The following is a 56,752-nucleotide window of genomic DNA, read 5'->3' as shown; positions in this document are numbered from 1 at the left end:
AAAAAGAATGAAAATTTCTAATAATTGGCTTAAAGATTATATCAAAACAGACCTTAACTCTGAAAAAATCAGTGCTTATCTTACCGATATCGGTTTGGAAGTGGAAGGTGTTGATAAATTCGAAAGCATAAAAGGAAGTCTGGAAGGGATTGTTGTGGGTAAAGTTTTGACTTGCGAAAAACACCCGAATGCCGATAAATTAAGCAAAACAACAGTTGATATTGGCAACGGAAAAGTTCTGGAAATCGTTTGTGGTGCTCCAAATGTTGCTTCTGGACAAATAGTTCCTGTTGCTGTGGTTGGAACAAAAATTTATGCAAAAGACGGAAGTTCTTTCGAAATCAAGAAAGCTAAAATACGTGGTGAAGTTTCCGAAGGGATGATTTGTGCCGAAGACGAATTAGGTTTGAGCGATGACCACGCCGGAATTATGGTTTTGGACGAGACGAAATATGAAGTCGGGAAACCTTTTGCAGATTATTTTGAATTGACAAATGATGAAGTTTACGAAATTGGATTGACTCCAAACAGAACTGATGCAATGTCACATTACGGTGTTGCAAGAGATTTGCAGGCTTTCGTATCTTCCAATAATTTGAAATCAGAATTCAGTAAAATAGAATCTAAAGTTTTAAACATTGAAGGTTCTCACGATTTCAAATTAGAAGTTGAAGATTCTGAATTAACGCCAAGATATTTAGGTGCTGTTATCGAAAATGTTGATGTTAAAAATTCTCCGGATTGGTTGAAAAACAGATTGAAAGCTATTGGACTTTCGCCAATTAATAATGTTGTAGATATTACTAATTATATTCTTCACGGTCTTGGGCAACCGCTTCACGCTTTTGATGCTGATAAAATTTCAGAAAAAACTGTAAAAGTTGGAACTGTAAAAACTGGAACCAAATTCAAAACTTTGGATAATGTTGAGAGAACTTTAAACGGTTCCGAAATCATTATCAAAGATGGAAAAGACAATCCACTTTGTATCGCCGGAGTTTTCGGTGGAAATGAAAGTGGCGTTTCTTCTGAAACGAAAACTATTTTCTTGGAAAGTGCTTATTTCAATCCTGTGGCAATCAGAAAAGCTTCTAAATCTCACGGTTTGAATACCGATGCTTCTTTCCGTTTCGAGAGAGGTGTGGACCCAAATAATGCTAGAACAGCTTTGACGCACGCAATTAATCTGATTCAGGAATTGGCTGGCGGAAAGTTGGTTGGAGAGATTTTGGAACATTATCCTGAAAAAATCAAAGACCAGTATGTGGTTTTCAGATACTCGAAATTAGACCAGATTCTTGGAACTAAAATTCATAGAGAAAAAATTAAAGAAATTCTTAAATCTCTTGATATTCAGATTCTTAATGAGATTCAAAATGGTCTTGAATTGTCTGTTCCTGTTTATAGAGCGGATGTAACAAGAGAAATTGATGTGATTGAAGAAGTATTGAGAATCTACGGTTACAACAAAATCGATGCACCTAAGAAAATCTCTTTCACACCCGTAAAATTGAGTTTTGACGACCAAGATGCTTTAGAAAATTCTTGGGCAAGAACACTGCAATCCAACGGTTTTCACGAGGTGATGAACAACTCATTAACTTCTGTAAAAGATGAAACCAACGCAGTGAAATTGCTAAATCCTTTGAGTAATGATTTGGCATTTATGAGAAAGTCTTTATTGGAAGGACTTTTGGAAAATACAATTTATAATATCAACAGAAAATCATCTGACATCAAGTTTTTCGAATTAGGGAAAATTTATCATAAAAGAGAAAAATACGAAGAAAGAAAGCAGTTAGCGATTTTGACTTCGGGAAGAGAAGTTGCGGAAAACTGGCGTCAGCCAAAAAGCGCAACAGATTTCTATTATTTGAAAGCTTATGTTAAAGTTCTTTTGGAAAAACTGAATTTAGATTTGCAAGAATCAGCTTTGGTTGATGATCGTTTTTCTGATGCTTTGGAAATCAAGTCTGGCGATAAAACCTTGGCGAGATTAGGAAAGGTTGCACCACAATTATTAAAAGATTTCGACATCAGCCAAGAAGTTTTCTACGCAGAAATCGAGTTGGAAAACTGCCAGGAATTGAGAACAAAAGAAAATTTGAAATTCGTAGATATTCCGAAGTTCAACAAAATAAGAAGAGATTTGGCGTTGTTGGTTGATAAAACTATGAATTATTCTGAGTTGTATGAATTGGCGAAGAAGAACAAATCGCCTTTCCTAAAAAACATCAACCTTTTTGATGTTTACGAAGGGAAAAATCTTCCAGAAGGCAAAAAATCCTACGCATTAAGCTTCGAACTTCTGAACGAAGAAAAAACCTTGGAAGACAAAGACATCACAGAAGTAATGAATTCTCTAATCAAATCTTTCGTAAAAGAATTCAATGCGGAATTGAGATAATTAATTCAAATTTATATAAATCAAAATCGGGAAATTCTCCCGATTTTTTTATTTTAATAATAGAAACCACCAATCAAAAATCATCCTAATTCAAAATCATTCCAAACATAGTTTTCGTAACTTTGCAGTGATGAATTCTTTAGTTGATAAATACAATATTCCAGGTCCACGTTACACGTCTTATCCCACAGTTCCTTATTGGAATGAGGCCGATTTTACGCCAGAACTTTGGAAAAAATCCGTTATAAAATCTTTTTCAGAAAGTAATTCCGAAGAAGGTATTTCCATTTATATTCACCTCCCATTTTGCGAGGCGCTTTGTACATTTTGTGCTTGTCACAAGAGGATTACAAAACAGCATTCTGTAGAAGTTCCATATCTGGAAAGTGTTTTGAAAGAATGGAAATTATATCTTGAATTATTCAATGAAAAACCGAAACTAAAAGAACTTCATCTCGGTGGTGGAACGCCAACTTTCTTTTCTCCGGAAAATCTGAAAACACTTTTACAAGGGATTTTCGATACTGTTGACATTGCGGAAGAACAAGAATTCAGTTTTGAAGGTCACCCGAATAATACAACTAAAGAACATCTTCAGACTTTGTTTGATTTGGGCTTTAATAGAGTGAGTTTTGGTGTTCAGGATTATGACCCGAAAGTTCAGAAAGCCATCAATAGAATTCAGCCTTTTGAAAATGTCAAAAACGTAACAGAATGGGCGAGAGAAATTGGCTATAAAGGAATCAGCCACGATTTGGTTTTCGGATTGCCACACCAGACTTGGGAAGCAACAGAATATACAATCAGAAAGACTTTGGAACTGAAACCTGACCGATTGGCTTTTTATTCCTATGCACACGTTCCTTGGGTAAAAGGTGTTGGACAAAGAGGCTTTGACGAAAGTGATTTGCCAAGTGGCGATGAGAAAAGAAGGCTTTATGAAGACGGGAAAAAATTATTGGAAGAACTCGGTTACATCGAGATTGGAATGGACCATTTTTCTTTGGAACACGATGACCTTTATCAATCATTGACTCAGAAAAAGCTGCACCGTAATTTTATGGGTTATACATCCAGTAAAACCCAATTGATGGTAGGTTTGGGAATGTCAGCTATTTCCGATTCTTGGTATGCTTTTGCACAGAATGTAAAAACTGTGGAAGAATATCAGAAAATAGTTGAAGAAGGCGAGATTCCGGTATTCCGTGGTCATATTTTGGATGATGAGGACTTGATTATCAGAAAGCATATTCTGAATCTGATGTGTCAATTGGAAACGAGTTGGAACTTGCAGACTTCTTTTCCTGAAATCGAAAATGCAATTGATAAATTAAAAGAAATGGAATCTGACGGTTTGGTAGAAATCTCCGATAATCAAATTAAAATCACAGAAAAAGGAAGAGCTTTTACAAGAAATGTAGCAATGGTTTTTGACCTAAGAATGATGAGGAACAAGCCAGAAACTCGGATTTTTTCGATGACGATATAATGAATTAAAAGAAGTTTTAGTAACTTCTTTTTTTATTTTAAATAAGATTGAGAATGAATTTAATCAAACATAAAAATATAATCCTAAAAAGTTCTAGAGAATTTTTAGCTGATGCAATTTTTCCAAATTCTGATAAGAAACTTCCTCTAATCATTTTTGTTCACGGCTACAAAGGTTACAAAGATTGGGGCGCTTGGGAGTTAATGGGAGAGAAATTTGCGAATGCTGGTTTTTATTTTGTTAAATTCAATTTCTCACATAACGGAACTACGATTGAAAATCCAAATGACTTTGCAGATTTGGAAGCTTTTGGAGAAAATAATTATTCCAAAGAATTGGATGATTTAGAAATTATTATCAATCATTTTAAAAACCATAATGAAGTTGATTCAACCAAGATAGTTTTAATAGGTCACAGCAGAGGCGGAGGGATTTCTATTATAAAAACTTATGAAAATCAATATGTTTCAAAATTAATTACACTTGCGAGTGTTTCTACACTTGACAGATTTCCGAAAGATGAAGCTTTTGAAAATTGGAAAAATGATGGCGTCTATTTTGTGGAAAACGCAAGAACGAAACAAGAAATGCCTCATTATTTTCAGTTTTACCAGGATTTTGAAATTAATAAAGACAGATTTGATGTTGAAAAAGCTTGTGTTAAATTGACAGTCCCAAGTTTATTTATTCACGGTTCAGATGACGAATCTGTACCATTAAAACATTCTGAGAATCTCAATTATTGGACAAAAGATTCTCAATTCAAAATCATAGAAAAAGCAGGTCATACCTTTGGGGCAAAAGAGCCTTGGGAAAGTGATTCTCTCCCAAAAGAATTAAATGAGGCCGTCGATATTTGTACTGATTTTTTAAGAGAAAAATAATAAACCTTATTTTTTCTTCAAAAGGTTGTTATTTTCTATCCAACGTTTGCTGTTGTTGATGTCTTTCAGGTACCAAATATTATTGGCATTCATCAAATAAAGACTGTAAATAATAGGAGTTGCAATTTGTTTGCCTTCCAGATAATTGACTCTTATAGAAATCGCATTTCTTTTACGAATAAAATCGCCACTGAAGATGTTGGAAAACGTTTGGCCGGTTGCTTTATCATCAATCAACTCAATCAAAGTGATGCTGTTATTGCCTGTAAATTCAAGGATATGACGTTCCGAATGATCTTCAAAATCTTCTACTAAAACAAATTTTTTATTGTTAATCGTATAGCTGGAAGCATCCTTCATTTTTTTTTGTTTACTTTCAATTTTCTCCAAAATATTGTTGATAGCGGAAAAATTCTGAGAATAAAAATAAACAGAAGAAATTAAGCTTAAGAATAGAACTAATTTTTTCATTTTGATGTGTCTTCTCTACAAAATAAGCTATTGTAAACTGGATACACAAATCTTTAACAAAAATTATAAAAACAGATTTTTGATTATCTTTGCAGAATGATACGGATTACAAAAATTTTTACTTTCGAAACAGCTCACGTTCTTTATAATTATGATGGTAAATGCAAAAATATGCACGGCCATTCCTATAAATTATTTGTAACAGTGAAGGGTAATCCAATCAATAATCTGGATGATCCCAAAAACGGGATGGTTGTAGATTTTGGCGATATAAAAAAAATTGTAAAAGAAGAAATTGTTGATATTTGGGATCATGCCGTTTTGGTAAATGGTGCTTCTCCGCACAAATCTTTGGGCGAAAATCTACAGAATGAAGGTCACAAAGTTATCTTTTGTGATTACCAACCGACTTGCGAAAATATGCTTTACGATATTGCTTCGAAAATCCAATCTAAACTGCCTTCTGTAATCCAATTAGCTTATCTTAAACTTCACGAAACCGAAAATTCTTACGGAGAATGGTTGGCTGAAGAAAACTAAATTGTTAATAATTATTGATTTTGAAGTTTGTTGAAATTTTCTTAAAATTGCAAACTTAAAATTAATAACTAATGAAAAAACTATTTTTAGTTGGTGCTTTGGCACTTTTCGGAGCTATGAATGCTCAAACAAAATTTGGGGTTAAAGGTGGCTACCTTATGTCGAATCTGAAAGCAGAGTCAGGAAATATGTCTATTACTTCTGATGCTAAATCATCTTTTTATGTAGGAGGATTAGTAGAGCATAAATTGACTGATAAATTTGCTATACAAGGGGAATTGTTATATGCTGACCTTGGAGGAAAAACTACAGAAGAGGAATCTGAAGGTGGTTATTACATAAAAGCAACAGAGAAAGATAATATTGGAACTTTATTAATACCTATTTCTGCAAAATATTACGTTGCTAATGCATTTTCTTTATCTGCAGGTGTTAATTTTGGATTTGTAATATCTGCAAAAGCAAAATATTCTTTAGATCATAATTTACCTTCAGAATATGTTGAAGAAATTGAAGATTATTTAGATGCTCAGGATTCAGATTTTAAAGATAATATTAAAACTTTGAATCTTTCTCCTTTTGTTGGTGCAGAATATTCTTTATCTAACGGATTGTTTTTTGATGCAAGATATAACTTTGGAGTTACAAATATGGTTAAAGACCCGGTTGGAGATGAAAAGGCTAAAGTTAGCTTTCTTCAAATTGGTTTAGGATTCAAATTCTAAATTTTATTTAAATACAACAAAAAAACCTCGCTAGTGCGAGGTTTTTTAGTTTGGGTAGACAATATATTTAAGCCTTATTTTTTCAAAATTTTCTAGATCTTTTTTCCAACTGTCTTTGATTTCTTTTTCGGATTTTCCAGCAATGATTTGTTTTCTCAGTTCATCGCTTCCGGCTAATTTATCAAAGAAAAGATTTTTCAAAAAGTAATCCTGCTGAGGATTTTTATAATTTTTGTAGGATTTCAAAAGCCATTCTAAATTTAATTCTCGTAAGTCTTGAGAATGTTGACTGAGATTTTCGCCGTAACAAAGTTTCCCATTCAGGAAAGGATCTTTTGCGCCTTCTGTTGGTTTTGGAGTGAATTGATACTGAAAATCTTTTGTCCAAGGAGAACCGTAGATTTGAAACGGTAAATCCGTTCCTCTTCCTACAGAAACCTGAGTTCCTTCAAAAAAACAGAGACTTGGATAGAGATTGATCGATTTATCATTCGGAAGATTGGGCGAAGGTTTGTCGGAAACGCCATATCGTTTTTGCTTGTGATAATTCAGCATTGGAATCAACGTGTATTTTGCAGTTACTCCGTTTTTTAACCACTTTTCTCCATTGACCATTTTTCCATATTCTCCGATTGTTAAACCATAAACAACAGGAACATTGTGAAGTCCAATGAAACTTTTCCATTGATCTCGCATCATTGGTCCGTCAATGTAACCGTCGTGTGGATTTGGTCTGTCAAGGACAATCACTTCAACATTGTTTTCAGCAGCAGCTTCCATAATATAAGATAGTGTCGAGATATAAGTATAAAATCTTACCCCAACATCTTGAATATCAAAGATAATAACATCAGCACCTTTCAGATATTCTGCTTTGGGTTTTTTGTTATCGCCATAAAGAGAAACAATTGGTAAACCAGTTTTGCTGTCGGTTCCATTTTTAACGTGCTCACCAGCATCAGCGACACCTCGAAACCCGTGTTCAGGCGCAAAAATAGATTTGATTTTTATATTGTTTTCTACTAAGAAATCAACCAAATGCTTTTTATTTTTCAGAAGACTGGTTTGGTTAGCAGCGACAATGACGTTTTTATTTTTAAGTAAGGGAAGGTACAGTTCCGGTCTGTCAGCAGCGGTCGCAAAACAATCTTTGGATTGATTTTGAGACTTAATAAATGGTATTGAACTAAAATAAATTAGCAGGATAAAAACTAAAGTTTTATTTTTGAAGCTTAAACTCATTGATTTGAATTTTCCGTTATATTTCTCGAAAAAGATAGCGTTTTCCAAAGATAACAAAAATAATCTCTCCAAAGTGATTGTCTACATCGGCAGGCTTTCTGTTGCTCTGGGCATCATTGTTTCGCTGATTACAATCTCTACAGGTCTTGGCTCTAAAAAAGCTATTGAAGATAGGATTTCCAATTTCAGCGGAGATATTTCTGTAAAATCTACACGTTCCAATTCTTCCTATAATTCTTCTGTTTTGGATACAAAAGGATTAGATATCAATGCGGTGAAAGCTATTCCTGACGTCGCTGGGTTACAATCTTATGCTTCCGTAAGTGGAATCCTTAGAACTGAAAATAATTTTGCAGGCATCATCCTGAAAGGTGTTGGGAAAGATTTTGATAAGAAGAGATTTCAACCATTTATGATTTCGGGCTCGATTCCAGATTACAAGGAAGATGGTTATAATAACGAGATTATTTTATCAGACAAAATTGCTAGCGATCTTTCTCTCAAAGCTAGTGACAGTATTGTTGCCATCTTTTCAAAAGAAGACCAAAAACCGATTTATAGAAAATTTCTTATTAAAGGAATCTACAAGACTGATATTAAATTGGTGGATGACCTTTATATGATTGGCGATATCAATCATGTTCGCAAAGTGATGAATATGAGTGATAAAGATATAGGTGGTTTGGATGTTTTCTTAGATGATACCAGCGAAATCGATGCTGCTTTTCCTCAAATCGAAAAATACATTGGTTATAAAAATTATGCAGAAAAAGTAACCGAAAAATATCCTCAGATTTTGGATTGGGTTAACATTTTCAATCAGAATATCTCTTTGATTATTGCCATTATGTTGATTGTTGTAGTCATCAATATCATTATGGTTTTACTGATTTTGATTATCGAAAGAACTAATTCCATAGGGCTTTTGAAAACATTCGGAGCTTCTAATGCTCAGATCAGATCCATTTTCATTAATTATACATTAATTATTATGATTCCAGGATTGTTGGCAGGAAATGTGATAGGAATCGGATTGTTATTGATCCAAAAATATACGGGAATTATCAAGCTTGATCCAGAAAATTACTTCATCAGTACCGTTCCCGTAGATCTAAATCCGTTATATATCATTTCGATTTCGGTAGGGATTTTCATCGTATCAGGTATTGCAATGATTTTACCAAGTTATTTGATCAGTAGGATTTCGCCATTAAAGGCAATTAAATACAGTTAATTTATTTTTATAGATTCAAGCAGCTTAAACAAAATAATTAAATGATACTAAAAAACCTCAATTATCCACTTGATTTCAAATTCAAGATCACAACATTGGCAAGCGATTTCAATATCACAGACAAAAACGGAAATTATGTCGCTTACGTTCGTCAGAAAATGTTTAAATTAAAAGAAGATGTAATTGTTTTCAATGATGAAAGTAAGTCTAAAGAATTATTTAATATCAAAGCTAACCAATGGATTGACTTCAACGCATCTTATACGATGACGGATTTGGTTAATGGTAAAAATTTCGGAAGATTGGCGAGAAAAGGGGTTCGTTCTATCTGGAAATCACGTTATGACATTATCGATGAAAATGACCAGCCAAAATATCAGATTAATGAAGATAATGGTTGGGTAAAAGTATTTGACAGTTTCATTGGAGAAATCCCGATTTTAGGATTGTTCACAGGTTATTTTTTGAATCCTTCTTATACCGTGAAAGATAATGCGGGCAAAGAATATTTTAGACTGAAAAAAATGCCATCTTTAGTGGGAAGAAGATTTCAATTAGAAAGATTAATTGATATCGATGACGAAGACGAATCTTTGATTGTTTTGAGTTTCTTAATGATGGTTCTTCTTGAAAGAGCAAGAGGATAATCATTTTAGAAAAATTTATGATAAGCTTTTTAGAAAATTAAGAATATGAAATATTACAATAATATAGTTGAAACCATCGGTAACACGCCGTTGGTTAAAATTAACAAAGTTTTAGGAGATGATTTTCCAGCTTTGGTTTTGGCAAAAGTAGAAACTACCAATCCGGGAAATTCTGTAAAAGACAGAATGGCGCTTAAGATGATTGAAGATGCTGAAAAAGACGGTCGTCTGAAACCTGGTGGAACAATTATCGAAGGAACTTCTGGAAATACAGGGATGGGATTAGCTTTGGTGGCAATCCAAAAAGGTTACAAATGTATTTTCGTAACCAATTCCAAGCAATCCAAAGAAAAATGCGATATCCTTCGTGCTGTTGGTGCAGAAGTGATTGTTTGTCCAACAGATGTTAAGCCTACAGACCCGCGCTCATATTATTCTACAGCTAAAAGATTAACGCAAGAAACCGAAAATGCTTGGTATGTGAATCAATATGATAATTTGTCCAACAGACAAGCGCATTATGAAAGCACAGCGCCGGAAATCTGGGGGCAGACCGAAGGGAAATTAACGCATTTCGTAGCTGGTGCTGGTACAGGCGGAACAGTAACTGGTTGTGGAACATTCTTCAAGGAAAAAAAACCGAATATCAAAGTCATTGGTGTGGATACTTATGGTTCGATTTTGAAAGAAATCCACGAGACGGGAGAGATTCATCTGGATCACGCGTACACTTACATCACAGAAGGCATTGGAGAAGATATTCTTCCTGAGAATTATGATATGAGCGTCATCGATCATTTCGAGAAAGTGACTGATAAAGACGGCGCAATCTATGCAAGAAAACTGGCAAAAGAAGAAGGTATTTTCTGTGGTTATTCTGCGGGAAGTGCAATGTCTGCTTTGGTTCAGATGAAAGACCAATTTACAAAAGACGACGTGATTGTTGTCCTGCTTCACGACCACGGTTCTCGTTATGTAGGGAAAATCTACAATGATGAGTGGATGAAAGAAATGGGTTGGCTGGATTAATAATTATGAATTGTTAATTATAAATTATAAAAAAACCGCTGTCGAGAGATAGCGGTTTTCGATTATTTTATTGAAGTATACTCAGGATTAGATTTCCAAATCCGGTATTCTAAAGTCCAATTTTCTGGAATGTAAAAATGTCTAATGAAACTGCTAGAATAGTTTTCAATTTCTTTATTAGAACTAATTATTTTTCTTAAAATTTGCTTAGTAGATGTACACGTTTTGTCAGTGTTACTACCTTCAATTATTTCAATTGTATCTGCGTCAGCAACATAATAAGGCCATTTGTAAGGAGGAACAAGATATTCTGTTTTTATTCCACGAAAATCAAAGCTGGGGATTGAACATTCTCCAATCTTGCTTTCTATTCCGAATGCTATTTCAACTTTATAATCTTTTTCGTTGTCCATTTTTGGTAATTCCAGAATAACCATTTTATAACCCTTCTTAGGTTTAGGGTATTCAGGTTTTTGTTGTGCAGAAAGGCACAAAGAAATTAAAGTAAGAAGTAAAAGTAAATTGTATTTCATTAATTATTCTTATTGTTAATTAAAAACTTCAAAATCAATCCCATCAAAACTAGCAAAAACCATTGTTGGATAAGAATCCTGATGGAAAATATTTCCTTCAGAATCAATTCCGATTGCACCTGCAAAACCGTCAATTTCTTTCAGCTCTTCAAAAGTTCTGTCAAAAGCATTATCTATGGTTGATCCGTCGGTTACTCGGGTTACAATTTTTGCTGCAGTTGCATTACTCACGATATCTTCACCAACACCGGTACAACTTACTGCGCAAAATTGATTAGCAAAATTTCCTGCAACCGTCGCAGAATCAGAGATTCTTCCGGGGATTTCAAAACCCTTTCCACCCGTTGAAGTTGCAACAGCCAGTTTTCCGTGTTTGTCAATGGCGACTGCACCAACGGTTCCTTTGCCACCATTTTTCAGTTTCTCTTCGTATTCTTTTCTTCGTTGAGGAATTTCTGTAGAAAAATTTTCGAATCCATTTTCCAAAGCATATTGTTTTGCACCATTTCCGCCGAGAACTCGGTCGTCTTCTTTCATCAATTCTTTGGCAACAAAAATCGGGTTTTTCACATCCTGAATATTAATCACACCGCTCATTTTCTGAGTTTCACCATTCATAATCGCAGCGCTCATTCGTATGACGCCATCGCTTTGGATTTGCGAACCAATTCCCGCATTGTACAATTCATCATCTTCCAAAAGTGAAACAGCATAAGCCACCGTATCAAAGGCTGAATTATCTTTTAAAAATTCGTAAGATTTTTTCGCAATGTCTTTCAGTGAGTTTTGCTTAGCCAATTTAACTTCATTGCTTTGACTGCTTTCGGAGAAAAAACCGCCGTGGATGATTATTTTCATTAGTTATTGTTTAGTTATCAGCACTCACTTGTGGAATCGGATTGTATTGGGAATTAACAATCGTCATTTCCCTGGTTTTCAAATCGAAAGTATCATTCATAGAAAGCACATCCACAATCAGATTTTTAATAGAAATTGGCTGACCCAATTCTACATTAGTGAGGTTCGTATCTTTAATCTGAAGTCCATCTACCAAAATCACAAGACCGGAACCAATCGCTGTCATTGTATCTTCTTCAATGAACAAACCTGTGTCTTCACCAAGACCAATTCCCAAAGTTCTCGGATTATTCACAACAGCCTGAAATAACCTTCCGATTCTTCCGCGCTGTACAAAATGCGTATCGATAATTACATTTTCTATAAAACCAAGACCTTGAGTCGTTTTGATTTCGCCTTTCAAAAGCGCTTCAGAACTAGAACCTTGATAAATCATATTTTCGGATGCAGCAGCAGCTCCTGCAGAAGTTCCTGCGTAGATAAAATCTTCGTTTTGATATTTATTTAAAATTGAATCGTGAAATCTCGTTCCACCAAGAATTGATGTTAATCGAAGTTGGTCACCACCTGTGAACATCACAACATCGGCAGCATTGGCTCTTGCAACAATTGCATCGCTGTTCGCTTGTTCACGATTTTGGATATCAAGAATATTACAATTTTTTGCGCCAAGATATTCAAACGCTTTTTTATATTCGGGACCAACGATGTCAGGGATTTGAGATGCGGTCGTAATCACTTCAATGACAGAATCTTCTTTCAGCTTAGATTCATCAATAATCTTTCTGAGGATTCCGCGTTCAAAAAAATTAAGATTTTTTTCAACATTTTGGTCAAAACTGGTTTCTGTAAAACTACCTTTGTTCACAGCGCCTCCAATGATGACTAGTTTTCCTTTTGATTTCATATTAACAAAAATAATAAATCATTACAGAATAAACCTCATAATAAACCCTTAAAAATCCACAAAACTGATTTAAACTTTTAATAATTAAGCACTTATTTCCGAAAAACAATACTTGTTGATTAATGAATTGTTAATTATTCTAAAGAATCAATAACAGATTTGTTTTATAACACAATAATTATTTTCGATTTTTCTTGATTTTACATTATCTTTGATAAAATAGAGAATAAGAATTTACAAATTAGCAAGTCTTTTTGATTTTATATTTTAATTCGGCATGAGATTTGGGCAGCTTTATCCGCCCTCCGTTCCCGCTATTTTTATTTTTATCAAAAATAAAAATAAGCTCCACTCAGGTCGGGCTGCGTGCAATTCTGTGTAAAATCATAGGTTAAAAATCCGTGAAATAGAAATATGAAAATAGAAAAAATACAAGTATTAAGAGGTCCCAACATTTGGAGTATCACGAGAAAAAAGCTTATTCAGATGCGTTTGGATTTGGAAGAAACAGAACACCAACCAACCAACAAAATTGAAGGTTTCCGGGAAAGAATAGAGCAATTGTTACCATCGCTACTTTCTCACAGATGTTCTGAGGGAACGGAAGGTGGTTTTTTCAAGCGTGTAGAAATGGGAACTTGGATGGGACACGTGATAGAGCATATCGCTTTGGAAATCCAAACGTTGGCAGGGATGGATGTAGGTTTTGGAAGAACAAGAGAAACAAAAACGCCCGGAACATACAATGTTGTTTTCAATTATATCGAAGAAAAAGCCGGCGTTTTTGCTGCTGAAGAAGCTGTGAAAATTGCTGAATGTCTTATCGCAGGAACTGATTATGATATCAATTCTTGTATTCAGACTCTGAAAGAAATCCGTGAGAGAGAACGCTTAGGGCCATCTACAGGAAGTATTGTTGAGGAAGCGGTTTCCAGAAGAATTCCGTGGATTAGATTGGGGAAAAATTCCTTAGTTCAATTGGGTTACGGAATCAACCAACAACGTTTTCAAGCCACGATTACCGGAAATACAAGCAGTATTGCTGTTGACATCGCTTGTAACAAAGAACTCACAAAAAAAATGCTGGAAGATGCAGCAATTCCTGTTCCTTCCGGAGGTTTGGTGGTAGATGAAGAAGATTTGCAAGCGGTTATCAGAAAAATTGGTTATCCGTTGGTTCTGAAACCTTTGGATGGCAATCACGGAAAAGGAGCTTCCATCAATGTCAAAGATTATGAAACAGCTTTGGTCGGATTGGAACACGCTCAGAAATATTCCAGAAAAGTCATAGTAGAAAAGTATATTACAGGTTTTGATTTCAGGGTTTTGGTCATTAATCACAAAATGGTTGCGGCGGCTAGAAGAGTTCCTGCGCACGTTGTAGGCGATGGCGAACTGAATCTTCAAGAACTTATCGATAAAGAAAATCTTGACCCAAGAAGAGGTTACGGACACGAAAATGTCCTGACAGAAATTGATGTTGATAAAGATACCAACGAACTTCTTGAAAAACTAAATTATACATTAGAAACGATTCCGCAAAAAGGCGAAATTGTTTATCTGAAATCAACAGCGAATCTTTCTACTGGAGGAACGTCCATTGACGTCACAGATATGATTCATCCAGAAAATATTCAGATGGCGGAACGTGTTTCCAGAATTATTGGATTAGATGTTTGTGGTATCGATATTATGGCGGAAAATCTAACTCAGCCTTTGAAAGAAAGTGGTGGCGCGATCTTAGAAGTGAATGCAGCTCCAGGATTCAGAATGCATCTCGCTCCAAGTGAAGGTTTGCCAAGAAACGTGGCTGCTCCGGTTGTTGATATGCTTTATCCGCCAGGAAAAGAATTCAGAATTCCGATTATTGCTGTGACTGGAACTAATGGTAAAACTACAACGACCAGATTATTGGCTCACATAGTTAAAAATAACGGAAAAAGAGTAGGATTTACGACTTCTGATGGGATTTATATTCAAAATACGTTACTTGAAAAAGGCGATACCACTGGACCAATGTCTGCAGAATTTATTCTGAAAGATCCGACTGTAGAATTTGCTGTTCTAGAAACTGCAAGAGGCGGAATTCTCCGTTCCGGATTAGGTTTTGGAACTTGTGATGTGGGTGTTTTGACGAATATTAAAGAAGATCATTTGGGAATCAGTGATATTCATAACTTGAAGGATTTGACAAGGGTAAAACGTGTCGTTCTGGATAGTGTGAAAAAAGATGGCTGGTGTATTTTGAATGCAGATGACGAGTATTCTATGCGATTGGCAGGCGATTTACATTCCAAAGTGGCGCTTTTCAGTCTGGATGAAAATAATCCTTATATCAAGAAATTTGCGAAAGAAGGAAAAATTACCTGCGTTTATGAAGATGGTTTTGTAACCATCAAAAAAGGCGAATGGAAAATCCGAATCGAAAGGGTTAAGAATATCCCTATCACAATGGAAGGAAAAGCGAAGTTTATGATTGCAAATGTTTTAGCTGCATCTTTGGCGGCTTACGTTTACGGCTTCGAAATTCCGAATATTGCTTTGGCGTTGACGACTTTCATCCCAAGTGCTCAACTAACACCAGGAAGACTGAATATCTTCAAATTCAAAAACTTCAAAGTGATGATTGATTTTGCACATAATCCTGCGAGTTATGAAGCAATTGAAGATTATCTGAGAAATGTTGAATCCAATAAGAAAATCGGAATTATTTCTGGAGTTGGAGACAGAAGAGATAATGACATCCGAGAATGTGGGAAAATTGCGGCGAGAATGTTTGACCATATCATTATCAGAAATGAAAAACATTTGAGAGGCAGGCAGGAAGATGAAATCAATGGACTAATTATAGAAGGCATCCAAAGTGTCGATAAAAGCGTGAGCTACGAATGCATACCAAAAGAAATTGATGCGCTGAAACACGCAATGAGTCTGGCGGAAGAAGGAACTTTTATTACGGCATTAAGCGATGTGATTAATAACGCGATAGAATTGGTTCAGGAATATCAGGCTAAAGAAATTCAAGACGAAGGAACTTACTAAGATGCTAAATCATAAAATGAAAACCGTCATTTGTTGGCGGTTTTTTTGTTGAAAGATTTATGAATTAATAATTTTCAATTTTTTTAGAATATTCTGGCGTGAAAACTTTGTCCTGAACTTCCGCAGTATATTTTTTCACCCATTCTTTATAATAATATTCAGCAGATAGTTGATTATTTTCCAACTTGAATTTAGCAAAAGGTTTTCCAATTTCCGGTACTTTTTTCAGACCAAAAGTTTTGTCAGTTCCGTTATCAAACTTACAATCCATTTCTCTCGCCCAAATCATTTCAAACTCAATATCATTGATTTTTCTGATAGGATAGCTATACATACATTGTCCGTGATACTCGAAATTCAGAGTGTTTTCCGAGATATGAAGAATGACTAATCCATTTTCCCAGCTTCCGGTAAAATCATTAGAATATTGAAAACTCTGAACGAATGAATCATAATCAAAACCTTCCATCGCATTGATTTTCCACTGATTATTTTCTTTTACAGCTTTCAGGCTATAAACCAATCCGTCGCCCCAACTCCAATTGTAAGAAACTGATTTACCTTCGGTTTTCAGATTCTTAATCCAAATTTTATCAAGAAAATTATCTGGCCTGTCCTGACAGTTGCACCAAGGATTTACATCATTCCCAAAAGGCGGTAATTCTCCAACAGTATAAACTAATGCGCCGGATTTCATTTCTTTATCAATTTTCATAGCAATTTTGTTGTAATTGTTTATGAAATCTTCTGTGAATAAATTGGTTTTCCTTAATTCTTCCAATCGTTTTTGATGAGCAGATTGGTCAATTTCTGAATAAACTGTATCATTTTCATTCTTTATTAAAACATCAAAATCAGAACCTTTGCTTTCTATTTCATTCCATTGATAAAGTTTTTTTGTTAAATCCAAAATTGCAATACTGTCGTTGGAATCGGAATCGATTGTTGTTTCTTCACGTTCTACTCTCATTCCTCTATCAAAACCTGTTACGAAAATGTAAGAAATACTGCCTAAAATCAAAACAATTGTTCCGATAATGATAATCAGCTTTTTTTGAAGAGACATTTTGCTTTTGGCGATAAAATAAGAGATTACCAAAAGGATGAGAAGGATTATAAGTGTAAAAACCGTCATAATTTTGATTATAAAATTCGAATCCTAATATACTGAAATTGATTATTCAATTGTCCATTTTCCTGCCAAGCTACTTTTGAATGATTCACATTTAAATAGAGATAACCATCGTTGCTCCAAAACATTTCACTCGGATCAATAGCGGGCATCCATTTTTTAAAACTCACCGAGATGATGTTTTTGATTTTAGAACCGTTGACTGAGTAAAGTTCCAAATCAGCAGTCGATTCATAAGGATTGCTGTAGATGGCGATAATGTGTTTTTTGTCTGGCGAAACATAAGGCAAATCGACGAACGTTTTTGTCTCGGCTCCTGTTGTTTTATCAATGAATTGGAAATCTGAACCTTCGTAATAATCCCCTTGAACCAAATATTGATTAAGAACCGGAAATTGACCAAGATAACTGAAAATCTGTCTGCTATCTTCGTCTGTAGGATTATCTTTGAAGATTTTTGTTTTGTTTGGGGTCTTTAATTCTATAATGCCGTTTTTCTTTGTGATAGCGGTTGTATCTCTTACCAAATAGTTGACGGTTGTTTGTTTTTTACTTTCAAATAACGTTTTGTCAATCAATTCAATTTTGATAAACTCATTCAGTCGCTGATTTTCCTTTACCTCTTGATTTTTTTCGTTGATGGTCAAAAAGTTGATGACATTCAGGTCAGAAGGCAATAGACTCAATTGTCCCATTTTTCCTGTCGCATCTTTTCTCACATAGACTTTTTCCCAGCCGTTACTTTCGATTGTTTTCCCATTCTCTGTATAAGTTCTTGTGATTCTGTCGCGCACGCCCAGCCAATCTCCGGCATCTTCTATAACTTCCAGCATCACACCATATTCGTAAGTTCCCAAAGTTTTAGAATTGATATCTTTTTCCTGCTTCATATCTGTTCCTTTTCGGTCTGTTACAAAGACATTGCTGATAACTTTGGTGTCGTCAAAATTAATGGGATAACCATTGCTATAGTCTGTTTTGGTTAAAGTATCAGTAACAGGTTTTTGAACTTCAGTTTCTACAGTTTCAGATTTTTTACAACAGACAATGCTTAGAATTAAGCTTGATAAAAGAATGGTAATAGATTTTTTCATTTTGGATTTTTAATAATAAGCACAATACACTATATATATTTATGATACATCTCGTGAAAAACTTGTTGCACTGCTTTCTATTGAATTTGTATGGCTAAAAATAGTTATTATTTTTGGTTTAAGTATTCTTATTGGGCAGATTCGGTTCTCATTTGATTTGGTATATTTGCATTTAAACTCGCAAAGTGAAGCTTCACAACAAGAAAAAATATCTCAGCTTTTTAAAATTCAAAAGAGATTTCCAACAATACGGACTGGAAAAAGCAAGAAGCTATGAGATAGTTTTGCATTGGCTGAGTAGCAGAATGAGCAGAAGTCAGTTTCTTCTTCTTTCGGGTATTTTGGTTGGTCTTACGGCAGGTTTGGCTGGCGTGGTTTTGAAAACGTTGGTTCATAATATTCATTATTTCATCACACATAAAGTCCACTTCGAATATCAGATTCTGTTCTACATCGTTTTCCCTTTTTTAGGAATTGTATTGACGACAATTATAGTGCAGACGATTTTCAAAGGACAGGATAGAAAAGGGATTGGTGCAATTCTGTATGAGATTGCACAAAATTCAAGTATCGTTTCATCCGTTAAGATGTATTCTCAGATTATCCAAAGTGCTATAACAGTTGGTTTGGGAGGTTCTGCTGGTTTGGAAAGTCCAATTGCCGTTACTGGCGCAGCAATTGGCTCCAATTTCGCGCAAACGTACAGGTTGAGTTACAAAGAGAGAACACTTTTACTAGCTGCAGGCGCAAGTGCCGGAATTGCCTCGGCTTTCAATGCGCCGATTGCTGGGATTATGTTTGCTTTCGAGATTCTCTTGACAGGTGTAGTATTTACAGATTTTATTCCGTTGGTAGTTGCGGCGGTTTGCGGAAGTTTGTTGTCCAGAATATTGCTTCAGGAAGACGTTTTGTTCAGATTTTACACAAGAGAAGCATTCAATTACAAAAATATTCCATACTATCTTATTTTAGGAATTGTCACAGGTTTGTATGCCCGATATTTTGTATTGATGTCGCAGAAAGTAGAACATTTTATACACAAACTCAAGATGTCGCCTCTGAGAAGAGCAATGTTCGGTGGCGCTGTTTTATCATTGCTTTGTGTGTTGTTTCCGCCTTTGTTTGGCGAAGGTTATGATACGATTAAAGCATTTACCAATGGCGAAACGCTTGAGATTATGGAAAACAGCTTATTCCGATATTTTGAAATCAAGAGCTTGACAGTAATTATGTTTCTTGTTTTAGTTTTGATACTAAAAGCTTTTGCCACGCCATTCACTATTTTCAGTGGTGGAAATGGTGGTAACTTTGCACCATCACTGTTTGCTGGAGGAACAACGGGTTTTCTTTTCGCTATTGTTTGTCAGCAATTGGGTTTCAAAGATGTTCCGGTTACCAACCTAGTATTGGTCGGAATGGCTGGTGCAATGAGCGGAATTCTCTATGCGCCACTCACCGCTATTTTCCTGATTGCCGAATCCAGTTTCGGATACGATTTATTTATTCCTTTGATGATTGTTTCTGTGATATCTTATTTGATGGCAAAACGATTTTCATCCATTTCTCCAGAACTAAAATCTCTGGCAGATCAAGGTAAAATCTTCACTAACAAGCACGATAAAAATCTTTTATTCTCTCTTAACACCAAAGATTATATTGATTTCAAATCTCAGACGATTAATGAAAATGCATCCGTTGAGGAATTATTTGAAATGATAAAAAACTGAAATAAAAATACATTTGCCGTTGTAGATAATGACAAAAAGTTGAAGGGTATTTTAGATTTGGATGACGTTCGTCCATATCTTTTCAACAAAGAAACCGAGTCACTTTCTCTGCGCAAATTGATGAAAGCACCGCCTGCGATTATCAATCCTGAAAATAAAACGCAGGAGATTTTACAGATTTTTGATGATACTGGTTATTGGAATTTGCCTGTTGTAGACGGTAACAAGCATTTCATCGGTTTTATTTCCAAATCAGCCATATTGATTGGTTATAGACAATTATTGAAATTATATTCTGAGTAAAGTGTCTTAAAAATAGCTCCTATTGCTGTTTTTAGTTGATGATAATTAAGTTTTTTCTTAATTATTTCTCCCTTTCTTGCTATAATTCTTCACCAAAACAAAAGTGGCAAACAAAAGTGTAACTGTATAAAGAATTGCCAAAGCTGGTTTTTCGACACGCATTGTTTTAAAATCGATTTGTTTGTACAGTGCCGAACCTACAATTAGAATTACAACAAGCATTGTGAAGATAGGCGCTTTTTTATTTTCCATAATTTAGTTTTTTTTTGTAAAATTAAACTTTTATTGTTTAATTCTATTTTAAACCAAAAAAACCCGTATAGACATCTTTGTTTTCTTTGATTTTTGGGAGAAGTGACGAAAATTAACATAGTAGAACAATCATAGGAGATGTAAATTTCCAATCCATAGGTTTGCCTAAAAAGTAATATACAGAAAAAGCAGACCGTTCCAAAACAAAATAAGACTTAGGTAACGGAAAGGTAACAACGATTTAATGGAAACTACTCCGAAAAATAATAAGACATAATGACAAAAGCCACCTAAAATCGGGTGGCCTTTGCTTTATAATTTAAGGTCTAAAGGATTATCTTTTCTTAAAAGCTCTCCGTTAGTTCGAGTGGTTTTTCTCAGCATAGCGGAGAAAAATTGTATCGAGAATCTTTAGTCCTTCTTACACCTAACTTTTCGCTATGCTTCGTTACTCGAAGTGATGAGTAACCATTTAAAATTTATAATTAATCATTAAAATCAGATTCTTTCATTCTTGATCTCATCCACAATCTCAGGATTCAGCAGGGTAGAAGTGTCTCCAAAGTTAGAGAAATCACCTTCCGCAATCTTTCTCAAGATGCGGCGCATGATTTTCCCAGATCTTGTTTTCGGCAACCCACTCACAAACTGAATTTTATCCAGCTTTGCAATCGGTCCAATCTGTTCAGAAATCAATTGGTTGATCTCTTTTACTAGATTATCTTTTTGTCTGCCTTCTCCAGATTCTTTCAGAATCACGAAACCATACAAAGCGTTTCCTTTTACATCGTGCGGATAACCTACAATTGCGGATTCTGCCACTGCAGGATGCTCATTGATGCTATCCTCGATTGGTGCTGTTCCAAGATTGTGCCCGGAAACGATAATGACATCATCTACACGACCGGTGATCCTGTAATATCCAACCTCGTCTCTCAAAGCACCGTCACCGGTAAAATATTTACCTGGAAATGCAGAGAAATAAGTCTCCTTATAACGCTGATGGTCGCCCCAAATCGTTCTCGCGATTCCTGGCCAAGGAAAACGGATACAAAGATTACCTGTTACCTGATTCCCTGTGATTTCGTTACGCTTGTCATCCATCAAAACCGGCTGAACGCCTGGCAAGGGAAGCGTCGCATAAGTAGGTTTTGTAGGTGTAGCAAATGGAATTGGTGAAATCAGGATTCCGCCAGTTTCGGTTTGCCACCAAGTATCTACGATGGGGCATTTCTTCTTTCCAACGTGGTCATTGTACCAATGCCAAGCTTCATCATTGATAGGTTCTCCAACGGAACCAATGACTTTCAAAGAACTAAGGTCGTGCTTCTCCACCCATTCCACGCTTTCTTTTGCCAAAGAACGGATAGCAGTTGGAGCGGTGTAGAACTGAGTCACCTTATGTTTCTCGATTACTTCCCAGAATCTTCCTGCATCAGGAAAAGTCGGTACACCTTCGAAGATGACAGTTGTTGCGCCATTCAGAAGCGGACCATACAGAATATAGGAATGTCCGGTGATCCACCCGATATCCGCTGTACACCAGTAGATGTCATTTTCTTTGTAATTGAACACATTTTTAAAAGTATATGCTGTGTAAACCATGTAGCCTGCGCAGGTGTGAAGCATTCCTTTCGGTTTTCCTGTTGAACCTGAAGTATAAAGAATGAACAACGGATCTTCCGCATCCATTATCACGGTCACGAAATCTGTGGAAGCTTTATCATAATACTCCGACATCCAGTGGTCTCTGCCTTCTTTCATCTTCACATCGTTGAGGGTTCTTTTCACAACCAAAACGTTTTCTACAGTTGGTGTTTTTTCCAAAGCTTCATCCACAATAGTTTTTAGGTCAAGTACTTTATTCCCTCTGTAACTTCCGTCTGAAGTAATGACCATTTTAGCGCCACAATCATTCACTCTGGAAGCAACAGCCGAAGCTGAAAACCCAGCAAATATAACGGAATGTACAGCACCTAACTTAGCACAAGCCAACATTGTTACCGCCAATTCAGGAATCATAGGAAGGTATATGCAGACTCTGTCGCCTTTCTCAATGCCCATTTCGCGTAGAACGTTGGCGGTTTTATTCACTCTTTCGTAGAGTTCATTGAAGCTGATGTGTTGAGCTTCTTCTTTCGGGTCATTGGGTTCCCAGATGATAGCGGTTTTTTCGCCTCTTACGGAAAGATGTCTGTCCAGACAGTTTTTGGAAATGTTCAGTTTTGCATTTTTGAACCATTTGATGTTGGCTTCCTCCATATTGTAATCCACGACCTTGGACCAACGCTGGTACCACACAAAATTTTCATCCGCAATCTTGTCCCAAAACTTCTTTGGATTTTTAATTGACTTCTTATACTCCTTGAAATAATCCTGTAAATTCTGAATGTGATAATTTCTCATTATAGTAATATTTTTAATTTTTATAAATCTTGTTTCTTTAATCTTTTCTCTTTGTTCTACTCAAGCATTTCATCAATCTGCTGGATCAGCTTCTTGATAGAATAAGGCTTGGTTACATAAGCATCTGCTCCTAATTCCAATCCTTTCTCGATATCTTTCGGGTTAGTTTTCGCACTCAGGAAAATCACTTTGGTATGATTGAGGTTTTCCATTGTTTTGATTTCGTTTAGTGTGCTGTATCCATCCAGATTTGGCATCATAATATCCAATAGAATGACATCTGGCGTGATTGTTTTCAGTAAGTCTAAAACTTCGGTTCCGTCTCTCGCAATGAAGACTTCGTAACCCTGCTTCCTGAAACTATATTCCAAGGACATCAGGATTTTGTGTTCATCGTCTGCTATTAATATTTTTTTCATTGTTGTTTTTGTCTATTTAAAGGGAGTTTCAATACAAAACTCACTCCTAATCCATTATTTTCTGCAGAAATATTACCTTGATGAGCCTGCATTATCTTTCTACAAATCGCCAATCCCAAACCGCTTCCTAAAGGTTTTCTGATGTTCTGATTTCTCGATTGATAAAACTTATCAAAAATCAAATTCAAATCATCTTCCGGAATTTGTTTTCCAGTATTGAAGATTCTTATAATCAATTGATTATCTTTTTCTTGAAACTTAGCCTGAATTGTTCCTTGTTCATCTGTAAATTTCAAAGCATTTCCTAAAATATTCTGAAAAACCTGAATCAACCTTGCTTCATCATATTCGAATTGAGTTTTCGTTAAAAGATTAACTTCACTCAGATGAATGTTCTTTTGGTGTAAAAGATGACTAATTGGGTTCAGGGCTTTCTGATAGGTTTCAATGATGTCGTTTTTGCTGATATTCAAAGCGATTTCTCCGTGTTCCAGTTTGTCGAGATAAAGAATATCATTGATGATTTCATTCAAACGGTCAGATTCTGTGATGATATTATTGAGAAATTCTCTTTTGATATCCAACGGAATATCCTCGTCATCAGCCAAAATTTCGCCAGCAGAACGAATCGCGGTAAGTGGCGTTCTCAATTCGTGTGCGACAGTATCCAGGAAATCGTCTTTCTGCTTGTCTTTGAAGATGAGGTTTTCGTTGGCAGAACTTAATTCATCCGAAAGTTGTCTCAGTTCTCGGCTTTGCTCCGTCAGTTTTTTATTGAGGCTGATATTTTCTTTCGATTCTTCGAGGATTTCTAAAACTTCTTTGAGGGAGATTTTATCTTCGTAAGTCACACCTTCAATCAGGATTTTCGCTGATGCAGTGCCGATTCTCCCAGACAAAAGATTCTCGGAAAACTTAATGAATCTCGCATCGGCAGTTTCTGTTCTTGTGTCGATGTTATATTTTATGTTGAAGATTCTCAGTGCTTGTTCGGTTTTCTTTTCTCCAAGGAATTTGACCAAGATATTTCGGATGTCAGAAACATAAGCTTTTCCTCGCCAGATAAATGCATTCTCGTGATTCTGGATGTATTTGTCAATATCAATATAAATTTCAGCAAAATTCCGTTCGCGATAATCACCTTTTTGACTGACAGAGATGATGGTAAACAGAATCGTATTAACCAAAATCGACCAAAAGAAAATCTGAGAAATACTACCTAAATACGGAATATTGAAAAAGCTGAACCAATTGTACATTTCAATCAAAAATCCTTTGAATTCCTGATTGAAAGAAAAGTAATACTGCGGAATAATCAAACCGAAATAGCAGATAATCAAACCTCCAATCAATCCGATAACTGCGCCTTTGTAACTCCCTCTTCTCCAAAAAATCGCTCCGAAAAAAGATGGCCCAAGTTGAGAAATTACAACAAAAGAAATCAACCCAACGGAATATAAACTGTTCCTTAAAATGAAATATTTGTAGAAAGCAAAAGAAGTCACAATCAAAATGAAAATACTGATTTTTCTAATATTAGTAATGTTTCTGGTATTTTTCACATCGTTATCAGACTTGAGTTTATCCAGCCAGCCATAAGGAATGATGAGATTATTTGATAACATAATTGACAATGTAATGCTCGAAATAATCACCATCGAAATTGATGAACTTAATCCACCAAGAAAAACCAAAACTGTGATGATTTGATTACCGAAATGTTGAGGAATTAAAATCGAATAAAACTCAGGATTAACTGATTGTCCTTCGAAAATAATCCGTCCGCCCCAAGCGATCGGAAATATGAAAATATTGAAAATCAAGAGATAAAGAGGGAAAAACCAAATGGCAGTTTTCAAATGCTTCTCTTGTCTATTCTCAACAATCGTTGTATGAAATTGTCTCGGCAAAAGGAAAATCGCTGAAGCCGAAATCAAGCAAAGTATCATCCAATTGAAGCTTCCTTCCAATCCTGAAAATGTGTTTTTGGCTTTAAAATCTGAAAATTGACTTGCTTTTTGATAGATTTCAGAAAATCCGTCAAAAACGAAAAATGTTACGAAAACACCTAGAACAATAAGGAAAATTAATTTAAAAAAACTTTCCAACGCAACGGCAGAAATGATTCCTAATCTTTTCTCAGAAGCATCTACATAACGAGTTCCATAATAAGATGAAAATAAGGCTAATAGTACGACAACGTAAGTTGCATTATCTGTAAAAATATTCTTAGAAATTGGCGTGTTGGTCACCAGATGGAACGTCTCAGAAATTGCTTTAATCTGAAGCCCGATGTAGGGAATAATCCCAAAAATACAGACCAAAGTGATAATCGCTCCAAACGAACGACTGTTCCCGTAACGCAAAGAAATAAAATCCGCAATACTGCTGACTTTGTTGATTCTGGCGATTCGTATAATTTTTCGGTTGATGTAAATCCAAGCCGGAATAATGATAATTGGACCAACGTAAATCGGAAGGTAATCCAGTCCGTCATTCACCGCAACGCCGATACTTCCATAATATGTCCACGCTGTACAATAAACCGCCAGCGACAATGCATAGATGTAAGGATTGTTTACCCAAATCTTGCTCTTCTTTTTTTCTGCGCGATGAGCCACGAGGAAAAGAAGGGCGAGATAGAGAATCACAACAGCAAATAAGGCGTAGCTATTCATCGTATTTTTTGAAAATGACAAACGAAATGATAATCGAGAAAATCCACACTCCGAAGATGTAAATGTAAATCATCGGAAATCCGAACAATTCTTTCTCGCTGTTGAACAAAAGAATCAACGGAGCGCTGAAAAGAATTATCAATCCAAAGCTCAGAATAATCAGTTTTTGTTCGTGACGTTTTTTCATTGTTAATTTTAAAACCACACAAAACAAAATTGAAATTGTGTGGTTTTTGTAATTATAATTTAGTGATTTGTTTTACAACTTTTCTTCGGAATAATCGCCACTTAAAGCATAATATCCGAATACACCCAATCCTCCGGAAACAATTGGTAATAAGATAAATACAATGATAATCCCGAATACCAAATCTTCCTGTTTTCCTGACGTTAGTTTAGGAATTCCCATTATTGTCAGTCCGAAGTAAAGAACTACCAATGCCAGTAATATCCAAACTACACCTAATATTTTTTTTAGTCCGTCCATTTTTTGTTTGATTTAAAGTTAATTAATAATTCTTGATTTAATCGTGAATATTATTGTTTTTACGTTTTAGATATATCATCCCGATGATGAGACATACTGCGGCAACACCAATCGGGTACCAAAGTCCTTGCAGATACCAGCTTGCGTGTCCAGCATCTTTTGCGGTGGTTACGAGATAAGTTGCAACTGCAGGCAACAATCCTCCGAAAACGCCATTTCCAATGTGATAAGGCAGTGACATAGATGTATAACGGATTCTGACAGGAAACATTTCTACCAAAAATGCTGCAATCGGACCATAAACCATTGTCACAAAAATCACCTGAATGAATACCAGAAATACTAAATACCATTTGGTGTCATCGTTGATTTTGACTGATTTTGTAACTTTAGGTTCCTCAATTTTTCCATCTTTCATCACAGGTCCGGCTGCTGACCAATGGATGATGCTGTCTTTTTTCATCAGCGTTCCATCTGTGTAAGCAATTTCTTTATGGAAAGTGATCAGGCTGTCTGTAGCAATTTTGTCGTGAACTTTCACGGTTCTTTTTTCTGTAATTCCATCAGCAGAAACTTCTTTTTTAGCCACATCTACAGAATTGAACATCGCACTGTAGATAGGTCTGTAAGCTAAAATGGCGATGAGCATTCCCGTCATCATCACGGCTTTTCTTCCGACTTTATCAGACAGCCAGCCGAAGAACACGAAAAATGGTGTTCCAAGGAATAAACCGATAGCCATCAGAGAATCTACTTGGGTGGTGTCTATGTTCATTACTTTTTGCATAAAACTCATGGCGTAGAACTGTCCTGTGTACCAGATGACACCTTGTCCCATTGCAGCTCCAAAAAGGGCAAGCAGTACAAATTTGAAATTGAATCTGTTCCCGAAGCTTTCTTTCAATGGATTGGTTGATGTTTTTCCTTCGCTTTTCGCTTTTGCAAAAAGTGGCGATTCCTTCATATTTTTTCTGATGAAATAGGAAACGATGACCATTAGAATTGAAATCCAGAACGGAACTCTCCATCCCCAGTTATCAAACTCCTCTGTAGAAAGTGATGTTTTTGTAATTAGGATGACGATTAGTGAGATGAACAGACCAGCTGTTGCTGTCGTTTGGATCCAAGAAGTCCAATATCCACGTCTGCCAGGCTGTGCATATTCTGCCACATAAGTTGCCGCACCGCCATATTCGCCACCGAGAGCAAGACCTTGTAAAAGTCTCAGGATTAAAACTAATACCGGCGCCATAAAACCTATCGTCTCATAGCTTGGGATACATCCAATAAGGAATGTGGAAAATCCCATAATCAGAAGTGTGACCAGAAATGTGTATTTTCTGCCGATTAAATCTCCCAATCTTCCAAAGAATAATGCGCCGAAAGGTCTTACTACAAAGCCTGCCGCAAATGTTGCTAAAGTTGATAGGAAAGCTGCTGTTGGATTATCTGCCGGAAAAAATTTTGTGGCTAGGACAATTGCCAGACTTCCGAAAATATAGAAGTCATACCATTCGATAAGGGTGCCCAGAGATGAAGCCATAATCACGCTCCAAATGGTGCGGTTTTTTTGCTTGTCGCTCAGGTTCTCGTACTGTACGTGATGTGAATCGCTCATTGTATATTAAGATTTTGTGTTAATAATTTTTATAGATAAATCTGGAACTGAAGGATGAATTCTCCCTTAGATTTTGGTTCAGCAGATGCGCTCGTATAAGTTGGTCTTGTTGAATATTGAGTGGTTAATTTGGCGTGATGACCGTCAATAAACCAATTGGCTCCAATATCAAATTGCGAAGATGAATTTTCCAAAGCTTTAAAATTCTTATTCGTGTAAGCTGCAAAGGGCTGAATTCTGATTTTCGGTTTATCGGCATTGCTTGGCAAGAGTAATCCGGCCTGCAGATAATAGATGTTTCCTGTTCCAATCATTGGTTGAAGGTTTCCGGCGCCGGCAATCGCTTTGTCTCCGATGAAATTTGGGTCATTGGAGCCAACGTTCATTATTCCTAGATTTCTCAGATAATTCGGTCCGAAATTGTAATTGTAAAATCCTGCATACGCGGAAAGCGCCATTTTGTTTTTGGCGTTTCCTAAAGGTAAATCTGCAAAGGCATCAATCGCATAAAGAGCAATGTCGTGTTTCTCGATTTGTGAATTAACAGAAGTTCTCGTTCCGTCTTTTTGATGATAAAAACCAGCTCCCAAATTGAAAACCTTTTTAGTTCCTAGATAAGAACCAACTTTGAAAGGTAAAAGATTGGATTCAGAATCAAGGAATTGATATTCTACATAACCGGCTTTTGAAAATTCCGGATTTCCATTGTTGTCAACTGTAACTCTCGCTGCTGGATTTGTAACGTCAAAAGGCGCAAGATTGGTTGCGAATGGTTTGTTTAAACTGAATCGATATTCGAATTTGCCATATTTTCCCTTGGCAAATAGTCCCATTTGTCTGGCGAATTGGTCAGAATTGTCAATCAAAGGCCAAGTGAAAATCGGCGAATCAACAGTCAGGAAATTAAGCGTCGAAGCCATCGTCATTCTGGAAAGTCCCATATAGTAATGAAGTCCAGCTCCCAGACTCAAACTGAATTTTCCTGCTTCTCCAGGTAAAACCACGGCATATTCGTTCCAGGCATCGTGAAAAAACATTTGTGGCTTTTTACCATTTCCATAACCTCCAGTTCCTGTTGTCCCGGAGCCTCCGCCATTGATAAAAGTCTGATTATTAATTCCGAAATGCAGCAAAACCATATATCTTTTGGTAATTTGTGCATAAGCAAGTGCTCTCAATCGTCGGTTTCCGATGTTCCAGGTATTTTTGGTAGCTTCGTCAGAAACCATCGTTCCGGGATTCATTTCTGTATTTCTTAACCAGATTTGGTTCCAAAGAATAAATCTAACATACTTGTCGCCTTCCGGATTTAGGTTTAATTTCAAACCATTCCCGTAATCAGGCGAACCTTGTGAATATAGAGAAGAGCTGATTAAAGCTAATCCTATAAAAGTGAGAATTTTCTTCATATATTAATAAAAATTTGGTGTTTATTTTGTGATTGCCAAATTGTTATTAATATTTTGTTTACAAAAATTTAATATATATTAATGCTAATAGTATAGTTAATTGTTTCTTTTTACTTTTATCTTGAGTCTTTCTTAAATCTTTCCCATTTAATCAACATATATTTATCAGCAAATTGAGTGATGATTAATCCTGAATTTTCAAGATTATTCTCTTGTGAGATATAGTCTATCAATTCACTTTGTTTCAGCACTTTATAAACAGGGTGGAATTCTGAATGTGGTGGTCTTGTGATATTGTATTTCTTAATCCAAGAACTGATACTTACGTGAGAAACGCCAATAATTCTTTCTATTTCTCGGAAGCTTAATCCTTCCAGATAGAGTTGTAAAGCTTTGGTAACATAATAGTCATCAATTTGTTTTCCTAATTTCTTAACCGTAAAGTAATAGTTGCAGTTCTTGCAGTAAAATCTTTGTTTTCCTTTGATAATTCCGCTTTTTGAGACATTTTGATTATTGCATTTAGGGCATTGATTTTCCATAACTATACCTTTTTAGCAAATATATAATAAATTAGCAATATTTGAATTTAATCTAAAGATAATATTATTGTTAAAATAAATTTAACAGATAAAATTATCTGAAATATTTGTTTTGTAAAGTAAAATAATTTTATTTTTGCACCTTAATTTAGATAATATCAATGAAATTAGAAGTTTCTTCAGAGAAACATTTGGTTTATGTAGAAGAAATCAGAAACGAAATGGAGGATTCCGCAAAAAAACGCGGAACTGGTATTGCAAAACGTTCTTCAGAATATCTGAGCAAAAAAATCTCGGAAGGGAATTCCATTATAGCAATTGACGAAAATGGAACCTGGGCGGGCTTCTGTTATATAGAAACCTGGACAAACGGAGAATATGTCGCCAATTCTGGATTGATAGTTTCACCTGAATTCAGGAATGCTGGATTGGCAACTCAGATTAAAGAAAGAATTTTCCAATTATCACGTGAGAAATATCCAAATGCTAAAATTTTTGGATTGACTACCGGCTTGGCTGTAATGAAAATCAACAGTAGTTTAGGTTACAAACCAGTTATTTATTCTGAACTGACTCAGGACGAGCAATTCTGGAACGGTTGCAAAAACTGTGTGAATTACGAAATTCTGATGATGAAAGAACGTAAAAACTGTCTTTGTACAGCGATGCTGTATGTTCCGGAAAATCTGAATCAAGAGAAAAAAAAATTTGAATCTATAAATAACAACAATGAGTAAGAAAGTAGTTTTGGCATTCAGTGGCGGTTTAGATACGTCTTATTGCGCAAAATATCTGAGTGAAACTTTGGGATACGAAGTTCACGCAGTCACGATTAATACAGGAGGTTTTGATAAGGAAGATGAGGTTTCGCTTAAAGAAAAAGCGGAAAAATTAGGCGTGGCTTCTTACAGGTTTGTTGATGCTTCGGAGAAATATTATAATGATTGTGTTAAGTTTTTAATTTTTGGTAACGTTCTGAAAAACAATACTTATCCCTTGTCTGTAAGTGCAGAAAGAACCATTCAGGCGCAGACGATTGCTGAAGTTGCTTTGGAAATCGGAGCGGATGCAATTGCACACGGAAGTACGGGTGCAGGAAATGACCAAGTTCGTTTCGATTTGATTTTCCAAGTGATGTGTCCGAAAATCGAAATCATCACACCGATTCGTGATTTGAGTTTGTCTCGTGAAGATGAGATTCAATTCCTGAAAAATCACAATTACGAAATGGATTTTGATAAAGCCAAATATTCTATTAACAAAGGACTTTGGGGAACTTCCGTTGGTGGAAAAGAAACTTTGACTTCGCAAAATTATCTTCCAGAAGAAGCTTTTCCTTCACAAATCGAAAAAACAGAACCTACAAATCTGGAAATCGAATTCAAAAACGGAGAATTGTTTTCTGTGAATGGGGAAGCGTTTTCACATCCGGTTTTAGCGATTCAGAAGATTGAGGAACTGGCTTCACCTTACGGAATCGGTCGTGATATCCACGTAGGAGACACAATTGTTGGCATAAAAGGTCGAGTAGGTTTCGAGGCTGCGGCGGCGTCAATCATCATCAAAGCGCATCATTTGCTGGAGAAACATACATTGTCAAAATACCAGCAGACGATAAAATCACAATTGTCAGATTGGTATGGAAACTGGCTTCACGAAGCGCTTTTTCTTGACCCAGTGATGAGAAATATCGAGTTGTTTTTACAAGATTCTCAAAAAACTGTGAACGGAAAAGTTTTCATCACGCTTCATCCGTATCGTTTCATTTTGAATGGAATCGAGTCTGATAATGACTTGATGTCTTCAAAATTTGGAAGTTACGGCGAAGAAAATCTCGCTTGGAGTGGACAAGATGTGAAAGGTTTTACAAAAATCCTCAGCAACTCGCTCAATATCTATCATCAGGTCAATAAATTAAATTAGAATAATTGGGGCAGCTTAATCCGTCTTCCGCTCCCAATCTTTTTTGCAGACGATTTCAATTTAGATAGAACTTAAGTAAAAGCAAAAAAGGATTTCCGCTCAAGCCGGGCTGCGAGCAATTCAATGATTGAAATCTGTTAAATCAGAAAAATCTGCTAGAAAAAAATAAAAGATTTAAAAAAATTGTGACTTAAAAGCAGTTTGAAAATAAAAAAAAATCTTTGCGCTCTTTGCGTTAAAAATATTAAAAAGTAAAAATGAAAAAATCAGTCGGAATCATCGGAGCCAACGGTTATACAGGAAGCGAACTTGTTCGATTGCTGGCTTTTCATCCGAATATAGAATTAAAGTTTTTGTTTAGCCGTTCCAATTCCGGTGTTAAAATTTCGGATTTGTATCCGGATTTGGAATCGGTTTGTGATTTGGTTTTGACGAATGAAATTTCACAAGTTGATATTCTTTTCCTCTGCCTTCCACATAAAGAAAGTCAGAATTGGTTGAATGAAAATCCAATTTCCGACGAAACTTTGATTATCGATTTAGGAAATGATTTTCGATTGAAAGGAGAATTCAAAAACAGAAATTTTATCTATGGTTTGCCGGAGGTTGATTTTAATGAAATTCAGAATTCAAAAAGTATTGCCAATCCTGGATGTTTTGCAACTGCGATTCAGTTGGCGTTATTGCCTTTAGCAAAAGAAAATCTGTTGAAAGATGTTTACACGACAGGAATTACGGGTTCAACTGGCGCAGGGCAATCTTTACAGCCGACAACGCATTTCACTTGGAGAAATGACAATATTTCAGCTTACAAAACTTTGAATCACCAGCACGTTGATGAGATTTTAAAGCAAGTCAATTCGCTGAATAATCAAGAAGTAGAACTTAATTTTGTTCCGTGGCGAGGCGATTTTGCGAGAGGAATTTTCACAAGTTCTATTATTAGTTGTGATTTGGAATTAAAACAGATTTATACATTATATAAAGACTTTTATAAAGATTCGCCTTTTGTGAAAGTTTCAGAAAAACCGATTGATATGAAACAGGTTGTTAATACCAATTTCTGTGTCATCCAAATCGAAAAGCAAGGGAACAAAATAGCAATCCATTCTACAATTGACAACCTTTTGAAAGGCGCATCCGGACAAGCTGTTCAAAATATGAATATAGCCAACGGTTGGGAACAAAATTTAGGATTAAATCTAAAACCTTTAGCGTTCTAAATTTTGCGACTTAAAAGCAGTTTGAAATTTTAAAAAAAAAACTTTGCGCTCTTTGCGTTAAAATAAAAATGTAAAATGAATTTATTCAACGTATATCCACTCTTCAATATCAATCCGGTAAAAGCTCAAGGTTCTTTTCTTTGGGACGAAAACGGACAGCAATACCTCGATTTTTATGGCGGTCACGCTGTGATTTCTATTGGTCATAATCATCCAAATTATGTTCGGAAATTGAAAAATCAATTGGAGAAAATCAGTTTTTATTCCAATTCTGTGGAAAACAAAATTCAGGAAAAATTAGCTGAGAAATTAGGGAAATTGTCAGGCTACGAAGATTATTCTTTGTTCTTATGCAATTCCGGAGCGGAAGCGAATGAAAATGCTTTGAAGCTGGCTTCATTTCATAATAATAAAAAGAAAGTCATTTATTTTTCCGAATCTTTTCACGGAAGAACTTCGGCTGCAGTTGCGGTTACAGACAATCCGAAAATTGTAGCACCAGTCAACGAATCTGAAAATTTTATGAAGTGTGAATTCAATAATTCAGAAGAACTGAAAAAGATTTTCGCTGAAAATCAGAACGAAATTTCTGCAGTTATTGTGGAAGGAATTCAAGGTGTTGGCGGAATCAATTTGTTGACAGAAGATTTCATTTTAACAATTGAAACTTTGTGCAAAGAAAACGATGCAGTTTTGATTTTGGACGAAGTTCAGTCAGGTTACGGACGTTCAGGAAAATTCTTTGCTCATCAGGAATTCGATATCAAACCGGATTTGATTACAGTTGCAAAAGGAATGGGAAATGGCTTTCCAATTGGAGGTGTTTTGATTAGTCCAAAATTCCAAGCGAGTTACGGATTGTTGGGAACAACATTTGGCGGAAATCATTTGGCTTGTATAGCCGGATTAGCTGTTTTAGAAGTCATCGAAAATGAAAATTTAATTGAAAATTCTGAAAAAATCGGAGTTTATATCGAAGAAAAAATTAAAAATTTTCCTCACATCAAAAATATTAAAAGGCGCGGTCTGATGATTGGGATTGAGCTCGACCAAGCTTGCGCAGATGTCAGGAAAGAATTGCTGTTTGAGCATTTTATTTTCACCGGAAATGCCAATGACAAAAATGTTCTGCGGATTTTGCCGGCGCTCAATATTTCGGAAAAAGAATCCGATTTATTCATCAATGCTTTAGAAAAAACTTTGAAAGCAATTGACTTAAAAAAGGAAGCTTTGATAAAAAATTAAAACCACAACATTTGTCATTCCGTAGGAATCTCAATGTTTAGATTCTGACGTAATGATAAAGTGAATATTTTAAAATTGCTTAGCTGAGCGTAAGCGTCTTTGCGAACCTTAAAATATTTTCAATAATTAGTAAAAATCTTTGCGCGCTTTGTGTTCAAAAAATCTTCAAAATGAAAAATTTCACTTCAGTTTACGATATAGATAATTTGCAGGAAACCATTGCAAAAGCTTTAAAAATAAAAGAAAATCCATTAGAAAATCCAACCAAAGGCAAAGGAAAAACAATTGGTTTAGTTTTCCTTAATTCAAGTCTCAGAACAAGATTAAGTTCACAAATCGCGGCTCAGAATTTAGGATTGAATGTCTTAGTTCTCAACGCCGCACAAGAAGCTTGGAACCTCGAATTTGCTGACGGAACTGTAATGAACGGCGATACAGTCGAACACATCAAAGATGCCATTGAAGTTCTAAATCAATATTGCGATATCATTGCTGTGAGATGTTTTGCAGGAATGAAAAACAAGGAAGATGATGTGAACGAAAGTATTCTAAGCCAATTCCTAAAACACGCCAAGGTTCCTGTTGTTTCTCTGGAATCTTCGACGCGACATCCGTTGCAAAGTTTGGCGGATTGTATTACGATTAAAGAAAATTGGACAGAAACTCGAAAGCCAAAAGTCGTTTTGACTTGGGCGCCTCACATCAAACCGATTGCGCAGGCTGTCGGAAACTCGTTCACAGAATGGATGCAACAAATGGATGTTGATTTTGTAATCACAAATCCTGAAGGTTATGATTTGGATAAAAATTTCACAAAAGAAACACCTGTGATTCACAATCAGGATGAAGCTTTGAAAGATGCGGATTTTGTTTATGTAAAAAACTGGTCGTCATTTGATGATTATGCAACAATGCCAAAAGTAGATGGAGACTGGATGTTGACAAATGAAAAATTAGAATTGACAAATCAAGCGAAAGTAATGCATTGTTTGCCAGTTCGTAGAAATCTGGAATTGAGTGATGAAGTAATGGACGGAGAAAACTCAATCATCTATCAGCAGGCAAAAAACAGAATTTTTTCTGCGCAAGTTGTGTTTTCTGAAATTTTGGATGAATTAGATAAATGTTAAACACAAAGGCACAAAAGATTTTTTTTGAAAAGAATTTTAAGGCACAAAAAAATCAAAGATTTTAAAACTTTGTGCCTTAAAATACAATATTGCATAATTAGTAATCCTTGTGCCTTTGTGTAAATTATGTAAGAATTGAAAACAAAAATGCAAAAATTACATATCATAAAAATCGGAGGAAATTTAATCGATGACAAAAAATCATTGAAGGCTTTTCTTGAACAATTTTCCGAAATCGAAGGAGCAAAAATCCTGATTCACGGCGGTGGGAAATTAGCAGAGACTCTTGCTGAAAAGTTGAAAATCACACAAACGATGATTGACGGCCGAAGAATCACAAATAAAAAAACTTTGAAAGTTGTAACGATGGTTTATGCGGGAAGAATCAATAAAAATTTGGTGGCAAAACTTCAAAGTTTCGATTGCAATGCGATTGGATTCTCGGGAGCAGATGGCAACGTCATCAAAGCTGAAAAAAGACAACATCCTGAAATTGATTTCGGATTTGTTGGCGACATAGACGAAAAAAGTATCAATCAAGAATTGATTATAAATATGATAAATCTGGGTTTGGTTCCGGTGTTTTCTGCAATCACTCATGATAAAAAAGGAAATCTGTTCAACACCAACGCAGACACGATTGCCGGAACTATCGCTCAGGCTTTATCAAAACATTTCGATACAGAATTATTGTTCTGCTTCGATAAAAACGGGGTTTTGGAAAATGTAGAAGATGAAAATTCAAGCTTGAAAACAATTCATAAAGACGAATTTTTCGAATTAAAATCTAATGGAAAACTTCACAAAGGTATTTTACCGAAACTCGAAAATGCTTTCCGAGCCAAAGAAAATGGCGTTCAGAAAGTGGCTTTAATCAAAGAAGAAAAATTATCAGACCAAATAAAACTAGGAAATGAAGGAACTGAAATCTGTCTTTAGCAGAGAAGAATTAACGGAAAATGCAGTCAAATTACTGAAAAAACTCATTGCCACACCGTCTATGAGCCGAGACGAATATAATGTTTCGCTCATCATAGAAGGTTTTTTCAATGAACATCAATTGACTGTGAACCGCTTCAAAAATAACATTTGGGCAACCAACAAATATTTTGATGCAGGCAAACCTTCAATTCTTCTCAATACCCATCACGACACAGTAAAACCGAACAAAGCTTATACTTTGGATCCGTTTATTCCTGTGGAAAAAGAGGGGAAATTATTTGGTTTGGGAAGCAACGATGCAGGCGCATCTTTAGTGGCAATGGCGCAGACGTTTCTTTATTTTTATGAAGCCGAAGATTTGACTCATAATTTAGTAATTGCTTTAACGGCTGAAGAAGAAATCTCTGGTTTATATGGGATTGAAGCCTTATTTCCTCAACTTCCGAATGTAGAATTAGCAATCGTAGGCGAACCAACCAAAATGAATCTCGCCATTGCAGAAAAAGGTCTGTTGGTGATTGACGGTGAAATGACGGGAATGCCTTCTCACGCCGCGCATCCGAACAATGACAATGCGATAGTGAAATGTATGAAGGATTTGCAGAATATTTTGGATTTCAAATTTCCGAAAGTTTCAGAGTATCTGGGCGAAGTGAAAGTGACTTTGTCGGTTATCAATGCGGGAACTCAGCATAATGTGGTTCCAGAAAAATGCAATTTCACTTTGGACGTACGTGTGACAGACGAATACTCGAATCGGGAAGTTTTCGAAATCATCCAATCTCAGATGGAATCGAAATTGACGCCGAGGTCATTCCGTCTCAATTCCTCAAAAATCGATGTCAATCATCTGTTTGTTCAATCGGGATTGGCTTTGGGAAGGACAACTTACGGTTCGCCGACATCTTCCGACCAGGCGATTATTCCGTGTACATCGGTCAAGTTAGGCGTTGGAGACAGCTTGCGTTCCCACACGGCGGACGAGTTTGTTTACATCGACGAAATCCGCGAAGGCATCGATATTTACATCAAAATATTAGAAAAAGTTCTTTAACAGAAGTTAGAATTGAGATTTTAGAAACTAGAAAACCATTTGGAATCTAACTTCTAATATCTAAAATCTAATTTCTAAAAAATTATTAAAATGAAAAAAATTTGGCAAAAAGATAATATAAAAACCAATGATTTGGTTAACCAGTTTACGGTTGGTAAAGACTTGGATTTTGACGATAGATTAGCAAAATACGATGTATTAGGTTCTGTTGCCCACGCCAAAATGCTGGCGGAAGTTGGTTTGATTCGTTTGGATGAAGAGCAGGATATTGTTGCGGTTTTAGACGAAGTTCTTATAGACATCGAAAAAGGAAGTTTCGAAATCGATAAAACAGCAGAAGACATCCATTCTCAAATCGAAACGATTCTCATCGAGGAACTCGGAGAAACAGGAAAAAAAATCCACACTGCAAGGTCAAGAAACGACCAGGTTTTGACGGATATCAAACTTTATCTGTTAGATGAAATCAGAGAAGTTACAGAATTGACAGATTCATTTTTCCAAATTCTAAAAGACAAAGCGAATCAGCATAAAAATGTTTTGTTACCAGGTTACACGCATTTGCAGGTTGCGATGCCTTCGTCTTTTGGTTTGTGGTTTGGCGCTTATGCAGAATCTTTGGTTGACGATTTAGAATTATTATTTGCAACGAAAAATATCATCAACAAAAATCCTTTAGGTTCGGCTGCGGGTTACGGTTCGTCTTTCCCGATTGACAGAGAAAGTACAACCTATAAATTAGATTTCAGAACACTTAATTATAATGTAGTTTACGCTCAAATGACACGTGGGAAGTCTGAAAAGTTATTGGCTAATTCTTTGTCGGTTTTAGCTGGAACTTTGAGCAAGTTTTCTTATGATGTTTGTCTTTATTTAAGTCAAAATTTTGACTTTATCAGTTTTCCGAAAGAATTTACAACAGGAAGTAGCATTATGCCTCACAAGAAAAATCCAGATATTTTCGAATTGGTAAGAGCGAGATGCAACAGAATTCAGGCATTGCCAAATGAGTTGATTCTGTTGACTAATAATTTGCCATCGGGTTATCACAGAGATTTGCAATTGACAAAAGAAATCCTTTTTCCTGCCATCGATTCTTTAAAAGAATGTCTCGAAATTTTGATTTACACGCTTCCGAACATCGAAGTGAAAGATAATATTTTGGATGATGAAAAATACAAATACATCTTCAGTGTAGAAAAAATCAACGAAGAAGTTAAGAATGGAAAATCATTCCGTGATGCTTATATTCAAATCGGTCAGGAAATTGAAAATAATTTTTTTGAATACGATTATAAAGAATTGAATCATTCTCATCAGGGAAGTTTAGGAAACCTTTGCCTTGATGAAATCGAATATCAATTCAATAAAGTGAGAGATAAACTGTTGGGATAATTGTTAATTATGAAAATTAATCATTAACAATTAACCATTGACAATTAACCATTAACCAGTAAATCAGTCTAGCTTAAACTTAGTCGTCTTTTTAACTTCGGCTAAAACAATAGAACTGTGATATTGACCGATGTTAGGACCGTTGGAGATTATATTGACCGTAAAATTATTATAAGAATTGATATCACTCGCAAGAATCTTCAACATATAATCATATTCGCCGGAAAGACTGATGATTTCCTGTACTTCATCGTATTTGGAAATATAATCTTCGAATTCTTTAAGTGTTTTTTGAGATTGTTCTTTCAGACGAATATTACAATAAACCACGATGTTGATGCCAAGTTTTTCTCGGTTCAAAATCGCAACATATTTTTCTACAACACCTTGTTTTTCAAGGTTTTTGATGCGTTCGTAAGTTGGCGTAAAAGTGAGTCCGATTTTTTCGGAAATTTCTTTTACAGATAATGTAGAATCCTCTTGTAGAAGCGAAAGTATTAATTTGTCTTTTTTATCCAATCCCATAATGGCAAATCATTCTTTCAAATGTAAAGAAAATTTTTGATTGTAAAAATTTTAGAGCAGAAGTTCATTCATTTAACATAAAAAAATTATGAATAAGATTTCATAATATAGAAAATATTGGTATCTTTGCACCCAATGAATCTGGTACAGAATTTAGCGACAAAAACAATTGGCAAGTTTGCCGACAACAACAATATTTTTTATATTTAACGAAGTCTTTTTAGGCTTCGTTTTTTTTATTTAAAAATTTGAGATATGATTAAGCTTTCCCGCACATCTACAGAAAGTATAGAGAAAATTTTGCAAGAAGCGCAGCAATTTGCAGATGGAAAAATCAGCAAAATTGATGGCGATGTTTTCGCCGCAAACCTCTTTTTTGAGAATAGCACAAGAACCAAAACAAGTTTTGAGGTCGCTCAGAAAAAACTGGGACTTCAGGTTATCGATTTTGAAGTGGATAAAAGCTCGATTGCTAAAGGCGAAACAATGTTGGATACGATAAAAACTCTGGAAGCCATTGGTGTAGATGTCGCAGTTATAAGACATTCGGAAAAACGTTATTATGATGCGTTGCAGGATGCAAAATTGAGTATCGTGAATGCAGGCGATGGCGTAGGAAGTCATCCTTCACAAGCTATTTTGGATGCGTTGACAATTATTCAGGAATTTGGGAAAATTGAAGGTCTTAAAATCGGAATCGTTGGCGATGTGAAACACAGCCGTGTTGCGAATTCTGATGCAGGATTATTCAGAAGATTAGGAGCGAAAGTTTATTTCTCAGGACCAGAATTCTGGTTTGATGAAGGAATGCTGGTTAACGGAACTTATTTGCAGTTTGATGATCTTGTGAAAGAAGTGGACGTTTTGATTTTGTTGAGAATCCAGCACGAACGTCACGAGAGAAACTTCAATTTCAAATCTGAAGATTATTTGAAGAAATTCGGTTTGACAAAGGAAAGAGAAGCGAAGATGAAACCGACTTCAATCATTATGCATCCAGCGCCAATCAACAGAGGCGTGGAAATTGATTCGGAATTGGTTGAATGCGAAAGGTCGAGAATTTTCAAACAAATGCAAAACGGCGTTTTTGCCAGAATGGCAATCCTTAAATATGATTTAGAAAACAGAGGATTCCGATTCATCGACTCCAAAAATTAAAATATTTATTCACGCTTTCGGGCGTGTTTTTTTTGAGTAAAAATCGAAATAAAGAGACAAGATAAAAGAAAAAAGAGCCAAGAGAAGTCTAAAATCTGGAATCTTGATTCTTGAATCTAAAAAAGTAAAAATGAAAAAGAAATTAATATTAGAATCCGGCGAAGTTTTTCACGGAACGGGATTCGGAGCAGAGCAGGAAACTGCTGGAGAAGTGGTTTTCAACACAGGAATGACGGGTTATCAGGAACTGATTTCTGACCCGAGTTATTGCGGACAAATCGTTTGTATGACTTATCCTTTGATTGGAAATTACGGAATTAATCGTGATGATTACGAAAGCATCGAACCTGCAATCAAAGGTTTGATTGTGAAAGAATTGTGCGACTTGCCTTCCAATTTCAGAACTCAAATCACATTGGATGAGCTGTTCAAAAAGAAAAATTTATCAGGAATTTCTGGAATCGATACTAGAAGATTGACTAGAATCCTTAGAAATAAAGGCGTTGAGAAAGGAAAAATCGTAAATGCTGATGCTGATGAAAATGTAGTTATTGCAGAACTGAAGTCAAGAACTTTTCCTACAAATCAAGTAGAACAGGTTTCCACAAAGACTTCTTATGCAAGCCCGGGTAGAGGTTTTAAAGTAGTTTTGGTAGATTTCGGTTCCAAATTGGGAATTATCCGCGAATTGTCTCAAAGAAACTGTGACATCATCGTGGTTTCTCACGATACAACAGCAGAAGAAATTCTATTAATGGATCCAGACGGAATTATGCTTTCCAACGGTCCCGGCGACCCAGAAGATAATGCGGAAGCTTTGGTAATGATTCAGAAATTACTGGGAAAAGTTCCAATTTTTGGGATTTGTTTAGGTCATCAGTTGATTGGTTTGGCTTGTGGTGCAAAAACTTACAAACTGAAATTCGGGCACAGAGGTGGAAATCATCCTGTTTTGGATTTAGAAAAAAATAAAGTAGCGATTACTTCTCAAAATCACGGTTATGCGATTGATCAGGAATCTTTGAAGAATACAGATTTAGTAGAAACGCATATCGCTTTGAACGACAGAACGAATGAAGGAGTAAAGCACAAAATTCATCCTTGTTTCTCAGTTCAATACCATCCAGAAGCAAGTCCAGGACCGGAAGATGCCAATTATCTTTTTGATGAGTTTGTTGAATTGATGGAAAATTTTAAAAAGTAAAATTATTTTGAAATCCCTTTTTCTAGCTTTAACTGCGAGTATTCTATTAAGCTGTAACACGACAAAAGTTGCTGAGAAGGAACAATTGTCTCACAAGATTGACAGTTTGATTCAGACTAAAAATCCGAGAGCATTTAATGGAGTGGTTGTGATTACAAAAGATGGAAAAAACGTTTATGAAAAAGCTTACGGATTTTCAAATATTGACAATCAAACAAAGCTTACTCTTGAGGATAAATTTTCATCAATGTCTATTGCAAAACAGATTACAGCGACTTTGGTAATGTTGGAAGTTGAAAAAGGAAACATCAATCTTAATCAGCCAATTAATACTTATCTGAAAGATTTGAAATACGATTGGGCAAATAAAGTGACTGTTCATCATCTTTTGAACAATTCATCAGGAATCGATGCTTGGGAATTAAAAGATGAACTGCTTTTTGAGCCAGGAACTCAATTCAGATATTCGAATATTGGTTATGGAACGCTTGGAAGAATCTTGGAAAGTGCAACCGAAAAATCTTACGAGCAATTGGTTACCGAGATTTTCGCCAAGTATGGACTGAAAAACTGTTTTTATCCTAACTCGGAAAATCAAAAAAAACTGGTTAACAGCTTTGCGATTACGAAAAACGGGACGAAGTTGGTTAAAGAATTTCCTTACTCATCGGAGCTTTATCCAGGAAGTCATTTGATTGTCACTGCCAGAGATTTGGCAAAATGGAATAACCTTCTCCATAACGGAAAAATTCTGAAAAACGAAAGTTATCAGAAAATGATTAATTATTCTATTACCAATATTCATACGCTTTTCAGTGAGAAAGAAATTGGTTACGGCTACGGATTAAGAATTAATGATAAAGCAGGCGTTTTTGAAATCGGGCATACGGGATTTTCTCCACCAGCTGGATTTACAGCAGTTAATTTATATTATCCTGAGAAAAAAGTTTCGGTCACAGTATTGGAAAATCAAGCGACAGATGATTTTGATATCGCTTATTATTTTGAACAGAAAATCAGAAATATGGTTATCAAAAGTGACCTTGTAAAATAAAATTTGAAAATTCTGTCATTCAGAACGGAGCAAAGCGGAGTGAAGAATCTCAGAGATTCCTCGTGCCTCGGAATGACAAATAATGTAAAAAAGTAAAATAATAAATCTTCTGACGTCCATCATTGGACTTCGGACAAAAAATTAAAATGAAAAGAACAGATATACAAACAATTTTAGTAATCGGCTCAGGTCCAATCATTATTGGTCAGGCTGCAGAATTTGATTATTCGGGAACACAAGCTTGCCTTTCTTTGAAGGAAGAAGGCTACAAAGTGATTTTGATTAATTCCAATCCTGCGACGATAATGACGGATGTGGAGATTGCCGACAAAGTTTATATTGAACCGATTTCTTTGGAATTTGTTTCCAGAATCATTCGCAAAGAACGTCCAGATGCACTTCTTCCGACTTTGGGAGGACAAACCGGACTGAATATGGCGGTTGAATTACAGAAATCCGGAATTCTTGAAGAATGTAAAGTAGAAGTTCTGGGAACGAAACTTTCAGCAATTAATCAGGCAGAAGACAGAGATTTGTTCCGAGAATTGATGCGAGAACTGAACGAACCTGTTCCAGAATCTGACATCGTAACCACTGTTGAGGGAGCTTTGGACTTTGCTAATAATTTGGGTTATCCTGTAATTGTTCGTCCTGCTTTTACAATGGGAGGAACCGGCGGTGGAATTGCTTCCAACGAAACAGAACTTCGTGAAATCGCTGAATTAGGATTGAAACATTCGCCTGTAACGCAATGTCTGATAGAAAGGTCAATCGCTGGTTTCAAAGAAATCGAATATGAAGTGATGCGTGATTCCAATGACAATGCCATCGTGGTCTGTAATATGGAAAACATCGACCCGGTTGGAGTTCACACGGGAGATTCGATTGTGGTTGCTCCTTCGCAGACACTTTCTGATAGAGAATATCAGTTACTGAGAAACGCTTCTCTAAAAATCATCAGAGCTTTAGGAATCGAAGGTGGATGTAATGTTCAACTGGCATTAGACCCGCATTCATTCAATTATTATATTATCGAAGTGAATCCGAGAGTTTCTCGTTCATCTGCTTTGGCGAGTAAAGCAACAGGTTATCCGATTGCAAAAATTGCGGCGAAAATTGCTGTTGGTTTGACATTGGACGAAATCAAAAATCCGGTTACAGGAACTTCTTACGCTTGTTTCGAGCCAGCTTTGGATTATGTAGTGACTAAGTTTCCGAGATTCCCATTTGATAAATTTGAAACGGCTGACAGAAGATTATCAACACAAATGAAAGCGACTGGAGAAGTGATGGCGATCGGAAGAAACTTCGAAGAGTCTTTGCAAAAAGCGATTCGTTCTTTGGAAACAGGAATCCGTCATTTAGGATTAAAGAAAAAACAAGCAGAAGCTTTAACAGCAGAAGAAATCGAAAGAAGAATCCGAGTTTGTGATGACGAAAGATTATTTATCATCGGTGATGCTTTACGAAGAGGTTACGATTGGGAACAGATTGTAGAATGGAGCAAAATTGATAAATTCTTCATCTGGAAAATCAAAAAACTGATTGATTTCGAAACGACAATCAAAGACAATAAATTCAATAAAGACATTCTTCTCGAAGCTAAGAAATTAGGTTTCGCAGATTTGAATATCGCACATCTTTGGGAAATCACTCAAAAAGAAGTGTTCCAATTCAGAAAAGACAACGGAATAATGCCGGTTTACAAAATGGTGGACACTTGCGCCGCGGAATTTGAATCAGAAACGCCTTATTTCTACGGAACCTACGAAGAAGAAAACGAAAGCATAGTTTCTGAAAAAGAGAAAATCATCGTTTTAGGTTCTGGTCCAATCAGAATCGGACAAGGTGTTGAATTCGATTATGCAACGGTTCACTCGGTTTGGGCGATTCAGCAGATGGGTTACGAGGCGATTATCATCAATTCAAATCCTGAAACAGTTTCTACGGACTTCTCGATTTCGGATAAATTATACTTCGAACCTTTGGCGGAAGAAGATGTGATGAACATCATCGAACTTGAAAAACCAAAAGGAGTTGTGGTTCAGTTCGGAGGACAAACAGCCATTAATTTGGCAGATAAATTGGCGGCTCACGGTGTCCAGCTTTTGGGAACTTCGCTCGAAGATTTGGACAGAGCAGAGAATAGAGATAAATTCGAGAAAGCACTTCAGGATTTAGGAATTCCGCAACCGCTTGGTAAAACTTCGACTTCCAAAGAAGAAGCGATTGTAATTGCCAACGAAATTGGTTATCCGGTTTTGGTTCGTCCAAGTTATGTTTTGGGAGGACGTGCGATGGAAATCGTTTATAATGAGAAAGAACTCGCTCATTATATGGAAAATGCGGTGGATGCAAGTCCGGAACATCCGGTTCTGATTGACCGTTATCTGACTGGAAAAGAAGTGGAAGTGGATGCGATTTCTGACGGAGAAACAGTTGTGATTCCGGGAATTATGGAGCATATCGAAAGAGCGGGTGTTCACTCCGGAGACTCTATTGCGGTTTATCCGCCTCAAACTTTGACAGAAATTCAAATTAAAACGCTTGAAGATTATACCATAAGATTAGCAAAAGGTCTGAATGTCATAGGATTAATGAATATCCAATACGTGATTTCCAACGGCGAAGTTTTCGTAATCGAAGTGAATCCGCGTTCGTCGAGAACCGTTCCTTTTTTATCGAAAATCACCGATGTTCCGATGGCAAACTTGGCAACAAAAGCAATTCTTGGAACACAACTGAAAGATTTGGGCTACAAATCAGGATTGGTTCCAAACAAAGAAGGCGTTTATGTGAAAGTTCCGGTTTTCTCTTTCAGCAAATTGACTAAAGTGGATATCTCTCTCGGCCCAGAAATGAAATCGACGGGAGAAGTGATGGGAAAAGATTTGACGCTGGAAAAAGCTTTGTACAAAGGATTAATCGGCGCTGGAAGAAAAGTTCCAACGCACGGTTCTATCTTGTTTACAGTATCAGATTCAGATAAAGAAGAAGCTTCTGAATTGGCAAAACGTTTCAATAACGCAGGTTTCCGAATCTGGGCAACAGAAGGAACTGCGAAATACTTCGAGGAAAAAGGAATCCAGACAAAAATCGGTTACAAAATCGGGGAAGAAGATGTGAACTTGATAGATTTAATTCAGAAAGGTAAAGTACAATACGTTGTGAATACGACTACGAAAGGAAAACAATCAGAAAGAGACGGTTTCCAAATCCGAAGAATGTCTGTAGAAAACGGTGTTCCTTGTCTGACATCAATGGACACAGTAGAAGCAATTCTGAAAGTGATTGAAAGTATGACCTTTAAGATGGAGGCGATGTAGTTTTCAAATTTATAAAAAATGAAAAGCGAAAGATTAGTCTTTCGCTTTTTTTTAGGGATATTTTTCAGGGTTTTGTGCAGTGTGGAAGACTCTTGCTATTAAAATAGTATCTTCTTTTTTATTAACAGAGAAAATATTAAAAATGGATATTTTGATAATGGTTTCGCTCTGAATTCCTTAAACCAAATTTTAAAATAAGGATTATCAGAAATTACTTTTATTGATTTTCTAAAGTCCTTAATAAAATTATCCGCAATTTTTTTGCTTGCATTTTCCAGATAATATAAGTATGAATTTTCTAAATCTGATTTCGCTTCGTCTAAAATAATGACTTTAAATGCCATATTTTTCACTCATTTCATTCAGGAAAATATTGATTTCCGTATGTTCGGAATAAGGTCGTTCTTTTATTTTCGAAAGACTTTTTTTTGTTCTTCAGAAAGTTCGAAATTATGTTCTTTATTATTATCAATTTCAGATGAATAAGCGGAAATTCTTTCCAGAACTTCTTTTGGAACTGTTTTTAATTTGTCTGTAATTTCCTGATATAGAGTTTGATTTGAAATGTCCATTATTTATATTTTTATCAAAATTAATAAAATTAATCTATCAGAATTAAAATTGTATTTTTGAATTAAATAATAATCTATGAAACTGTCACACATTTTATCTCTAGGGATTTTCTCAACACTCCTATTTTCCTGCGCGACTGTGCACGACAGACTGAACACGGGAACTATTGTAAGAGATTGTACTGGAAAGTATCTGAGAGTTGCAGAGAATGAAGATTATCTAATTTGTAATGCCGAAATTCTTGAGTCTAAAAAAGATGGCGAAAAAGTGTCACTTGTTTTTGATTACACCAAAGAATGCAAATAAAGAGATGGCAAAATTATGTGTATGATGTATCACGAAAACAAAGGAATGATAAGAGTCAAAAGCGTCAAATAAACTTTGAAATAAATAGAAACCTCAACATTTGTTGAGGTTTTTTGTTTTTTAATTATTTCTTTAAAAGATTAATACTAACGGTTGCCAGTTCAGAATCCGGAAATTTCTTGAAAAGATTCGTGTCTGGTTCTAAACCAGATTCTTTACAAATTCTGTGGAAAACATCAACTTCAACAATATATTGGTCGGAAAATCCGTGTGTTGCATCATAAGCTGTTGCAGCTGTTAATCCAAGATTCTTTGAAGTGATTTCTGGCGGAAGGGTATGCAATTCTATCAATAATAACCCGAATTTCTCTACATAAGGTGTCCATTTTTTTAAGTGATTCAGAAGATTTTCTTCCACGTCTTTGTTGGATAATCTTTTTCCTCGGAATGCAAAAGCGCCTGTTGATGTGCTGAATCTATCAGAATTAATATCCAGAACCTCTTCCCAAATCCTGTTATGGTCAAGGAAAGTTCTGATGTTCAGCAAATCGCCTAAACCAATATTATAATCTGATTGTAAATCTTCGGCCAGTTGTTTTGGATTTCCAATGTCGCCCCAAATCACTTTTGCCCAAATATCATTTTTAATCAAATTGGCTCTTGTCACTTTCAACGCAGCCTGATTATAATCTGCACCAACCAAAAACAACGGATGTTCTTCCAAATGTTTTCCACGCAACGTTTGTCTTTCTATAATATCGTAAAGATGTTGCAAAAGCGCACCATTTCCGCAACCCATATCCAAAATTCCTTTTGGTTGCTCATGTAAAGGACGGTTGAAAATCTCAATAATAAATTCATCAATCACTTTAAAATAAGTCAAATGTGCGCCGCCACTTCCCCAAACATTCATTTCACGGTTCACGTGGATTTCGTCTTCGCCATCTTCAATTTCTCGAATTTCTGAGGCTTGTCCGAAGATCAGATTATCTAATTTTGAAAACATCGGAAGATAAGAAACGGTTACGCCATAAGCAGTGGCGCGTCTTGCAAAGAATAGTCCCGTTTCTGTGAATTGGAAGTTTTTTCCTTTTTTCGAAAACCAACCAAGTTCAGAAAGGTAGTCAAGGATTTTTCCAAAATATTCAGGGTTTTTATGGAATTCTTCTGCGCTAAAACTTGCTTCCATAAAGTATTTATGAAACATTCCACTCATTCCCAGTTTGATGATGATTGGTCCGACTAAAGCACCTTCAATATGTTTTTGGATTTGATAATTGAGAGACGATTCGTCTTTGTCTTCATTCAGAAAAGATTTGTATTTCTCAAAAATATCAATCCATTTTTTGCAGAGATTTTCGGTGAGTTCTTTAGAATTAATGACATCGAAATCCGCCAAAAACTCTGCTAAATCAATATAAATGTTTTGATGAGAAAAAGCTTCTTTTGTTTTTGTGTTTTTTGAGATTTTTACAACATCAGATTCGTTATTCAAATTATAATTCAGAAAACCTTGTGAAGCCAAAACTCGCAATGCAACATTCAAATAACCTTCGTTAGTTTCAAATTTTTCATTGATTTCAGAAAGTTCCAGATTATCATTAGCTTGAATAAAATCCAGTACTTTTTTCTTCGACAAAGCCGAAATCACAGGTGCTGTCACGATACCGTCCAAATGTCTGAAAATAGATTCACGAAGTTTTCTCTTATCCATAAAACTGTTGATTTTGTGTTTTGGAAGATAAAAATTTTCCTTTAATCTTAGCAAAGAAAAAAATACTTGTTCATTTTTCGGTTGTTTTCCAAGATGCTGTGAAATTAACTTTGTCAAAAAATAATATGACAAAGATTCAAGATTTTAAAAATTTGCATCTAAACGAAGAACCGCTTTTAATTGGAAATGTCTGGAATGTGCAAAGTGCGAAAGTATATGAAAGTTTAGGTTACAAAGCTATTGCAACTTCTAGTTCTGCGGTTGCGCATAGTTTGGGTTATGAGGATGGAGAGCAGATGTCTTTTGAAGAATATTTTTACATTATCGAAAGAATTATAAAATCAGTTTCGATTCCGTTGTCTGTTGATTTAGAATCTGGTTATGGCGATAATGTTGAGCGAATTATAGAAAATATCTCAAGACTTTCAGAAATTGGAGTGGTTGGAATTAATTTAGAAGATAGTTCTATAATTAATGGAAATCGACAATTATTAGATAAAGAAGTCTTTTCTGAAAAACTGAAAGCTATTATTTTTGGATTAAAGAAAAAGGGATTAGAAATGTTTATCAATATCAGAACAGATACATTTCTATTAGGTTTAGAAAATGCTTTGAATGAAACTTTAGAGAGAATTAAAGTGCTTGAAGAACTTAATGTTGATGGCGTTTTCGTACCTTGTATTACTTTAGAAAAAGATATTGAAGCCGTTACAAAATCTACCAATCTTCCAATAAATGTAATGTCTATGAAAGATTTGCCTAATTTTGAAATGCTTCAGAAATTGGGTGTTAAAAGAATTTCGTCAGGGAATTTTTTAAATGATTATATTTATGAAAATTTGAAAGAAATCAATCAAGAGATTATTTCAAAACAAGATTTTTCACCAGTGTTTTTATAAATTATGGAACTTACGGAAACAATAATGTATCAGGCGTCTTTTGAGAAAAATCCCGAATTCGAAGGGGTTTTTTGGATGGGTGTGAAAACGACAGGAATTTTCTGTCGTCCAACTTGTACTGCAAGAAAACCGAAACCTGAAAATGTCGAGTTCTTTGATACTACAAAAGATGCAATCTTGAAAGGTTACAGACCTTGCAAAGTTTGTAAACCATTAGAAAATCCTGATGAAACACCTGAGGAAATCCTGAAACTAATGGATGATTTATCTGCTGACCCAAGTTTGAAATTCAAAGATGTTGATTTGGTTGAAAGAGGATTGCAACCTGCGACTGTGAAACGTTGGTTTTTGAAACATCACGGGATGACTTTTCACGCTTTTCAAAGGATGTTTAAGATTAATTCGGCTTTTAAGAAATTGCAACAGGGCGAGAATGTTCTAGATGTGGCTTTGGACAATGGCTATGAAAGTTTGAGCGGTTTCAATGAAAGTTTCAAATCAATCTTTGGAACTTCTCCTAAAAACTCAAAAATGGAAAAAATTGTTGACCTCAAAAGAATCGAAACACCGCTTGGAACAATGATAGCCTGTGCGAATGAAAATGGAATCTGTATGCTGGAATTTTCCGATAGAAAATCTTTATCAAAAGAGCTGGAAGATATTTCAAAATATTTCAAAGCTAATATTGTTCAAGGCGAGAATCCTCATTTCAAAACTTTGGAAAAAGAATTAGAAGAGTATTTCGAAAGAAAACGATTTGATTTTACGGTTCCGCTTGCTCCGGTTGGGACAGATTTTCAGAAAAATGTTTGGGAAAACCTCAGAACCATTCCTTACGGAACTACGAGAAGTTACCAGCAGCAAGCCGATATTCTAGGCAATCCAAAAGCGGTGAGAGCAGTTGCCAATGCGAATGGACTTAATAAAATTTCCATAATCATTCCTTGTCACAGAGTGATTGGTACTAATGGAACTTTGACTGGTTACGGCGGCGGAATCTGGCGAAAACAAAAATTATTGGAATTGGAGCAAGCGATTCTTTTTTAATTTAATATTCAAAATTTATTATTTTGAATATGCTAACTTTGAATTATCAACGATCAACCAGATGAACATCCAGCCAATATTAGAGAACGACTTTGTAAGATTAGTTCCATTAGCAGAGAATGATTTTGAGCAATTGTTCGAAGTTGCTTCTGACCCAAAGATTTGGGAACAACATCCGAATAAAGACCGATACAAAAAAGAGGTTTTCGAAAACTTCTTCCTAGCTGCAATGGAAAGTAAAAGTGCGTTCAAAATCGTAGAGAAAAATACGGGAGAGATTGCCGGAAGTACAAGATTTTATGATTATAATCCGGAAGATAATTCGATTTTCATTGGTTATACATTTTACGCTACGAAATTCTGGGGTTCGAAACTGAATCCACAAGTTAAAAAGCTGATGCTGGATTACATTTTCCAATTTGTAAATAAAGTTAATTTCCACGTTGGAAAAGATAATATTCGCTCTCAAAAAGCGATGGAAAAGTTAGGTGCAAAAAAGGTAGATGAAGTGATTGTTGCTTATGCTTATGAACCAGAAAGACTGAATGTCGTTTTTGAAATCACTAAATCTAAATGAATTTATAAATCCAATAAACTAGAAAGATGAAAAAATACAGAATCCAAGCCAGCCCATTTGTTGTTCCTACCACAGATGGAAAACTGATAGAGGAACATTGGGGAAATTCTACCAGAAACTCAGAGATTTCTATTGCCCATATGATTGCGCCACCCAATTGGAGCGAGCCACATCAGACGCCGGAGTTTGATGAGTTTACATTAATAATATCGGGAAAAAAACATTTTGAGATAGATGGCGATTCTATAATTCTGGAAAAAGGTCAAAGTATTTTGATAGAAAAAGGTGCCAGAGTCCGCTATTCTAATCCTTTTAAAGAACCATGTGAGTATATTGCGATTTGTCTGCCTGCTTTTTCTATGGATTTGGTAAATAGAGAATCATTTTAAATATTTTAAAATGATTAAAGATATATTTTAAACATTAACCTCTGATTGTAAATCTATTATCTTTCATCTATTTACATCACCAACTCTTCGAACAATCTGTCAAACGTTTTGTTCAAATCGTTGCTCGCACCAGGATGTGGTCTGGATGTTTGAATGATAGAACTTTTTACAGCAGTAAGCCAGCGGAAACGTTCAGGGATTTCAAGCTGAGCAATAGAGCCAGCGGATTTTTCACCTTTGGCAATACTGACAAAAGATTCCAGATGTTTTTTCACATCCTCATAATCTATTTTCGAATGGATGACACGAAACTTCTCTTCACAAAGATGAATTTTTACCTGAATGAATTTTTCTCTCTTGGAAAACATGATTAATCCAACGTTGAAGAACTCTTCCCGTTCAGGCTTCGGAACCAGACGGATTACCGCGTACTCATATAACTTTTGCTCTTGCATTTTTGGCTTCATTTAAAAAGTTATCAGAATTGTCACGTCTCAGAATTAGAAATTGGAAATACACATCTTTGATTTCAGTTGGAGTTAAATCTGTATCGTTCCAATGCAACCAATCTTCAGGAATCAGTTCTACAATCTCCCTCAAAACAGCATCTGTCAATATCGCTTTGAATCGTTCATTCACTTCATCCAATTCTGAAGCTTGTGGCAGGAGAACGTGATCTTTTATCATCGCAAAAGGACTTACAGCGTTTTTCTCCCAGTTGTCCCAGTTGTGATGGAAGTATAAAGAAGCGCCGTTGTCGATGAGCCAAAGTTCCTGATGCCACATCAGCATATTGGTATTACGGAAAGTACGATCGATATTAGTAAGGAACGCATCCAGCCAGACAATCTCAGAAGATAATTTAGGATCGATTTTTACCGCGCCGGGATCATAAGTAATGGCACCGGAAAGGTAATGCAGCGCAAGATTTAGTCCGCAGCTGTTTTTTAATAAATCCTGGATTTCTTCATCGGCTTCACTTCTTCCAAAGTCCTCAGAAAGATTAGCAAAAACCAACTCCGGAATACGAAATCCTAAAATTTGAGAAACCTTGCCTCCAATCAATTCAGAAATTAATGCTTTCACGCCGTGTCCGGCACCTCGGAACTTCAGCACATATTTGAAGTCATCGTCAGCTTCTGCAAGCGCTGGCAAAGAACCGCCTTCTCGCAACGGCAAAATATATCTGGTAACCGTCACGGTTCTCAATGATAGATCCAATTTGAAATTTTTTGTAAAAATAGGGATTTATAAAAGAATTTGTATGAATTGTATTTCAGAACAAGATATACCACTTTCAGAAGATTTTTTTATACAAACAAGAGACTAGTTTTAGAATTATTACTGGGATAATTATGCTTGTCTTGAATTTGTTATGACAGAATAATAGGAAGATATTTAATCAAATTTAAATTTTTCCAGTTCATTAAGTCAAAGTAACTATTGTTATGTTGCTGATAATCAATAGTGTTAATTTGTAAAATCATTTGTCCACCCCTTTGTCCACCCCTTTATAAGATATTTGATTAATGGGTTTGTTACATTTACAAAATCATGTTAATGATACAGTTGTAATTAATTGTTTATTGTGTTACTTGTTTTTAGGTAATTTACATTAAAATCAAATATTTATTGATTTTGTATTATGTAATTAATTACACATGTGAAGAATGCGTCTGGATATGTTGCTATCATTGAATTTAATTCAAAACTATTATAAATAACCTCAAAAATGATATATATGAGAAATTTTTACAGAAAAATTGGCATTCTCGTAATTGTGTTTTGGACAAAATTAATTTTTGCACAAAGCTATACGCAGAATTTTGATGACATTACTACACTTGCTGGCGAAGGTTGGGTGATACAAAACAACAGTACACCAGTAGGTTCACTCGGTTGGTTTCAAGGTACTGCTACAACTGCAACACCAACTCCAGGACCTTTTAACTCTTATAATGGAGCAACTAATTCCTACATCGCAGCTAATTTTAACAGTACAGGAAATACAGGAACTATTTCCAACTGGTTAATAACGCCCAACAGAACCTTGAGAAATGGAGATGTTTTTAAATTTTATACGAGAAAACCGACCATTAATGCAGGACAGACAGATTATCCTGACCGATTAGAAGTAAGGATGAGTACTAATGGAGCGAGTACAAATGTTGGAGTTGGTGCAACTGCTGTAGGGGATTTTACTACATTATTACTTAGTATCAATCCTACTTTGGTTGCAAACATTTATCCACAAGTTTGGACGCAGTACACTATTACCGTTTCTGGTTTGCCTGCACCCATATCAGGACGTATTGCTTTTCGATATTTTGTAACAGGTGCTGGTGCTTTAGGAACTAATTCAGATTATATAGGCATTGATAATGTAGTCTATACGCCTTATGTTTGTCCAGCTTTTACAATGACACCAGGGGGAGCTCTAACAGGAGGATTTGCGGGAGTTGCTTATAGTACTACGCTTTCCCAAACAGGTGCTTTGGGATCACCAAATTTTGCTATTATGGCCGGATCAGTTCCTCCGGGATTATCATTATCTTCCTCGGGAATTATTTCAGGAACGCCTGCTGCTACTGGAACATTTATTTTTACGGCAAGAGTTAATGATGCCAGTGGATGCTCAGCTTTTCAGAATTATTCTATTACTGTACAATGTCCGTCAAACCCGATAACCATGGCTGATTTTCCAATTCTTTGTAGCAATGGTAGTGTATATACTTTAATAGGAGCTTTTCCTACAGGCGGAACTTATAGCGGAACAGGCGTGAGTGGAGGTAAATTTGATCCAGCAGCGGGTACGCAAATTATTACATATAATTATATAGATCCTTATGGCTGTACGTATTTCAGTAGTAAAACTATAACAGTTAATCCTGAACTAAATATTACGACCCAACCGATTGCAAGTACAATCTGTGCAGGTTCTGATACAACATTTACAGCCGTCGCAAGCAATGCTACAGGCTATCAGTGGCAGGTAGATACAGGTTCTGGCTTTACAAATATCATCAACTCTCCATTATATTCGGGAGCAACGACATCAAGCTTAACTATTACAGGAGCAACTGCCGATATGACTGGTTATGTTTATCGTGTAGTAATTTCAGGCTCTACGGGATGCAGTCCTAAAAATTCAAATAGTGCAGCCTTAACCGTTATTCCTGCTCCGTTAATTACTACCCAGCCTATTGCAAGTACGATCTGTGCAGGTTCTAATACAACATTTACCGCTGCTGCAAGCAATGCTATAGGCTATCAATGGCAGGTTGATACAGGTTCTGGCTTTACAAATATCAGCAACACAGCACCATATTCCGGAGCAACGACATCAAGCTTAACTATTACAGGAGCAACTGCCGCTATGACCGGTTACATATACCGAGTTTTGGTAACTGGACTGTGTACGCCTGCTGCTGCCTCAAATAATGCAGCTCTGACTGTATCATCGGTAACTGGGTCTATAACTAAAACCGATATTAGTTGTAATGGAGGTTCTAATGGATCGATATTTCTGACACCTTCTGGAGGCGTTTTGCCATATACTTTTGAATGGAATGATGGTGTGAAAACCAAAGATAGGACAGGTCTTACCCCAGGAGTTTATACAGTAACTATAAAAGATGTTAATGGTTGTACTGGTGTTACTTCTGCGACTATAGCCGAGCCAACAGCATTAGTAGCCACAGCAGGAACAATTACCAACGTTGCTTGTAATGGTAGCGCAACAGGTTCAGCTACAGTTAATGTTACTGGTGGAACAGGTAGTTATACCTATGCTTGGAATACAACTCCTGTACAAACAGGAATGACAGCAACAGGATTGGCTGCTGGAACTTATACAGTAACTGTTAAAGATGCAAATAGTTGTAGTGTTACATATGCGTTTACAATTACAGAACCACAGGCGGTAACAGCACCAACAGGAGCTTCGACACAAACCTTTGATGCTGGAGATACTTTAAGCGTTCTTGTTGTAAATGGTCAAAATATCAAGTGGTATTCTACAGCAGCCGATGCTAATAATCATGTCAATGCTTTGCCAATCAGTACAATAATCGTAAATAATACCACTTATTATGCTACGCAGACCGTTGGTGGTTGTGAGTCGAAGGTATCTTTGCCGGTGAAGGCTTGGTCTGAGGTTTTAAATGTTAGTGATTTAAATGGAAAAGACAAAATCCAAATTTATCCAAATCCTGTTAAAGAAACAATGTATTTCAACGGTGATGTGAAAATAAGTAAGGTTATAATTATGTCCATTGATGGTAAGAGAGTTTTTGAAAAATCTTTGAATGGAGAAAGAAAACTGAATGTTCATACCCTAATACAAGGAGCTTATCTCATTAAGATCTTTACAAATAATGGTGTACAGACCATTAAGTTTATTAAAAACTAATCGATAATAAAAGTTGAATTTGCCGGTAGATTTTCTATCGGCTTTTTTATTTCCAATTCGAATCCTTCTTTTTGAAAAAAATAAAATAATGTCAAGCTTTATAGATTTCGGATTGGCTTTTAAAAATAAAATCATTGAACTGAAAGAAGGCGATACGCAATTAACATTGAAAGAATTGGCACTGGTTCGTTTGGTCAAGAAAAAATTCTTCCAAGATTTGGAAGGTCTGTATGAAACTGGCAGGAATGTAGAAGCATTGAGCGAAACTCTCCGAATAGCTCGCGCCAAAGCCAGATAGTTCGAAGTCGATTTTCCTACCAACAAGAGACTAGTTTTAGAATTATTACTGGGATAATTGTGCTTGTTTTGAATTTGTTCTGTCAGAATAATAGGATGATATTTAGCCAAATTTAAATTTTTCTGTTGTCATTAGTCAAAGTAACTATTGCTATGTTATTGATAATCAATAGTGGTAATTTGTAAAATCATTTGTCCACCCCTTTGTCCACCCTATAAAATTTAATTTTTTAAGTATAGCACTTACATTTGTCGAAATAAATTTTTAACAATCTCAAAAAGTAA

At 35.8% G+C, this 56,752-nt stretch carries 51 protein-coding genes and 1 pseudogene; 30 read left to right on the top strand and 22 right to left on the bottom strand.

Annotated elements, in window-relative coordinates; translation table 11 throughout:
* Window positions 1–7 precede the first annotated feature (7 nt).
* The 3 genes from pheT to V7P73_RS13460 all read left to right on the top strand — a co-directional run bounded on the left by pheT (window position 8) and on the right by V7P73_RS13460 (window position 4,780).
* On the top strand, window positions 8–2,407 hold the full coding sequence (pheT, locus tag V7P73_RS13470; RefSeq protein ID WP_333854481.1) for a phenylalanine--tRNA ligase subunit beta: 2,400 nt from the start codon (window positions 8–10) through the stop codon (window positions 2,405–2,407).
* 130 nt (window positions 2,408–2,537) lie between these two features.
* Window positions 2,538–3,896: an oxygen-independent coproporphyrinogen III oxidase gene (gene hemN, locus V7P73_RS13465; protein WP_333854476.1), complete on the top strand. Its 1,359-nt coding sequence runs from the start codon at window positions 2,538–2,540 to the stop codon at window positions 3,894–3,896.
* 53 nt (window positions 3,897–3,949) lie between these two features.
* Window positions 3,950–4,780: an alpha/beta hydrolase family protein gene (locus V7P73_RS13460; RefSeq protein ID WP_333854474.1), complete on the top strand. Its 831-nt coding sequence runs from the start codon at window positions 3,950–3,952 to the stop codon at window positions 4,778–4,780.
* A gap of 6 nt (window positions 4,781–4,786) precedes the next feature.
* Here V7P73_RS13460 and V7P73_RS13455 read toward each other — a convergent pair whose 3' ends face one another.
* A complete protein-coding gene (locus tag V7P73_RS13455; protein ID WP_333854472.1) occupies window positions 4,787–5,251 on the bottom strand; it encodes a hypothetical protein in 465 nt (154 codons plus the stop codon).
* 96 nt (window positions 5,252–5,347) lie between these two features.
* Here V7P73_RS13455 and V7P73_RS13450 point away from each other — a divergent pair, with 96 nt between their 5' ends.
* Window positions 5,348–5,791 (top strand): 6-pyruvoyl trahydropterin synthase family protein, encoded by a 444-nt coding sequence (locus tag V7P73_RS13450; RefSeq protein ID WP_333854470.1) that lies wholly within the window; start codon window positions 5,348–5,350, stop codon window positions 5,789–5,791.
* 71 nt (window positions 5,792–5,862) lie between these two features.
* Window positions 5,863–6,516, top strand: coding sequence for a porin family protein (locus V7P73_RS13445; protein ID WP_333854468.1), 654 nt, complete (start codon window positions 5,863–5,865; stop codon window positions 6,514–6,516).
* Between the two features lie 45 nt (window positions 6,517–6,561).
* Here the strand turns inward: V7P73_RS13445 and V7P73_RS13440 are convergent, their stop codons facing one another.
* Window positions 6,562–7,758 (bottom strand): exo-beta-N-acetylmuramidase NamZ family protein, encoded by a 1,197-nt coding sequence (locus V7P73_RS13440; protein ID WP_333854466.1) that lies wholly within the window; start codon window positions 7,756–7,758, stop codon window positions 6,562–6,564.
* A gap of 4 nt (window positions 7,759–7,762) precedes the next feature.
* Here V7P73_RS13440 and V7P73_RS13435 point away from each other — a divergent pair, with 4 nt between their 5' ends.
* Genes V7P73_RS13435 through V7P73_RS13425 form a run of 3 tightly spaced genes read left to right on the top strand, consistent with a single transcriptional unit; the run spans window position 7,763 to window position 10,668 of the window.
* Window positions 7,763–8,992, top strand: a complete 1,230-nt coding sequence (locus tag V7P73_RS13435; protein ID WP_333854479.1) for an ABC transporter permease — start codon at window positions 7,763–7,765, stop codon at window positions 8,990–8,992.
* A 41-nt stretch (window positions 8,993–9,033) separates the two neighbouring features.
* Window positions 9,034–9,639: a hypothetical protein gene (locus V7P73_RS13430; protein ID WP_333854465.1), complete on the top strand. Its 606-nt coding sequence runs from the start codon at window positions 9,034–9,036 to the stop codon at window positions 9,637–9,639.
* A gap of 45 nt (window positions 9,640–9,684) precedes the next feature.
* Window positions 9,685–10,668: a PLP-dependent cysteine synthase family protein gene (locus V7P73_RS13425; protein WP_333854463.1), complete on the top strand. Its 984-nt coding sequence runs from the start codon at window positions 9,685–9,687 to the stop codon at window positions 10,666–10,668.
* A gap of 62 nt (window positions 10,669–10,730) precedes the next feature.
* Here the strand turns inward: V7P73_RS13425 and V7P73_RS13420 are convergent, their stop codons facing one another.
* From V7P73_RS13420 to V7P73_RS13410, 3 genes are read right to left on the bottom strand one after another with little or no spacing between them, the layout of a single operon-like run.
* Window positions 10,731–11,201, bottom strand: coding sequence for an ecotin family protein (locus tag V7P73_RS13420; RefSeq protein WP_333854461.1), 471 nt, complete (start codon window positions 11,199–11,201; stop codon window positions 10,731–10,733).
* 15 nt (window positions 11,202–11,216) lie between these two features.
* A complete protein-coding gene (locus tag V7P73_RS13415) occupies window positions 11,217–12,059 on the bottom strand; it encodes an isoaspartyl peptidase/L-asparaginase (protein ID WP_333854459.1) in 843 nt (280 codons plus the stop codon).
* 10 nt (window positions 12,060–12,069) lie between these two features.
* A complete protein-coding gene (locus V7P73_RS13410) occupies window positions 12,070–12,966 on the bottom strand; it encodes a cyanophycinase (protein ID WP_333854457.1) in 897 nt (298 codons plus the stop codon).
* A gap of 414 nt (window positions 12,967–13,380) precedes the next feature.
* On the opposite strand from V7P73_RS13410, the gene cphA reads away from it, so the two are divergent.
* Entirely contained in the window at window positions 13,381–16,008 is a 2,628-nt protein-coding gene (gene cphA, locus V7P73_RS13405; protein ID WP_333854455.1) for a cyanophycin synthetase, read from the top strand.
* Between the two features lie 64 nt (window positions 16,009–16,072).
* Here cphA and V7P73_RS13400 read toward each other — a convergent pair whose 3' ends face one another.
* Both V7P73_RS13400 and V7P73_RS13395 read right to left on the bottom strand, forming a co-directional pair.
* A complete protein-coding gene (locus tag V7P73_RS13400) occupies window positions 16,073–17,074 on the bottom strand; it encodes a hypothetical protein (RefSeq protein WP_333854454.1) in 1,002 nt (333 codons plus the stop codon).
* A gap of 77 nt (window positions 17,075–17,151) precedes the next feature.
* Window positions 17,152–18,234, bottom strand: coding sequence for a hypothetical protein (locus tag V7P73_RS13395; RefSeq protein ID WP_333854452.1), 1,083 nt, complete (start codon window positions 18,232–18,234; stop codon window positions 17,152–17,154).
* A gap of 185 nt (window positions 18,235–18,419) precedes the next feature.
* Between V7P73_RS13395 and V7P73_RS13390 the strand changes: the two genes are divergently transcribed.
* Entirely contained in the window at window positions 18,420–19,961 is a 1,542-nt protein-coding gene (locus V7P73_RS13390) for a chloride channel protein (protein WP_333854450.1), read from the top strand.
* Window positions 19,962–20,000: 39 nt separating this feature from the next.
* A complete protein-coding gene (locus V7P73_RS13385; protein WP_333854449.1) occupies window positions 20,001–20,264 on the top strand; it encodes a CBS domain-containing protein in 264 nt (87 codons plus the stop codon).
* Window positions 20,265–20,321: 57 nt separating this feature from the next.
* Here V7P73_RS13385 and V7P73_RS13380 read toward each other — a convergent pair whose 3' ends face one another.
* The 9 genes from V7P73_RS13380 to V7P73_RS13340 all read right to left on the bottom strand — a co-directional run bounded on the left by V7P73_RS13380 (window position 20,322) and on the right by V7P73_RS13340 (window position 30,075).
* Complete coding sequence (locus V7P73_RS13380) at window positions 20,322–20,516, bottom strand: hypothetical protein (RefSeq protein ID WP_333854447.1); 195 nt, start codon at window positions 20,514–20,516, stop codon at window positions 20,322–20,324.
* Window positions 20,517–21,014: 498 nt separating this feature from the next.
* A complete protein-coding gene (gene acs, locus V7P73_RS13375) occupies window positions 21,015–22,964 on the bottom strand; it encodes an acetate--CoA ligase (RefSeq protein ID WP_333854478.1) in 1,950 nt (649 codons plus the stop codon).
* 14 nt (window positions 22,965–22,978) lie between these two features.
* Window positions 22,979–23,341 carry a response regulator transcription factor gene (locus V7P73_RS13370; RefSeq protein WP_333854445.1) on the bottom strand — a complete coding sequence of 121 codons (363 nt, stop codon included), beginning with the start codon at window positions 23,339–23,341 and terminating at the stop codon, window positions 22,979–22,981.
* Window positions 23,338–26,019 (bottom strand): ATP-binding protein, encoded by a 2,682-nt coding sequence (locus tag V7P73_RS13365; RefSeq protein WP_333854443.1) that lies wholly within the window; start codon window positions 26,017–26,019, stop codon window positions 23,338–23,340. The genes V7P73_RS13370 and V7P73_RS13365 overlap by 4 nt, the downstream gene beginning before the upstream one ends.
* Window positions 26,012–26,206: a hypothetical protein gene (locus tag V7P73_RS13360; protein ID WP_333854442.1), complete on the bottom strand. Its 195-nt coding sequence runs from the start codon at window positions 26,204–26,206 to the stop codon at window positions 26,012–26,014. Before V7P73_RS13360 ends, V7P73_RS13365 begins: the two co-directional genes overlap by 8 nt.
* A 72-nt stretch (window positions 26,207–26,278) precedes the next feature.
* Window positions 26,279–26,506: a DUF6814 family protein gene (locus V7P73_RS13355; RefSeq protein WP_333854440.1), complete on the bottom strand. Its 228-nt coding sequence runs from the start codon at window positions 26,504–26,506 to the stop codon at window positions 26,279–26,281.
* Window positions 26,507–26,543: 37 nt separating this feature from the next.
* On the bottom strand, window positions 26,544–28,124 hold the full coding sequence (locus V7P73_RS13350; protein WP_333854438.1) for an MFS transporter: 1,581 nt from the start codon (window positions 28,122–28,124) through the stop codon (window positions 26,544–26,546).
* 29 nt (window positions 28,125–28,153) lie between these two features.
* Window positions 28,154–29,533, bottom strand: a complete 1,380-nt coding sequence (locus V7P73_RS13345; protein WP_333854437.1) for a porin — start codon at window positions 29,531–29,533, stop codon at window positions 28,154–28,156.
* Window positions 29,534–29,649: 116 nt separating this feature from the next.
* On the bottom strand, window positions 29,650–30,075 hold the full coding sequence (locus V7P73_RS13340; protein WP_333854435.1) for an IS1/IS1595 family N-terminal zinc-binding domain-containing protein: 426 nt from the start codon (window positions 30,073–30,075) through the stop codon (window positions 29,650–29,652).
* A gap of 161 nt (window positions 30,076–30,236) precedes the next feature.
* Between V7P73_RS13340 and V7P73_RS13335 the strand changes: the two genes are divergently transcribed.
* The 8 genes from V7P73_RS13335 (at window position 30,237) to argH (ending at window position 38,987) form a co-directional block, all read left to right on the top strand.
* Window positions 30,237–30,812 (top strand): GNAT family N-acetyltransferase, encoded by a 576-nt coding sequence (locus V7P73_RS13335; RefSeq protein ID WP_333854433.1) that lies wholly within the window; start codon window positions 30,237–30,239, stop codon window positions 30,810–30,812.
* Entirely contained in the window at window positions 30,805–31,998 is a 1,194-nt protein-coding gene (locus V7P73_RS13330) for an argininosuccinate synthase (RefSeq protein ID WP_333854431.1), read from the top strand. Before V7P73_RS13335 ends, V7P73_RS13330 begins: the two co-directional genes overlap by 8 nt.
* A 257-nt stretch (window positions 31,999–32,255) precedes the next feature.
* Window positions 32,256–33,221 (top strand): N-acetyl-gamma-glutamyl-phosphate reductase, encoded by a 966-nt coding sequence (gene argC / locus V7P73_RS13325; RefSeq protein ID WP_333854429.1) that lies wholly within the window; start codon window positions 32,256–32,258, stop codon window positions 33,219–33,221.
* Between the two features lie 75 nt (window positions 33,222–33,296).
* Window positions 33,297–34,466 (top strand): aspartate aminotransferase family protein, encoded by a 1,170-nt coding sequence (locus V7P73_RS13320; RefSeq protein ID WP_333854427.1) that lies wholly within the window; start codon window positions 33,297–33,299, stop codon window positions 34,464–34,466.
* Between the two features lie 170 nt (window positions 34,467–34,636).
* Complete coding sequence (locus tag V7P73_RS13315; RefSeq protein ID WP_333854426.1) at window positions 34,637–35,596, top strand: acetylornithine carbamoyltransferase; 960 nt, start codon at window positions 34,637–34,639, stop codon at window positions 35,594–35,596.
* A gap of 147 nt (window positions 35,597–35,743) precedes the next feature.
* Complete coding sequence (gene argB, locus V7P73_RS13310; protein WP_333854424.1) at window positions 35,744–36,535, top strand: acetylglutamate kinase; 792 nt, start codon at window positions 35,744–35,746, stop codon at window positions 36,533–36,535.
* On the top strand, window positions 36,510–37,592 hold the full coding sequence (locus tag V7P73_RS13305) for a M20 family metallo-hydrolase (protein WP_333854422.1): 1,083 nt from the start codon (window positions 36,510–36,512) through the stop codon (window positions 37,590–37,592). The genes argB and V7P73_RS13305 overlap by 26 nt, the downstream gene beginning before the upstream one ends.
* A gap of 90 nt (window positions 37,593–37,682) precedes the next feature.
* Window positions 37,683–38,987 carry an argininosuccinate lyase gene (gene argH / locus V7P73_RS13300; protein ID WP_333854420.1) on the top strand — a complete coding sequence of 435 codons (1,305 nt, stop codon included), beginning with the start codon at window positions 37,683–37,685 and terminating at the stop codon, window positions 38,985–38,987.
* A gap of 63 nt (window positions 38,988–39,050) precedes the next feature.
* Here the strand turns inward: argH and V7P73_RS13295 are convergent, their stop codons facing one another.
* Window positions 39,051–39,512, bottom strand: a complete 462-nt coding sequence (locus V7P73_RS13295) for an Lrp/AsnC family transcriptional regulator (protein ID WP_076781744.1) — start codon at window positions 39,510–39,512, stop codon at window positions 39,051–39,053.
* 255 nt (window positions 39,513–39,767) lie between these two features.
* Between V7P73_RS13295 and V7P73_RS13290 the strand changes: the two genes are divergently transcribed.
* From V7P73_RS13290 to carB, 4 genes are all read left to right on the top strand, one after another.
* A complete protein-coding gene (locus V7P73_RS13290; RefSeq protein ID WP_333854418.1) occupies window positions 39,768–40,670 on the top strand; it encodes an aspartate carbamoyltransferase catalytic subunit in 903 nt (300 codons plus the stop codon).
* A gap of 130 nt (window positions 40,671–40,800) precedes the next feature.
* Complete coding sequence (locus V7P73_RS13285) at window positions 40,801–41,874, top strand: carbamoyl phosphate synthase small subunit (RefSeq protein ID WP_333854417.1); 1,074 nt, start codon at window positions 40,801–40,803, stop codon at window positions 41,872–41,874.
* Between the two features lie 7 nt (window positions 41,875–41,881).
* On the top strand, window positions 41,882–42,928 hold the full coding sequence (locus tag V7P73_RS13280; protein ID WP_333854415.1) for a serine hydrolase domain-containing protein: 1,047 nt from the start codon (window positions 41,882–41,884) through the stop codon (window positions 42,926–42,928).
* Between the two features lie 146 nt (window positions 42,929–43,074).
* On the top strand, window positions 43,075–46,254 hold the full coding sequence (gene carB / locus V7P73_RS13275; protein ID WP_333854414.1) for a carbamoyl-phosphate synthase large subunit: 3,180 nt from the start codon (window positions 43,075–43,077) through the stop codon (window positions 46,252–46,254).
* Between the two features lie 98 nt (window positions 46,255–46,352).
* Here the strand turns inward: carB and V7P73_RS13270 are convergent, their stop codons facing one another.
* A complete protein-coding gene (locus V7P73_RS13270) occupies window positions 46,353–46,598 on the bottom strand; it encodes a type II toxin-antitoxin system RelE/ParE family toxin (protein ID WP_333854412.1) in 246 nt (81 codons plus the stop codon).
* Window positions 46,599–46,661: 63 nt separating this feature from the next.
* Window positions 46,662–46,826, bottom strand: coding sequence for a hypothetical protein (locus V7P73_RS13265; RefSeq protein ID WP_333854410.1), 165 nt, complete (start codon window positions 46,824–46,826; stop codon window positions 46,662–46,664).
* Window positions 46,827–46,902: 76 nt separating this feature from the next.
* On the opposite strand from V7P73_RS13265, the gene V7P73_RS13260 reads away from it, so the two are divergent.
* Window positions 46,903–47,133 carry a hypothetical protein gene (locus V7P73_RS13260; RefSeq protein WP_333854409.1) on the top strand — a complete coding sequence of 77 codons (231 nt, stop codon included), beginning with the start codon at window positions 46,903–46,905 and terminating at the stop codon, window positions 47,131–47,133.
* A gap of 124 nt (window positions 47,134–47,257) precedes the next feature.
* On the opposite strand, the gene V7P73_RS13255 is transcribed toward V7P73_RS13260, so the two are convergent.
* The gene (locus V7P73_RS13255) at window positions 47,258–48,847 is read right to left on the bottom strand and encodes a class I SAM-dependent methyltransferase (RefSeq protein WP_333854407.1); all 1,590 of its coding nucleotides are present in this window, start codon (window positions 48,845–48,847) and stop codon (window positions 47,258–47,260) included.
* A gap of 125 nt (window positions 48,848–48,972) precedes the next feature.
* Here V7P73_RS13255 and V7P73_RS13250 point away from each other — a divergent pair, with 125 nt between their 5' ends.
* From V7P73_RS13250 to V7P73_RS13235, 4 genes are all read left to right on the top strand, one after another.
* Entirely contained in the window at window positions 48,973–49,746 is a 774-nt protein-coding gene (locus tag V7P73_RS13250) for an isocitrate lyase/PEP mutase family protein (RefSeq protein ID WP_333854405.1), read from the top strand.
* A 3-nt stretch (window positions 49,747–49,749) separates the two neighbouring features.
* On the top strand, window positions 49,750–50,793 hold the full coding sequence (locus tag V7P73_RS13245) for a bifunctional transcriptional activator/DNA repair enzyme AdaA (RefSeq protein WP_333854403.1): 1,044 nt from the start codon (window positions 49,750–49,752) through the stop codon (window positions 50,791–50,793).
* 61 nt (window positions 50,794–50,854) lie between these two features.
* A complete protein-coding gene (locus V7P73_RS13240) occupies window positions 50,855–51,370 on the top strand; it encodes a GNAT family N-acetyltransferase (protein WP_333854401.1) in 516 nt (171 codons plus the stop codon).
* Window positions 51,371–51,396: 26 nt separating this feature from the next.
* Window positions 51,397–51,759, top strand: coding sequence for a cupin domain-containing protein (locus V7P73_RS13235; protein WP_333854399.1), 363 nt, complete (start codon window positions 51,397–51,399; stop codon window positions 51,757–51,759).
* A 71-nt stretch (window positions 51,760–51,830) separates the two neighbouring features.
* On the opposite strand, the gene V7P73_RS13230 is transcribed toward V7P73_RS13235, so the two are convergent.
* Complete coding sequence (locus V7P73_RS13230; RefSeq protein WP_312083422.1) at window positions 51,831–52,214, bottom strand: DUF3037 domain-containing protein; 384 nt, start codon at window positions 52,212–52,214, stop codon at window positions 51,831–51,833.
* A complete protein-coding gene (locus V7P73_RS13225) occupies window positions 52,192–52,980 on the bottom strand; it encodes a HipA family kinase (protein WP_333854396.1) in 789 nt (262 codons plus the stop codon). The genes V7P73_RS13230 and V7P73_RS13225 overlap by 23 nt, the downstream gene beginning before the upstream one ends.
* 520 nt (window positions 52,981–53,500) lie before the next feature.
* Between V7P73_RS13225 and V7P73_RS13220 the strand changes: the two genes are divergently transcribed.
* Together V7P73_RS13220 and V7P73_RS13215 are read left to right on the top strand one after the other, a co-directional pair.
* On the top strand, window positions 53,501–56,170 hold the full coding sequence (locus V7P73_RS13220; protein WP_333854394.1) for a T9SS-dependent choice-of-anchor J family protein: 2,670 nt from the start codon (window positions 53,501–53,503) through the stop codon (window positions 56,168–56,170).
* A gap of 118 nt (window positions 56,171–56,288) precedes the next feature.
* A pseudogene (locus V7P73_RS13215) lies at window positions 56,289–56,459 on the top strand (nitronate monooxygenase); the annotation flags it as partial.
* Window positions 56,460–56,752: the final 293 nt, after the last annotated feature.

It is taken from the genome of Epilithonimonas sp., assembly GCF_036780765.1.
Taxonomy (GTDB): domain Bacteria; phylum Bacteroidota; class Bacteroidia; order Flavobacteriales; family Weeksellaceae; genus Epilithonimonas.
This window is presented reverse-complemented; position numbering and strand designations above follow the sequence as displayed.

Excerpts from the sequence above, each read along its gene's own strand:
- hemN (WP_333854476.1), top strand. The coding sequence starts at position 2,538 with ATGAATTCTTTAGTTGATAAATACAATATTCCAGGTCCACGTTACACG.
- V7P73_RS13330 (WP_333854431.1), top strand. The coding sequence starts at position 30,805 with ATGAGTAAGAAAGTAGTTTTGGCATTCAGTGGCGGTTTAGATACGTCT.
- V7P73_RS13415 (WP_333854459.1), bottom strand. The coding sequence starts at position 12,059 with ATGAAAATAATCATCCACGGCGGTTTTTTCTCCGAAAGCAGTCAAAGC.
- V7P73_RS13315 (WP_333854426.1), top strand. The coding sequence starts at position 34,637 with ATGAAAAATTTCACTTCAGTTTACGATATAGATAATTTGCAGGAAACC.
- V7P73_RS13425 (WP_333854463.1), top strand. The coding sequence starts at position 9,685 with ATGAAATATTACAATAATATAGTTGAAACCATCGGTAACACGCCGTTG.
- V7P73_RS13305 (WP_333854422.1), top strand. The coding sequence starts at position 36,510 with ATGAAGGAACTGAAATCTGTCTTTAGCAGAGAAGAATTAACGGAAAAT.
- V7P73_RS13320 (WP_333854427.1), top strand. The coding sequence starts at position 33,297 with ATGAATTTATTCAACGTATATCCACTCTTCAATATCAATCCGGTAAAA.
- V7P73_RS13400 (WP_333854454.1), bottom strand. The coding sequence starts at position 17,074 with ATGTCTCTTCAAAAAAAGCTGATTATCATTATCGGAACAATTGTTTTG.
- V7P73_RS13270 (WP_333854412.1), bottom strand. The coding sequence starts at position 46,598 with ATGGCATTTAAAGTCATTATTTTAGACGAAGCGAAATCAGATTTAGAA.
- V7P73_RS13460 (WP_333854474.1), top strand. The coding sequence starts at position 3,950 with ATGAATTTAATCAAACATAAAAATATAATCCTAAAAAGTTCTAGAGAA.
- carB (WP_333854414.1), top strand. The coding sequence starts at position 43,075 with ATGAAAAGAACAGATATACAAACAATTTTAGTAATCGGCTCAGGTCCA.
- V7P73_RS13290 (WP_333854418.1), top strand. The coding sequence starts at position 39,768 with ATGATTAAGCTTTCCCGCACATCTACAGAAAGTATAGAGAAAATTTTG.
- V7P73_RS13370 (WP_333854445.1), bottom strand. The coding sequence starts at position 23,341 with ATGAAAAAAATATTAATAGCAGACGATGAACACAAAATCCTGATGTCC.
- pheT (WP_333854481.1), top strand. The coding sequence starts at position 8 with ATGAAAATTTCTAATAATTGGCTTAAAGATTATATCAAAACAGACCTT.
- V7P73_RS13245 (WP_333854403.1), top strand. The coding sequence starts at position 49,750 with ATGGAACTTACGGAAACAATAATGTATCAGGCGTCTTTTGAGAAAAAT.
- V7P73_RS13285 (WP_333854417.1), top strand. The coding sequence starts at position 40,801 with ATGAAAAAGAAATTAATATTAGAATCCGGCGAAGTTTTTCACGGAACG.
- V7P73_RS13440 (WP_333854466.1), bottom strand. The coding sequence starts at position 7,758 with ATGAGTTTAAGCTTCAAAAATAAAACTTTAGTTTTTATCCTGCTAATT.
- V7P73_RS13250 (WP_333854405.1), top strand. The coding sequence starts at position 48,973 with ATGACAAAGATTCAAGATTTTAAAAATTTGCATCTAAACGAAGAACCG.
- V7P73_RS13260 (WP_333854409.1), top strand. The coding sequence starts at position 46,903 with ATGAAACTGTCACACATTTTATCTCTAGGGATTTTCTCAACACTCCTA.
- V7P73_RS13340 (WP_333854435.1), bottom strand. The coding sequence starts at position 30,075 with ATGGAAAATCAATGCCCTAAATGCAATAATCAAAATGTCTCAAAAAGC.
- V7P73_RS13410 (WP_333854457.1), bottom strand. The coding sequence starts at position 12,966 with ATGAAATCAAAAGGAAAACTAGTCATCATTGGAGGCGCTGTGAACAAA.
- argC (WP_333854429.1), top strand. The coding sequence starts at position 32,256 with ATGAAAAAATCAGTCGGAATCATCGGAGCCAACGGTTATACAGGAAGC.
- V7P73_RS13420 (WP_333854461.1), bottom strand. The coding sequence starts at position 11,201 with ATGAAATACAATTTACTTTTACTTCTTACTTTAATTTCTTTGTGCCTT.
- V7P73_RS13355 (WP_333854440.1), bottom strand. The coding sequence starts at position 26,506 with ATGGACGGACTAAAAAAAATATTAGGTGTAGTTTGGATATTACTGGCA.
- argH (WP_333854420.1), top strand. The coding sequence starts at position 37,683 with ATGAAAAAAATTTGGCAAAAAGATAATATAAAAACCAATGATTTGGTT.
- V7P73_RS13255 (WP_333854407.1), bottom strand. The coding sequence starts at position 48,847 with ATGGATAAGAGAAAACTTCGTGAATCTATTTTCAGACATTTGGACGGT.
- V7P73_RS13240 (WP_333854401.1), top strand. The coding sequence starts at position 50,855 with ATGAACATCCAGCCAATATTAGAGAACGACTTTGTAAGATTAGTTCCA.
- V7P73_RS13345 (WP_333854437.1), bottom strand. The coding sequence starts at position 29,533 with ATGAAGAAAATTCTCACTTTTATAGGATTAGCTTTAATCAGCTCTTCT.
- V7P73_RS13350 (WP_333854438.1), bottom strand. The coding sequence starts at position 28,124 with ATGAGCGATTCACATCACGTACAGTACGAGAACCTGAGCGACAAGCAA.
- V7P73_RS13450 (WP_333854470.1), top strand. The coding sequence starts at position 5,348 with ATGATACGGATTACAAAAATTTTTACTTTCGAAACAGCTCACGTTCTT.
- V7P73_RS13235 (WP_333854399.1), top strand. The coding sequence starts at position 51,397 with ATGAAAAAATACAGAATCCAAGCCAGCCCATTTGTTGTTCCTACCACA.
- V7P73_RS13395 (WP_333854452.1), bottom strand. The coding sequence starts at position 18,234 with ATGAAAAAATCTATTACCATTCTTTTATCAAGCTTAATTCTAAGCATT.
- V7P73_RS13335 (WP_333854433.1), top strand. The coding sequence starts at position 30,237 with ATGAAATTAGAAGTTTCTTCAGAGAAACATTTGGTTTATGTAGAAGAA.
- V7P73_RS13380 (WP_333854447.1), bottom strand. The coding sequence starts at position 20,516 with ATGGAAAATAAAAAAGCGCCTATCTTCACAATGCTTGTTGTAATTCTA.
- V7P73_RS13295 (WP_076781744.1), bottom strand. The coding sequence starts at position 39,512 with ATGGGATTGGATAAAAAAGACAAATTAATACTTTCGCTTCTACAAGAG.
- V7P73_RS13430 (WP_333854465.1), top strand. The coding sequence starts at position 9,034 with ATGATACTAAAAAACCTCAATTATCCACTTGATTTCAAATTCAAGATC.
- V7P73_RS13365 (WP_333854443.1), bottom strand. The coding sequence starts at position 26,019 with ATGAATAGCTACGCCTTATTTGCTGTTGTGATTCTCTATCTCGCCCTT.
- V7P73_RS13455 (WP_333854472.1), bottom strand. The coding sequence starts at position 5,251 with ATGAAAAAATTAGTTCTATTCTTAAGCTTAATTTCTTCTGTTTATTTT.
- V7P73_RS13445 (WP_333854468.1), top strand. The coding sequence starts at position 5,863 with ATGAAAAAACTATTTTTAGTTGGTGCTTTGGCACTTTTCGGAGCTATG.
- V7P73_RS13360 (WP_333854442.1), bottom strand. The coding sequence starts at position 26,206 with ATGAAAAAACGTCACGAACAAAAACTGATTATTCTGAGCTTTGGATTG.
- argB (WP_333854424.1), top strand. The coding sequence starts at position 35,744 with ATGCAAAAATTACATATCATAAAAATCGGAGGAAATTTAATCGATGAC.
- V7P73_RS13220 (WP_333854394.1), top strand. The coding sequence starts at position 53,501 with ATGAGAAATTTTTACAGAAAAATTGGCATTCTCGTAATTGTGTTTTGG.
- cphA (WP_333854455.1), top strand. The coding sequence starts at position 13,381 with ATGAAAATAGAAAAAATACAAGTATTAAGAGGTCCCAACATTTGGAGT.
- V7P73_RS13265 (WP_333854410.1), bottom strand. The coding sequence starts at position 46,826 with ATGGACATTTCAAATCAAACTCTATATCAGGAAATTACAGACAAATTA.
- V7P73_RS13230 (WP_312083422.1), bottom strand. The coding sequence starts at position 52,214 with ATGCAAGAGCAAAAGTTATATGAGTACGCGGTAATCCGTCTGGTTCCG.